Source organism: Vibrio sp. Isolate32, from assembly GCF_022397955.1.
Lineage (GTDB): Bacteria > Pseudomonadota > Gammaproteobacteria > Enterobacterales > Vibrionaceae > Vibrio.
In genome coordinates this window covers 1-57,671 of sequence record NZ_JAKEUQ010000015.1, presented here as the reverse complement: position 1 = coordinate 57,671, position 57,671 = coordinate 1, and the positions used below count along the sequence as shown (strand labels likewise).

The 57,671-nt window shown below is 46.3% G+C and carries 51 protein-coding genes and 1 riboswitch; of the genes, 26 read left to right on the top strand and 25 right to left on the bottom strand.

Translation table 11 applies throughout. From position 1 onward, the window contains the following. Window positions 1-5 precede the first annotated feature (5 nt). The gene (locus L1D11_RS12800; protein WP_060983240.1) at window positions 6-494 is read left to right on the top strand and encodes a DUF2489 domain-containing protein; all 489 of its coding nucleotides are present in this window, start codon (window positions 6-8) and stop codon (window positions 492-494) included. Window positions 495-775: 281 nt separating this feature from the next. Then, complete coding sequence (hemN, locus tag L1D11_RS12795) at window positions 776-2,167, top strand: oxygen-independent coproporphyrinogen III oxidase (RefSeq protein ID WP_239831759.1); 1,392 nt, start codon at window positions 776-778, stop codon at window positions 2,165-2,167. Between the two features lie 83 nt (window positions 2,168-2,250). Here hemN and L1D11_RS12790 read toward each other — a convergent pair whose 3' ends face one another. The 5 genes from L1D11_RS12790 to glnA all read right to left on the bottom strand — a co-directional run bounded on the left by L1D11_RS12790 (window position 2,251) and on the right by glnA (window position 9,887). Further along, window positions 2,251-4,815 (bottom strand): EAL domain-containing protein, encoded by a 2,565-nt coding sequence (locus L1D11_RS12790; RefSeq protein ID WP_239831758.1) that lies wholly within the window; start codon window positions 4,813-4,815, stop codon window positions 2,251-2,253. A gap of 107 nt (window positions 4,816-4,922) precedes the next feature. Further along, the gene (gene glnG, locus L1D11_RS12785) at window positions 4,923-6,326 is read right to left on the bottom strand and encodes a nitrogen regulation protein NR(I) (protein ID WP_239831757.1); all 1,404 of its coding nucleotides are present in this window, start codon (window positions 6,324-6,326) and stop codon (window positions 4,923-4,925) included. Between the two features lie 107 nt (window positions 6,327-6,433). Continuing rightward, entirely contained in the window at window positions 6,434-7,510 is a 1,077-nt protein-coding gene (gene glnL / locus L1D11_RS12780; protein ID WP_239831756.1) for a nitrogen regulation protein NR(II), read from the bottom strand. Window positions 7,511-7,678: 168 nt separating this feature from the next. Beyond that, window positions 7,679-8,236: a DUF4124 domain-containing protein gene (locus tag L1D11_RS12775; protein WP_239831755.1), complete on the bottom strand. Its 558-nt coding sequence runs from the start codon at window positions 8,234-8,236 to the stop codon at window positions 7,679-7,681. 241 nt (window positions 8,237-8,477) lie between these two features. Further along, a complete protein-coding gene (gene glnA / locus L1D11_RS12770) occupies window positions 8,478-9,887 on the bottom strand; it encodes a glutamate--ammonia ligase (RefSeq protein ID WP_239831754.1) in 1,410 nt (469 codons plus the stop codon). Between the two features lie 561 nt (window positions 9,888-10,448). On the opposite strand from glnA, the gene typA reads away from it, so the two are divergent. Next, window positions 10,449-12,284, top strand: a complete 1,836-nt coding sequence (gene typA / locus L1D11_RS12765; RefSeq protein WP_239831753.1) for a translational GTPase TypA — start codon at window positions 10,449-10,451, stop codon at window positions 12,282-12,284. Between the two features lie 257 nt (window positions 12,285-12,541). Here typA and L1D11_RS12760 read toward each other — a convergent pair whose 3' ends face one another. Further along, window positions 12,542-13,072, bottom strand: coding sequence for an AAA family ATPase (locus L1D11_RS12760; protein ID WP_239831752.1), 531 nt, complete (start codon window positions 13,070-13,072; stop codon window positions 12,542-12,544). Between the two features lie 31 nt (window positions 13,073-13,103). Beyond that, window positions 13,104-13,745: a DUF2959 domain-containing protein gene (locus L1D11_RS12755; RefSeq protein ID WP_239831751.1), complete on the bottom strand. Its 642-nt coding sequence runs from the start codon at window positions 13,743-13,745 to the stop codon at window positions 13,104-13,106. 205 nt (window positions 13,746-13,950) lie between these two features. Here L1D11_RS12755 and L1D11_RS12750 point away from each other — a divergent pair, with 205 nt between their 5' ends. The 3 genes from L1D11_RS12750 to L1D11_RS12740 are packed head-to-tail and all read left to right on the top strand — an operon-like array spanning window position 13,951 to window position 16,253. Further along, window positions 13,951-14,895, top strand: coding sequence for a virulence factor BrkB family protein (locus tag L1D11_RS12750; protein ID WP_239831750.1), 945 nt, complete (start codon window positions 13,951-13,953; stop codon window positions 14,893-14,895). Next, window positions 14,867-15,301: a D-aminoacyl-tRNA deacylase gene (gene dtd, locus L1D11_RS12745; protein ID WP_239831749.1), complete on the top strand. Its 435-nt coding sequence runs from the start codon at window positions 14,867-14,869 to the stop codon at window positions 15,299-15,301. The genes L1D11_RS12750 and dtd overlap by 29 nt, the downstream gene beginning before the upstream one ends. A gap of 16 nt (window positions 15,302-15,317) precedes the next feature. Next, entirely contained in the window at window positions 15,318-16,253 is a 936-nt protein-coding gene (locus L1D11_RS12740) for a bifunctional GNAT family N-acetyltransferase/hotdog fold thioesterase (RefSeq protein WP_239831748.1), read from the top strand. A 39-nt stretch (window positions 16,254-16,292) separates the two neighbouring features. On the opposite strand, the gene L1D11_RS12735 is transcribed toward L1D11_RS12740, so the two are convergent. The 4 genes from L1D11_RS12735 to hslR form a co-directional block, all read right to left on the bottom strand. Next, window positions 16,293-18,263, bottom strand: a complete 1,971-nt coding sequence (locus L1D11_RS12735; protein WP_239862559.1) for an AsmA family protein — start codon at window positions 18,261-18,263, stop codon at window positions 16,293-16,295. 153 nt (window positions 18,264-18,416) lie between these two features. Further along, window positions 18,417-20,042, bottom strand: coding sequence for a phosphoenolpyruvate carboxykinase (ATP) (pckA, locus tag L1D11_RS12730; RefSeq protein ID WP_048663054.1), 1,626 nt, complete (start codon window positions 20,040-20,042; stop codon window positions 18,417-18,419). Between the two features lie 337 nt (window positions 20,043-20,379). Continuing rightward, the gene (gene hslO / locus L1D11_RS12725; protein ID WP_239831746.1) at window positions 20,380-21,258 is read right to left on the bottom strand and encodes an Hsp33 family molecular chaperone HslO; all 879 of its coding nucleotides are present in this window, start codon (window positions 21,256-21,258) and stop codon (window positions 20,380-20,382) included. An 18-nt stretch (window positions 21,259-21,276) separates the two neighbouring features. Next, the gene (gene hslR / locus L1D11_RS12720; protein WP_239831745.1) at window positions 21,277-21,663 is read right to left on the bottom strand and encodes a ribosome-associated heat shock protein Hsp15; all 387 of its coding nucleotides are present in this window, start codon (window positions 21,661-21,663) and stop codon (window positions 21,277-21,279) included. A gap of 314 nt (window positions 21,664-21,977) precedes the next feature. Between hslR and gspC the strand changes: the two genes are divergently transcribed. The 12 genes from gspC (at window position 21,978) to L1D11_RS12660 (ending at window position 33,481) form a co-directional block, all read left to right on the top strand. Then, complete coding sequence (gene gspC, locus L1D11_RS12715) at window positions 21,978-22,874, top strand: type II secretion system protein GspC (RefSeq protein WP_239831764.1); 897 nt, start codon at window positions 21,978-21,980, stop codon at window positions 22,872-22,874. A 37-nt stretch (window positions 22,875-22,911) separates the two neighbouring features. Next, window positions 22,912-24,936, top strand: coding sequence for a type II secretion system secretin GspD (gspD, locus tag L1D11_RS12710; protein WP_239831744.1), 2,025 nt, complete (start codon window positions 22,912-22,914; stop codon window positions 24,934-24,936). Beyond that, window positions 24,936-26,438, top strand: coding sequence for a type II secretion system ATPase GspE (gene gspE / locus L1D11_RS12705; protein ID WP_239831743.1), 1,503 nt, complete (start codon window positions 24,936-24,938; stop codon window positions 26,436-26,438). Before gspD ends, gspE begins: the two co-directional genes overlap by 1 nt. Before the next feature lies 1 nt (window position 26,439). After that, window positions 26,440-27,660 carry a type II secretion system inner membrane protein GspF gene (gspF, locus tag L1D11_RS12700; protein ID WP_239831742.1) on the top strand — a complete coding sequence of 407 codons (1,221 nt, stop codon included), beginning with the start codon at window positions 26,440-26,442 and terminating at the stop codon, window positions 27,658-27,660. A gap of 82 nt (window positions 27,661-27,742) precedes the next feature. Next, complete coding sequence (gene gspG, locus L1D11_RS12695) at window positions 27,743-28,186, top strand: type II secretion system major pseudopilin GspG (RefSeq protein ID WP_017062485.1); 444 nt, start codon at window positions 27,743-27,745, stop codon at window positions 28,184-28,186. 65 nt (window positions 28,187-28,251) lie between these two features. After that, a complete protein-coding gene (gene gspH / locus L1D11_RS12690; protein WP_239831741.1) occupies window positions 28,252-28,845 on the top strand; it encodes a type II secretion system minor pseudopilin GspH in 594 nt (197 codons plus the stop codon). Next, the gene (gene gspI / locus L1D11_RS12685) at window positions 28,832-29,206 is read left to right on the top strand and encodes a type II secretion system minor pseudopilin GspI (protein WP_105057736.1); all 375 of its coding nucleotides are present in this window, start codon (window positions 28,832-28,834) and stop codon (window positions 29,204-29,206) included. Before gspH ends, gspI begins: the two co-directional genes overlap by 14 nt. Further along, a complete protein-coding gene (gene gspJ, locus L1D11_RS12680) occupies window positions 29,193-29,960 on the top strand; it encodes a type II secretion system minor pseudopilin GspJ (protein WP_239831740.1) in 768 nt (255 codons plus the stop codon). The genes gspI and gspJ overlap by 14 nt, the downstream gene beginning before the upstream one ends. Next, window positions 29,944-30,993, top strand: coding sequence for a type II secretion system minor pseudopilin GspK (gene gspK, locus L1D11_RS12675; RefSeq protein WP_239862557.1), 1,050 nt, complete (start codon window positions 29,944-29,946; stop codon window positions 30,991-30,993). Before gspJ ends, gspK begins: the two co-directional genes overlap by 17 nt. Continuing rightward, window positions 30,962-32,191, top strand: coding sequence for a type II secretion system protein GspL (gene gspL / locus L1D11_RS12670; protein WP_239862555.1), 1,230 nt, complete (start codon window positions 30,962-30,964; stop codon window positions 32,189-32,191). The genes gspK and gspL overlap by 32 nt, the downstream gene beginning before the upstream one ends. A gap of 20 nt (window positions 32,192-32,211) precedes the next feature. Beyond that, on the top strand, window positions 32,212-32,700 hold the full coding sequence (locus L1D11_RS12665) for a type II secretion system protein M (protein ID WP_239831738.1): 489 nt from the start codon (window positions 32,212-32,214) through the stop codon (window positions 32,698-32,700). Window position 32,701: 1 nt separating this feature from the next. Beyond that, window positions 32,702-33,481, top strand: coding sequence for a type II secretion system protein N (locus L1D11_RS12660; protein ID WP_239831737.1), 780 nt, complete (start codon window positions 32,702-32,704; stop codon window positions 33,479-33,481). A gap of 123 nt (window positions 33,482-33,604) precedes the next feature. On the opposite strand, the gene cysQ is transcribed toward L1D11_RS12660, so the two are convergent. The 4 genes from cysQ to L1D11_RS22750 all read right to left on the bottom strand — a co-directional run bounded on the left by cysQ (window position 33,605) and on the right by L1D11_RS22750 (window position 36,719). Next, window positions 33,605-34,432, bottom strand: a complete 828-nt coding sequence (cysQ, locus tag L1D11_RS12655) for a 3'(2'),5'-bisphosphate nucleotidase CysQ (RefSeq protein ID WP_239831736.1) — start codon at window positions 34,430-34,432, stop codon at window positions 33,605-33,607. A 36-nt stretch (window positions 34,433-34,468) separates the two neighbouring features. Next, a complete protein-coding gene (nudE, locus tag L1D11_RS12650) occupies window positions 34,469-35,020 on the bottom strand; it encodes an ADP compounds hydrolase NudE (protein ID WP_239831735.1) in 552 nt (183 codons plus the stop codon). 291 nt (window positions 35,021-35,311) lie between these two features. Beyond that, window positions 35,312-35,896, bottom strand: coding sequence for a Fe-S biogenesis protein NfuA (gene nfuA, locus L1D11_RS12645; RefSeq protein ID WP_026084098.1), 585 nt, complete (start codon window positions 35,894-35,896; stop codon window positions 35,312-35,314). Window positions 35,897-36,005: 109 nt separating this feature from the next. Next, a complete protein-coding gene (locus L1D11_RS22750) occupies window positions 36,006-36,719 on the bottom strand; it encodes a ComF family protein (protein ID WP_345772735.1) in 714 nt (237 codons plus the stop codon). Window positions 36,720-36,812: 93 nt separating this feature from the next. Between L1D11_RS22750 and bioH the strand changes: the two genes are divergently transcribed. Both bioH and L1D11_RS12630 read left to right on the top strand, forming a co-directional pair. Then, window positions 36,813-37,589, top strand: coding sequence for a pimeloyl-ACP methyl ester esterase BioH (bioH, locus tag L1D11_RS12635; RefSeq protein ID WP_239831733.1), 777 nt, complete (start codon window positions 36,813-36,815; stop codon window positions 37,587-37,589). Between the two features lie 174 nt (window positions 37,590-37,763). Further along, the gene (locus L1D11_RS12630; protein ID WP_239831732.1) at window positions 37,764-38,237 is read left to right on the top strand and encodes an ATP-dependent Lon protease; all 474 of its coding nucleotides are present in this window, start codon (window positions 37,764-37,766) and stop codon (window positions 38,235-38,237) included. Between the two features lie 175 nt (window positions 38,238-38,412). On the opposite strand, the gene L1D11_RS12625 is transcribed toward L1D11_RS12630, so the two are convergent. From L1D11_RS12625 to L1D11_RS12610, 4 genes are all read right to left on the bottom strand, one after another. Beyond that, window positions 38,413-40,743: a Tex family protein gene (locus L1D11_RS12625; protein WP_239831731.1), complete on the bottom strand. Its 2,331-nt coding sequence runs from the start codon at window positions 40,741-40,743 to the stop codon at window positions 38,413-38,415. Between the two features lie 178 nt (window positions 40,744-40,921). Then, window positions 40,922-42,217, bottom strand: a complete 1,296-nt coding sequence (locus tag L1D11_RS12620) for an FAD-dependent oxidoreductase (RefSeq protein ID WP_239831730.1) — start codon at window positions 42,215-42,217, stop codon at window positions 40,922-40,924. A gap of 43 nt (window positions 42,218-42,260) precedes the next feature. Continuing rightward, window positions 42,261-43,742: a Na+/H+ antiporter NhaC gene (gene nhaC / locus L1D11_RS12615; RefSeq protein ID WP_239831729.1), complete on the bottom strand. Its 1,482-nt coding sequence runs from the start codon at window positions 43,740-43,742 to the stop codon at window positions 42,261-42,263. 127 nt (window positions 43,743-43,869) lie between these two features. Beyond that, window positions 43,870-44,829, bottom strand: a complete 960-nt coding sequence (locus L1D11_RS12610) for an ornithine cyclodeaminase family protein (RefSeq protein WP_161672373.1) — start codon at window positions 44,827-44,829, stop codon at window positions 43,870-43,872. Between the two features lie 168 nt (window positions 44,830-44,997). Between L1D11_RS12610 and L1D11_RS22745 the strand changes: the two genes are divergently transcribed. Further along, window positions 44,998-45,780 carry an AraC family transcriptional regulator gene (locus L1D11_RS22745; protein ID WP_239831728.1) on the top strand — a complete coding sequence of 261 codons (783 nt, stop codon included), beginning with the start codon at window positions 44,998-45,000 and terminating at the stop codon, window positions 45,778-45,780. Between the two features lie 33 nt (window positions 45,781-45,813). Here L1D11_RS22745 and greB read toward each other — a convergent pair whose 3' ends face one another. Continuing rightward, the gene (greB, locus tag L1D11_RS12600) at window positions 45,814-46,284 is read right to left on the bottom strand and encodes a transcription elongation factor GreB (protein ID WP_239831727.1); all 471 of its coding nucleotides are present in this window, start codon (window positions 46,282-46,284) and stop codon (window positions 45,814-45,816) included. A gap of 178 nt (window positions 46,285-46,462) precedes the next feature. Between greB and ompR the strand changes: the two genes are divergently transcribed. Both ompR and envZ read left to right on the top strand, forming a co-directional pair. After that, window positions 46,463-47,182, top strand: coding sequence for a two-component system response regulator OmpR (gene ompR, locus L1D11_RS12595; RefSeq protein WP_239831726.1), 720 nt, complete (start codon window positions 46,463-46,465; stop codon window positions 47,180-47,182). Between the two features lie 168 nt (window positions 47,183-47,350). Further along, entirely contained in the window at window positions 47,351-48,652 is a 1,302-nt protein-coding gene (gene envZ, locus L1D11_RS12590; protein ID WP_239831725.1) for a two-component system sensor histidine kinase EnvZ, read from the top strand. A 74-nt stretch (window positions 48,653-48,726) separates the two neighbouring features. Here the strand turns inward: envZ and recG are convergent, their stop codons facing one another. The 4 genes from recG to gmk form a co-directional block, all read right to left on the bottom strand. Then, complete coding sequence (gene recG / locus L1D11_RS12585) at window positions 48,727-50,805, bottom strand: ATP-dependent DNA helicase RecG (protein ID WP_239831724.1); 2,079 nt, start codon at window positions 50,803-50,805, stop codon at window positions 48,727-48,729. 245 nt (window positions 50,806-51,050) lie between these two features. Further along, window positions 51,051-53,177, bottom strand: a complete 2,127-nt coding sequence (gene spoT / locus L1D11_RS12580) for a bifunctional GTP diphosphokinase/guanosine-3',5'-bis pyrophosphate 3'-pyrophosphohydrolase (RefSeq protein WP_239831723.1) — start codon at window positions 53,175-53,177, stop codon at window positions 51,051-51,053. Between the two features lie 39 nt (window positions 53,178-53,216). Then, window positions 53,217-53,489 (bottom strand): DNA-directed RNA polymerase subunit omega, encoded by a 273-nt coding sequence (rpoZ, locus tag L1D11_RS12575; protein WP_009848003.1) that lies wholly within the window; start codon window positions 53,487-53,489, stop codon window positions 53,217-53,219. A gap of 116 nt (window positions 53,490-53,605) precedes the next feature. Continuing rightward, a complete protein-coding gene (gene gmk, locus L1D11_RS12570; RefSeq protein ID WP_239831722.1) occupies window positions 53,606-54,229 on the bottom strand; it encodes a guanylate kinase in 624 nt (207 codons plus the stop codon). A 324-nt stretch (window positions 54,230-54,553) separates the two neighbouring features. Next, window positions 54,554-54,653, top strand: a riboswitch (purine riboswitch). Between the two features lie 58 nt (window positions 54,654-54,711). Here gmk and L1D11_RS12565 point away from each other — a divergent pair. The 3 genes from L1D11_RS12565 to L1D11_RS12555 all read left to right on the top strand — a co-directional run bounded on the left by L1D11_RS12565 (window position 54,712) and on the right by L1D11_RS12555 (window position 57,196). Next, window positions 54,712-56,082 carry an NCS2 family permease gene (locus L1D11_RS12565; RefSeq protein ID WP_239831721.1) on the top strand — a complete coding sequence of 457 codons (1,371 nt, stop codon included), beginning with the start codon at window positions 54,712-54,714 and terminating at the stop codon, window positions 56,080-56,082. A gap of 163 nt (window positions 56,083-56,245) precedes the next feature. Continuing rightward, window positions 56,246-56,671 (top strand): phosphate-starvation-inducible PsiE family protein, encoded by a 426-nt coding sequence (locus L1D11_RS12560; protein WP_239831720.1) that lies wholly within the window; start codon window positions 56,246-56,248, stop codon window positions 56,669-56,671. Between the two features lie 312 nt (window positions 56,672-56,983). Continuing rightward, the gene (locus tag L1D11_RS12555; RefSeq protein ID WP_017071067.1) at window positions 56,984-57,196 is read left to right on the top strand and encodes a cold-shock protein; all 213 of its coding nucleotides are present in this window, start codon (window positions 56,984-56,986) and stop codon (window positions 57,194-57,196) included. 238 nt (window positions 57,197-57,434) lie between these two features. On the opposite strand, the gene L1D11_RS12550 is transcribed toward L1D11_RS12555, so the two are convergent. Continuing rightward, a partial coding sequence (locus tag L1D11_RS12550) for a transposase (RefSeq protein WP_239832794.1) occupies window positions 57,435-57,671 on the bottom strand: 237 nt, incomplete at its 5' end.

Genomic DNA, 57,671 nt, shown 5'->3' with positions numbered 1-57,671 from the left:
AGCCAATGAACGTAACCTTATTAGCAATTGCTGGTGGAATTATCATTCTCGGCTTGGGCTCTTACGCAGGTTACCTTCTACTTCAAGTGAAGAAGCAGACGGAGTTGCAAAAGCAGCATCAAGCATTAGCCATTGAAAAACGTAACGCGACGATTTACGAAAACGTAAATACTTTGTGTTTAGCGGGCATTCAAGGCCAGTGTGACTTACCTGAGATCAGTATCCGAGTGTGTATCATTATGGATAATGTTCAGGGTGATGAGCGTGTCGATTTTGATTCAGAATATCCTGCTCTTTCTGAGCTGTACCATATCGTGAAAGATATGGCCCGCGGAGACGAAAGACAGGAGCTGACTAAGAAAGAACGCATGCAGCAGAATCTCACTCGCCATAAGGCTGAGACTCGCTTGAACGATGCAGTTATCGAAGATTTGAAAAGGTTGCAGGAGAAGGTTAAGCCTCTCAACAACCAAATCAATATTCAGATGATCTAGTCGCTAAGACTTAAAATAGAGGCTTGTTTAATACACGGTGTTCTTAAGGCGCCTTATCTTTATAGATAGTGTTAAATAAGCCTTCTTGCCTTTTGCGTCTCGTTAATTCCGACGCTTTGTTAGTGATCAAGCTAGCAGTTCTGAGTTTTTATCTGAAAAATTGATTTTGTCTTGAAACGACCTTACAGGTCGTGTGGCAAAATAATCCGTCTATATTTTAATGTATGTAAATTGATTTGAGAGAGCCTAGGTTCTCGCGGATCTAAATTGGAAGTACCGCTATGTCGAGCAAGCCAGTAACAACGAATCAGCAAATCGTTTGGGACCAAGAAATCTTAAACAAGTACAACTATTCGGGACCTCGTTACACTTCATACCCAACTGCGTTGGAGTTCCATGAAGCGTTTACCGTCTCTGATTACGACATGGCGTGTACGCAATACCCAGAGCGTCCACTGTCGCTTTACGTACATATCCCGTTCTGCCATAAGCTTTGTTACTACTGTGGTTGTAACAAGGTGATTACTCGTCACGCGCACAAAGCGGACGAGTACCTAGATGTGATTGAACATGAAATCCGCCAACGAGCTTCTTTATTGAATGGCCGTGAAGTGACTCAATTGCATTTCGGTGGTGGTACGCCAACTTTCCTAAGCAAGACACAAATCACGCGTCTAATGATGATTCTACGTGATGAGTTTCACTTCACTGCTGACGCTGAGATCAGTATCGAGGTTGACCCTCGTGAGATTGAACTCGACGTACTGGATCACCTACGTAACGAAGGTTTCAACCGCCTGAGTATCGGTGTTCAAGATTTCAATAAAGAAGTGCAAAAGCTGGTTAACCGTGAGCAAGATGAAGAGTTCATTGTAGCTATGGTTCAGCGTGCTAAAGAGCTTGGCTTCCGTTCAACGAACCTAGATTTGATTTACGGCTTGCCTAAGCAGACTCAAGCGTTGTTCGCTGAAACGCTGAAGCAAGTACTTGAGATGAAACCTGGTCGTCTATCGGTATTTAACTACGCTCACATGCCACAACTGTTTGCGGCGCAGCGTAAGATTAAAGATGAAGACCTGCCAAAAGCTGAAGAGAAGATGGCTATCTTGCAAGATACTATTGAGACTCTAACGGGTGCTGGTTACCAGTTTATCGGTATGGACCACTTCGCACTTCCTGAAGATGAGCTAGCAGTGGCACAGCGTGAAGGTGTGCTGCACCGTAATTTCCAAGGCTACACGACTCAGGGCGAGTGTGACCTAGTAGGCTTTGGCGTGTCGGCTATCTCTATGGTGGGTGACTCTTACGCGCAAAACCAAAAAGAGCTCAAGAAATATTACGCTCAAGTGAATGACCTTCGTCATGCGCTTTGGAAAGGTGTTGCACTAGATAACGATGACTTACTGCGTCGTGAAGTGATTAAGCTGCTTATTTGTAACTTCAAACTCGATAAGACGATGATCGAATCTGAGTTCGCTGTTGATTTTAATCGTTACTTCAAAGAAGACTTAGAGCTTCTGCAAACCTTCATTAACGATGACTTGGTTGAAGTAGACGACAAAGAAATCCGCGTAACGCTTCGTGGTCGTCTGTTGATTCGTAACATCTGTATGTGTTTCGATAAATACTTGCGTGCTAAGGCTCGCCAACAGCAGTTCTCTCGCGTTATCTAATCACTCGCTCGAGAATAAATACATAAAAAATGCCAGCATCATGCTGGCATTTTTGTATTCGGCTCACTCAAACTTTCGCTTGTTTAGGCAGTAATCTCTTTGCGGCCCTGTTTGGCGTTAGCAAGGTCGGTCGGCCATTGCTCAAACGGTACAGGGCGGCTGTATAGGAAGCCTTGTGCCTGCGGACATTGCAGCTGTTTTAGCAAGTCAGCTTGCTGTTGAGTCTCAACCCCTTCGGCGACTAAGCTAACCTTGAAGCCTTTGGTGATATTGACGATAGCGGCAACAATCGAGCTGTCTAGGCTCTCTTTATCAAGCTTGCTGACAAAGCTGCGGTCGATCTTAAGGCAGTCGAATGGCAGTTTTTGTAGGTAGGCCAGCGACGAATACCCGGTACCAAAATCATCAATTGCAATCGAGATACCTAAGGTTTTGAGTGTCAGCATGTTGTCGATAACAGTCGGGTCGTTATCAACGATTCGTGACTCTGTGATCTCCAAGGTGAGGTTCTTTGCTGGTAGCTTAGTGTCACTCAGGGTCTTTTTCACTAAATCAATAAACCCACTCTGACTGAGTTGGTCAACCGAGAGATTAACGTGAATGGAGAAGTCTTCACTCCACTTGCCTGACTCAATCGCGATAGCCGTATCTCGGCAAGACTTATGCAGAATTTGTTTTCCGATATCGTAAATGAGCCCACTCTCCTCGGCGAGAGGAATAAATTCGAGTGGCGAGATCACCCCTTCATCGGTTATCCAGCGCGCTAAAGCTTCCGCCCCTATGGTTAAGCCGGACTCCAGATCAATAATAGGCTGATAAAACGGTTCGAACTGTTGAAGCTTAATTGCTCGGTTCATCCGCGCTAGCATCTTGGTACGATGTCTCGATGCTTTGCCCATCTCCGGGCTGTAAATGCTAACACTGGTTTTGTCTTGTTTCGCGTTGCTCAGAGCAATACTGCTACTGCGGAGCAGTAGTGTAATGTCGTGGAGACTCGAGACACTCACTATTCCCATCGATACCTTAATCACCACGCTTTCCGATTCCATTGAAAATGGGGAAACGAAGGTTTGAAGTAAGCGATTAGTCAGTAGCTGAACATTATCGCTTCGCGTAACGTTTGGCGCGTAGATGGCAAACTCATCACCACCAGTACGAGCCAGTAGGTATTCGGATGGCAGTGTACCTCTTAAACGAGCGGCAACAATGATAAGCAGTTGGTCACCATTGTAATGACCTAGGCTGTCATTGATGTCGCGGAAGCGGTCAATACCCACCAAGAAAAGCGTGCCTTCTTCGTTTTCTGGTTTTTTCTTAGCAGCGTCAATAAAGCCTTCACGACTATACAGTTTGGTGAGTGAATCATAGGTAAGCTGAGATTGTAATGCTTGAAATGAGGCCTTTAAGTTGTTGGCCATTTCATTGAATGACTCCACCAACATACTCGTTTCATAGATATGACCCGTCTTTGGCATACTCGTGTCCCAATCGCCCTTGGCAAGACGTTTTGCTGCACCTGCTGTCGAGGTTATGGGTTGGGTTACGCGATTAAAGGCAATTAATCCTGTAATGACCCCAATGCAACTCAGTGCTAGTCCGAGCAACCAACTATTTCTTTGGTTTTCTGGCAATTTACCGAGCAGGTTACTTTCAGGGATCGACACCCCAATAAACCAAGTGAGGCCGTGTTCATCTTCGTATGGGGTGATTTGGTTGAAGTATCTTTCGTCGTCTAGGCGGAAGCTAAAGCGCTGCTCGCCCAAGTTATCGATGAGGTGGAATTGGTCTACGTAACTGGCGCTTTCACGTATGACGGGGTTAGCACTCTCTGTTGCCAGTAAGCGTTGGCCTTTGTTGGTTTTTCCTGTTCCCCATGAAACGACACTGCCTCCGCCTGAGTGCGCGACCAAGCGTTTCTGTTTATCGATGATGTAAACAGTGGCATCTGTTCTATCTTTGAGTTTTCTGAGAAATGCGTTGAAGGTATTGATCTTGATGTCGCTGACGATGACTGCTTTGAACTGGCCATTGTCATAGATAGGTGCAAGAGCAGATAAGGTGATGTCTTGGCGTTCGTCAGCATTGGCATAAATTGTTGACCATACTGCTGTTTTCTGTGTCGCAACGGGGGCGTACCATGGGCGGACTCTTGGGTCGTAACCTGAAATTACCGATCGAATGTCTTCACTAATCTTGTTGCCCCGGTAAATGACCAACTGATCATTGGTACGCTCGTCCTGCACCATTAAGGTATAGCTATTGTTGGCTTCTTTACGAACACCAACATAGTTACCATCTTCAGAACCAAAGCCGATCACATCCAGTTGAGGTACAGCAGTGAAATGCTCTGAGAATGTATAAAGAATGTAGTCTTGGACCTTGCTAAGGTTTCCCGCTTGATAAAGGTGGCTGTAACCAATGTTATGGCTGAGCGAGAGGTTCGCATCAAATGGCTTTTCTAAAAAATTGGACAGGCTTTGATGAACGTGGTCAGTCAGTGATGCTAACTGGCGTGTACTAACTTCACTCACCATCTTTTTGTAGTTTTGCTTTTGAGTAAAAACCATTACGCCCATAGTGAATAGAAAAATCATCACGAATGGCAGCACCACTGCGGTTCTCAAGGTAATTTGTGTTTTCAAAGACATCTTTAGCTACAACGTTGGTGAATAGCGCACTGTAATTGTACCGACACTATTCAAACCAAGCGACACTTTTTGGGCTAAAAAGTAGTAGCATCGAGAGTCATATTAGGTCAGTACAGCTCTTTAAGCTTGCGAGTTAGGGTATTTCTTCCCCAACCTAAAACCTTGGCTGCATCTTGCTTGTGACCATTAGTATGGTTGAGTGCAGCCTCAAGCAGTATACGTTCAAACTCTGGCAGTGCATAAGTCAGCAGTTCTTTTTCTCCTGAATCAAGCGCACACTTTGCCCAATTGGCGAGCAGTTGTTGCCAGTTATCTCCAGTTCCTGAGGTTGTCACCACTTTTTCTTCCGATAGCTCTGGTGGTAGGTCTGAAGGGAGAATTTCGCTGCCGCTCGCCATCACGGTGAGCCAACGACAAATGTTCTCTAGCTGACGCACATTACCTGGCCAGTTGAGCTGGTTGAGTTTTAAAATGGTCTCTGGATGCAGTGTTTTTACTTCAACGCCGAGCTCTTCGGCGGCGGATGCTAGGAAATGGTGAGTCAGTTTGTCAATGTCTTGTTTGCGTTCGCGCAGCGCTGGAATGTGGATTCGGATAACGTTGAGTCGGTGAAAAAGGTCTTCACGGAAGTCGCCTTCATGCACCAGTCGTTCAAGATCTTGGTGGGTTGCGGCAACGATACGTACGTCGACCTTCACCGCAGAGTGTCCACCCACACGATAAAATTGGCCATCAGAAAGTACACGTAGCAAGCGAGTCTGAATATCGAGTGGCATGTCGCCGATCTCATCAAGAAATAGTGTGCCGCCGTTGGCTTGTTCGAAACGTCCTTGGCGAACGCTGTTGGCTCCGGTAAAGGCACCTTTCTCGTGGCCAAACAGTTCAGACTCGATCAGATCTTTGGGGATAGCTGCCATGTTCAAGGCAATGAAGGGTTTCTTGGCTCTTGGGCTATGACGATGCAGCGCGTGGGCAACCAGCTCTTTACCCGTACCCGATTCACCATTGATCAGCACGGATATCGATGAGCGAGATAAACGGCCAATGGCTCGGAAAACCTCTTGCATCGCAGGTGCTTCACCAATGATTTCCGGTGCATTGGTCTCCTCGGCTACTTCGCTAGCTTGTTCACGTTTTTGCTCTTGGCTATGTGCGATTGCTCGCTCTACTAGAGTCAGTGTCTCATCGATATCAAATGGCTTAGGCAAATATTCAAAGGCGCCTTTTTGATAAGCATTCACCGCCGCATCAAGGTCTGAGTGCGCGGTCATAATGATCACTGGTAGATCAGGAGAGCGTTGGTGAACCTGATGCAATAGCTCAATTCCGTCAATGCCAGGCATACGAATATCAGACACTAATACGTCAGGAGTCTCGCGCTCAAGCGCAAGCAATACGCTCTCAGCATCAGCAAATGTTTCACACTTTATATCCGCAGATGAAAGTGTTTTTTCTACTACCCAGCGGATAGAGCTATCGTCATCGACGACCCAAACGTATCCCTTACTCATAATTTAATTCCTTTGCAGCCAAAACTATTGTGATTATCATTGTTTTTATTGTTCTGTATTTGTTTCTTGCCTGAAGCGAAGTTTCTCATCGAGAGGTGTTGCTCCGTTTAAATGGGTAAGTAAATCGTAAATGTGGTGTTCCCCGGCCAGCTCTCGACATCGATTTTTCCGTTGTGTTGATCGATTAGGTTTTGAGATATTGATAGCCCCAATCCGGTGCCGCCCTCACGTCCACTGACCATGGGGTAGAACAGGGTGTCTTTTAATTTATCGGGGATACCCGGGCCGTTATCGCTTATCTCAATACGTGCTGCTAGTTTGTGTCGCTGGCCATGAATGTTGGCTTGATGCACCGTTCTGGTGCGAATGGTGATCTTACCTGAATCCTGTTCCTTTAAAATCTGTGCTGCATTGCTCACGATATTGAGCATTGCTTGTTCAACCTGCGCTGAGTCCATCACAATTGGTGGAAGGCTTGGATCGTAGTCTCGTTCGATAGCTAATGTTGAGCCAGATTCGAGCTCGACCAGCTGTCTGACTTTTTCGAGTATCTGGTGGAGGTTTTCTTCTGACTTGGTTCCCGGCTTTTGTGGGCCAAGCAGGCGGTCGACCAAGGCTCGTAAGCGGTCGGCTTGCTCAATGATGATCTGGGTGTATTCATTCAGCGATTGTTCTGGAAGCATCTTTCCAAGTAATTGCGCTGCCCCTCTTAAGCCACCCAAAGGGTTCTTTATTTCATGCGCCAAGCCACGCACTAACAGTTTCGCTGCTTGTTGTTGTGCATGCTGGTTTAACTCTTGGCTTAGGCGCCTTTGTTGGTCGATCTTGCGCATCTCTACTAACAGCAGGGTCTCACGCTGCCAGGTGATCGGACTCACCGTCACTTCAAGCATTAGCGGGCGGTTATCGACAACAAAGGTCACGTCACTGTCGGTAATGCTCTGGCCGCTTTGTAGAGGTTGAGTAAGCAGTGCTAAGTCGAGCGAAGCGTGTTGAATAAGTTGACTCAGTGGGTGATCAACAATGCGTCTCGCACTTTGTGAAAAGAGCTGTTCAGCCGCCGGGTTGGCGTATCGCACGTATAAATGTTCATCGAGCATCAATGTCGATGTCACCATATTATCGAGAATGGCGTTGGAAAGGTGGTGTGTATCTATGCTGTCGCTTTTGGCTGATCGATTCACTGTTTCGTCCTTGAACTGGTGGTTTTCTCACTGCACCAAATTGGTGCGTAGCTAAGTTCAAGTATGGCGCATATCAATCAGAAGCTAAAGATAATTCATAAAAGTCGCGAAAAGCTGCTGAGAACAGGTAAACAGTCGATGTTATTCAGTCTCTTTTAACCTATTGGCCTACTTGATCGTCGCTCGATGTAAATACACGGTGACTGGACTAGTAGATGCAATAAGCTTGCCGCTTCTATGTGCTTGAATTGCAATGGTGTGAGTGCCGCGATCGATATCTTTTAACTGCCAAGTAGGTTGGTTTTGTGGTGCGCCATAACGTCGCCCGTCGAGCATCAGTTGCAGCTGCTCACCAATACCCAGTTTACGGTTGAGCTCGATTTGAATTGGGATTAAGCCACGGTTGCTATGAATCGTTTGATCGTGAGTGGGAGTGAGCATAGTAAGAGCTAATGGCGCTGGGACTTCTCGCTCAGTCTGTTGTGTTTTGGGTTGCTCTTGGTTTGGAAGGGCAGAGGCGGCTTTTTCGTCAACGAGTTGAGAGCTCTCAAACTTAGGCGCGGGTGCTGAAGCTTGGACATCTGGAAGCTGAAGTGATTTGGCACCTTCGCCTGTTGGTGTATCACTAAAATGGAGTACGCCATCTTCATCTACCCAGGTATATACGGTTTGAGCAGTGCATGAGAGTGCGACTGTTAACCCAAGAAGGAACAATATATTTTTCATATCTTTAGCCTCTTTTTCACCGCTAGGTGATTTCACGTTTGGCGTTGGTTTTAGTATTGATTTTATTGTATTTAGCGCGACAGCCTCTGAGGGCTTTTATTTACTACGATTGGTATCGAATATGGTACGAGGAGGGGAGCATAGAGAGAATACAAAAAAGGCCCGCCTGCGAGGCGAGCCTAATATTTAATCAGCGATTCTTACAAGGTTGCAGTAAGAAATGGCTTATTTCTACCGAAGATTAAACTGAGTAGTACAGTTCAAACTCAAGTGGGTGTGTAGCCATGTTCACGCGTTGTACGTCGTCAGATTTCAGAGCGATGTAAGAATCGATGAAGTCGTCAGAGAATACGCCGCCAGCTGTTAGGAACTCACGGTCTTCGCTAAGCGCTGCTAGAGCTTCTTGTAGAGATTCTGCAACTGTTGGGATTTCAGCTGCTTCTTCTGCAGGAAGGTCGTATAGATCTTTATCCATAGCTTCGCCTGGGTGAATCTTGTTCTTGATGCCGTCAAGGCCAGCCATAAGCATTGCTGAGTAGCATAGGTATGGGTTAGCTGCTGGGTCACCAAAACGTAGCTCGATACGACGTGCTTTAGGGCTTGGTACTACTGGGATACGGATAGAAGCAGAACGGTTACGTGCTGAGTAAGCAAGCATTACAGGTGCTTCGAAACCAGGTACAAGACGCTTGTACGAGTTAGTAGATGGGTTAGCAAACGCGTTGATTGCGCGAGCGTGCTTGATTACACCACCGATGTAGTAAAGCGCCATTTCAGATAGGCCGCCGTACTTATCACCAGCAAACAGGTTAACGCCGTCTTTTGCTAGAGATTGGTGAACGTGCATACCAGAACCGTTATCACCAACGAGTGGCTTAGGCATGAATGTCGCTGTTTTACCAAACGCGTGAGCAACGTTGTGAACAACGTACTTGTAGATTTGAGTTTCATCAGCTTTCGCTGTTAGCGTGTTGAAGCGAGTTGCGATTTCGTTTTGACCCGCAGTTGCTACTTCGTGGTGGTGAGCTTCAACTACTAGGCCCATCTCTTCCATTACTAGACACATTGCTGAACGAATGTCTTGAGATGAATCTACAGGAGCTACTGGGAAGTAACCGCCTTTAACGCTAGGACGGTGACCTTTGTTACCGCCTTCGAAGTCAGTACCTGTGTTCCAAGCTGCTTCTACGTCGTCGATCTTGAAGAAAGAACCAGACATATCGTTTGAGAACTTAACGTCATCAAATAGGAAGAATTCTGGCTCTGGACCAACTAGAACTGTGTCTGCGATACCTGTAGAACGTAGGTACTCTTCAGAACGTTTAGCGATAGAGCGTGGGTCACGGTCGTAGCCTTGCATTGTTGCAGGCTCAAGAATGTCACAACGGATGTTTAGCGTTGCGTCTTCTGTGAATGGGTCCAGTACAGCAGACGCTGCGTCTGGCATCATTACCATGTCAGATTCGTTAATGCCTTTCCAACCAGCTACTGAAGAGCCGTCAAACATTTTGCCTTCTTCGAAGAAGTCTGCATCAACTTGGTGAGAAGGAATAGAGATATGCTGCTCTTTACCTTTTGTATCAGTAAAACGTAAGTCGATAAATTTAACTTCGTTCTCTTGGATCAGGGATAGTACATTTTCTACTGACATCTTGGATAACCTCCAGTGTTATTAATTCGGTATTAGCTCGATTCGGTTGAAACTAGCATTGATTAATGTCTATAAGTGCATTAATCGATGCTGATTTATCTATAGCCAAAAACGTGCCAAAAAAATTATTCCATTAATTTCAATTATTTAACTGTTTTTAAGTTTTGCTCAATCTGCTTTTTGCACCAAAATGATCTTTAGCTGCACCTTGTTGGTGCAATCGTTTGTCTGTGCACCAATATGAGACATAAGCGAGCACCATTCAGCAATGAATTGCCTAAGTTGTCAATCCACTTTTGTTAATTTGCGGGAGATTTGGCTCGCCACTCGCAGGTGATACTTTTTAGAGTCCTACGAATTTGGCTGCTCAACACTGTACTGAATCAAAGTTAAGCGGATATGAATCGACAATAAAGAAAAAAGCCTTGGTTCAGATCACATATTTCTGGGTTTTTGTCTAGAATCTGGTATATTATTGACCGTTTTTTAAATCAAGCTAGCGGTTATTATCCAAACTTTTGAGATAAGTGACGGCTACTTTTATGAGTGAATCGAGAATCCATGTCTACTCCACAGATTGATAAGTTAAGAAATATCGCGATCATCGCGCACGTTGACCACGGTAAAACGACTTTGGTTGATAAACTGCTACAACAGTCAGGCACTCTTGAGTCTCGTGGTGAAGCTGAAGAGCGTGTCATGGATTCGAATGACATCGAAAAAGAGCGTGGCATTACCATTCTTGCTAAGAACACAGCAATCAACTGGAATGATTACCGCATCAACATCGTAGATACCCCGGGACACGCGGACTTCGGTGGTGAAGTTGAACGTATCATGTCTATGGTTGACTCTGTTCTGCTTATCGTTGACGCAGTTGATGGCCCAATGCCTCAAACTCGTTTCGTAACGCAAAAAGCATTCGCACACGGTCTTAAGCCAATCGTTGTAATCAACAAGATTGACCGTCCAGGCGCTCGTCCTGATTGGGTTATGGATCAAGTATTCGACCTTTTCGACAACCTAGGTGCTACTGATGAGCAACTAGACTTCACAGTTGTTTACGCTTCAGCTCTAAACGGTTGGGCAACAATGACTGAAGGCGAAACTGGCGAGAACATGGAACCATTGTTCCAAGCTGTTGTTGATACAGTAGACGCGCCTGCAGTTGACCTTGACGGTCCACTACAAATGCAAATTTCGCAACTTGATTACAGCTCTTACGTAGGTGTTATCGGTGTTGCTCGTGTTACTCGTGGTTCTGTTAAACCAAACCAACAAGTAACTATCGTAAATGCAGAAGGCAAAAAACGTAACGGTAAAGTAGGCACAGTTCTTGGTTACCTAGGTCTTGACCGTCACGAAGTTGAGCAAGCTAACGCTGGCGACATCATTGCAATCACAGGTCTTGGTGAGCTGAAAATTTCAGACACTATCTGTGACGTAAACAACGTTGATGCAATGACTCCGCTTTCTGTTGACGAACCAACAGTAACAATGACGTTCCAAGTAAACACTTCTCCGTTCGCGGGTAAAGAAGGTAAGTTCGTTACTTCACGTAACATCCTTGAGCGTCTAGAGAAAGAACTAGTACACAACGTTGCACTACGTGTTGAAGAAACTGATAACCCAGATCGTTTCCGTGTTTCAGGTCGTGGTGAACTTCACCTATCGATCCTGATCGAAAACATGCGTCGTGAAGGCTTCGAGCTAGCTGTATCTCGTCCAGAAGTTATCATCAAGAAAGACGAAGATGGCAACCTAACTGAACCGTTTGAAACTGTGACTATCGACGTGCTTGAAGAGCACCAAGGTGGCATCATGGAAAACATCGGCCTACGTAAAGGTGAGCTAACTGATATGTCTCCAGATGGCAAAGGCCGTGTTCGCATGGACTTCATGATGCCTTCTCGTGGTCTTATCGGTTTCCAAACTGAGTTCCTAACTCTAACGTCTGGTTCTGGTCTTCTTTACCACTCATTTGATCACTACGGTCCTCACAAAGGCGGCGTAATTGGTCAACGTAACAACGGTGTTCTAATCTCGAACGCAACTGGTAAAGCTCTGACTTACGCACTATTCAACCTACAAGAACGTGGTCGTCTATTTGCTGAGCACGCGGATGAAGTATACGAAGGTCAAATCATCGGTATTCATAATCGTTCAAACGACCTAACAGTTAACTGTCTGAAAGGTAAGCAGCTAACGAACGTTCGTGCATCTGGTACTGATGAAGCACAGGTTCTTTCGCCACCTATCCGCCACACTCTAGAGCAAGCTCTTGAGTTCATTGACGAAGACGAACTAGTAGAAGTAACGCCAGTAAGCATTCGTATCCGTAAGAAGCTTCTTACTGAAAACGAACGTAAGCGTGCAGCACGTCCAGCTAAAGCTTAATTGCCAGCTGACTAGCTTCTAGCTAACAAGCAAGACGTTTTAGAATAAGTAAGAAAGCCCTGAGTAGCCTAGCTGCTCAGGGCTTTTGTTTTTTGGTTTGTTTAGATTCGAGTAAACGGGATGCGGGATACGAAGAGCGTGTTTAGATTGGAGATAACCAGATACTAAGAGGGTGGGTATCTTCGATACTCGTTGTCTTTTATCCATATCTACTCATCGAGTCGTCATTCCAGAATCGATGAGTAGATATCAGGAATCTAGCTGCTGATACTTAGTTGGTTTTCAACGAATTGAACTCGTTCTTCCACCGACATAAACGGTACCTCAACCACATCATAACCCAGCTCTTGATAGACTCTCACCAGCGCGTGGTGAATCTCTAACGCTTCTTCAAATGGGTAAGGGCGCACTTCATCTTGAACATAGATCGAAACCTCGGGGCGACAGAATAATACTTGAGAGTGGTAACCTTGGCTTGCCTCTCGGTAGGTCGCATTGATCTCTAGGTTAGCCTGAGCCAAATAGCCACAAATGTCCGGAATAGCGCGATCGAGAAAGGCAATCGGATGTTGATTGGCTTGGTCTTTTTGCTCGTCCATCACACCTAGACAAAGCTCAGCAAAACCGGGAAGGTCTACCCAAGGTAAGATACCGCCTTCAATCTGACTTTGCTGTTCTATTAACTGGCGAGAGGACTCGGCGAAGGTGAGGCAACCCGCATCAGCCAACGCATTAATCAGTGTGGTTTTTCCGGCGCCAGGGCCGCCAGTTATAATGATTGGGTTCATACGGGCTTATCTTGTGTTGTCTTTTCAGGCGTTACTTCCGATTTAGCCGAGCAAGGAACTTATCCGACTCGGCAATCGCTGCATTCATCTGTTTGATCGCGTATGCGATGTCTTTTTCTAGACTCATAAACTCACTTTGCAGTGAACCAACTGCACTCGCATTGAGGTTGTGTTTCAAATAAAGGGTGTTGTCGCGAAGGGTATTGAGTACTGGATCCATCTTCTTCTCAGCGCGCTTCATGGCTGACAGCATGGTTTGATAAGACGATTTCGTTTCACGCAGTTTTTGCTCACTCGAACGACGTAGGGAATCACTGGTGTAGAGATCGAGCTCGGCTTGCCACTCTTCAAACAGCGCATCAGACACATCTTCGATCGCAGCGATTCGGTCACTCACATTTTGCGCCGCTTTTTCGCTGTCTTGGTATTTATCGTTTATCTTGTTGTACATGTCTTCTAGGTCGCCGCCACTGAAATTAGTCAGGCTGCTGAGTGCTTCCAGTGCGCTGGTAAACTCTTCCTGAGCATCCTGCTGCGACTCTTTTGCATCTTCTACTCTGTCGACCATGATGTCACGTTTGTGATAGCCCACTTGCTCCATTGCAGAGTAATAAGCGGATTGGCATCCAGTAAGAGTAAAAATAGAGAGGACTATAACTATTAAATAAGGCATCCTTGTTTCCTATAGTTAAATAATATCAATCGTAGTAAATAACCGCTCAACCTAGCTTGTTAAAATCCTCGATAACGGCGTTAGAATTTTTGATTGTAGAATAACTACTTATCAAAAAACTCTGCCTTGTTCTCAAGCCTTTTTCCTACGCTATTTTTGAACATTTATTCACTGTGATTGATATATCGGAATAATAATTAGGACTATGAACGAGTTACCAGGGAGATACAAGTTGAAGATAACAAAGGTCGGCATACTTAGTATCCAGTATTTTCGCTACCTCTTAGCGCGTATGACGCATGATCGAGTCAATGTGAATGCGGGCTATTTGGCGTACATTACCTTACTTTCAATCGTACCCATGTTGACGGTTTTGCTCTCTATCTTGTCATCATTTTCCGTGTTCGCGGATGTGGGTATCGTGATTCAAAACTTCATCATTACTAACTTTGTTCCTGCGTCAGGGGATGCGGTGCATGGTGCCTTGTTAGAGTTTGTCGCCAACACGGGCAAAATGACGGCGGTTGGTAGTGTGTTCTTATTTATCGCTGCGCTGATGCTGATCTCTAATATCGATAAGAACTTAAACTATATCTGGCGTGTGACCGAGAAGCGACGTGCAGTATTGTCTTTCTCGATGTACTGGATGGTGCTCACTCTCGGGCCAATTTTGGTTGGAGCGAGCATTGCAGCTACCTCATATGTGACATCATTAAGCTTGCTACAAAACGAAGTGGTGTCTGGTGCCTTTAATACTCTGATTCGCAAACTGCCTCTGATTCTCTCTTTCTTTGCGTTCTTTGGTTTATACCTATTGGTACCCAATAAGAAAATCCATTTCTCTCATGCGGCAGCTGGCTCTTTGGTTGCGGCGTTGTTGTTTGAACTCAGTAAAAAAGGCTTCGCGGCCTACATCACTCAGTTCCCCTCATATCAACTGATATATGGCGCATTAGCGGCAATTCCCATTTTGTTTGTCTGGGTGTATTTGTGTTGGTTGATCGTGCTGGTGGGCGCTGAGGTGACAGCCGCGCTTGGTGAGCAGGAAGAGTGGAGTGAGACGCAAGAAATAATGGTACACTCCACGGATAACAACAAAATCACAGAGCAAGGAAACAACAGTGATAGCACTGATTCAGAGAGTAAGTGAAGCTGCCGTCCGTGTTGATGGCGAAGTAGTTGGTGAGATTGATCAAGGCTTATTAGTACTATTAGGCGTAGAAAAAGGTGATGACGAAGCCAAAGCGAAACGTTTGATGGAACGAGTGACGACTTATCGTGTCTTTGGAGATGAAGACGATAAAATGAACCTCAACGTGAAGCAGGTGAATGGTAAGGTGTTAGTGGTTTCTCAATTCACACTACCAGCCGATACCAAAAAAGGCACACGAGCTGGCTTTTCTCGTGGCGCTCACCCAGAAGATGCAGAGCGTCTTTACAATTATTTCTCTGACCAATGTCAATCAGTGTTGCCAACGGAACGTGGCCGATTTGCAGCCGACATGAAAGTGTCTCTGGTTAATGATGGCCCAGTAACATTCTGGCTGCAGGTTTAAGCTTAAAGGAATAAGCATGTTTAAACTCATAACCCCAACCACCGAAAATCAACTGAACAAGTATTACCATTTTCGTTGGCAGATGTTGCGTGAACCTTGGCGAATGCCGGTAGGTTCTGAGCGCGATGAATATGACCCAATGAGTCACCATCGCATGATCGTTGATGGTCGTGGTCGACCGATGGCGATTGGTCGTCTTTATGTCACCCCAGATCTCGAAGGTCAGATCCGCTATATGGCGGTGAAGAACTCTCGCCGTAGCAAAGGCATGGGCTCACTGATTTTGGTCGCGCTTGAGTCACTGGCTCGCCAAGAGGGCGCTAAGCGCTTGGTGTGTAATGCACGTGAAGATGCGATCTCATTCTATGAGAAGAATGAATTTGAACGTCGCGGTGAGATTAACGACCAACGTGGCCCAGTGCGTCACCAACAAATGGTTAAGCACCTTGATCCAATGGCAGATGTTCTGCGTAAGCCTGAGTGGTGTAATGAGCTGCAGCAGCGCTGGGAACATCAGATCCCGATCAGTGACAAGATGGGCATCAAGATTAACCAATACACAGGTTACCAGTTTGAGTGCAGTGCTCAGCTGAATCCTAACTTGAACCCGCATAACACCATGTTTGCAGGCTCCGCCTTTACGCTTGCGACCTTAACGGGTTGGGGAATGACATGGTTACTGATGAAAGAGCGTGGCCTGACCGGTGATATCGTGCTGGCAGACAGTAATATTCGTTATCGTCATCCGGTTGAGCAAAACCCTGTTGCCTCTACTTCATTGGATGGGATCAGTGGTGATTTAGACCGCCTCGCGTCAGGCAGAAAGGCACGTATCATCATTCACGTGACCATTCACAGCGGCGATGTGGAAGCGGTTGAGTTTACGGGAACCTATATGCTGATCCCTGACTACAAAAAGAGATTATCAACAGACTCCAACGTGAGCGTATAGCTGCCAATGGCTAGCAGATAAAGATACAGATAGAAGGCGCTACTCTTGTGGGGTGGCGCTTTTTTGTTGGCAGTCGTTAATTTTGGAATACTCAGCTTGGGTGAGCTTGCCTGATATTTGGTGGCACTGGTCGTATAGTGAAATAGAGAGAGTGTGTTGCTCTGCTTTTAGCAAGTCGAGCTCTCCTGACATTTCGCCATTTAAAGTTTGAACTCTCTGTGAACCTCCCTCTGCTGCGGATGCACCAATAATGTGCATCGGTTGAAGCGTGAAGCGACCGCGGTCAAAACTCGCGTTGAATTCAGGGATTTCAAATACGTTATCGGTCGAGGTTTCAGAAAGCGTATCGTTAAAGGTCATCACACCCTGGCGAACGCTACCAGTGAGTTGACCTGTTGTGGAATAGCCGAGCATTAAGGAATCGCCGTATAAACCCGCAACTTGAAGTTCAAACTCGCCATAACCGGTTGCGTCGAGCGGTAGTTCAAGTTGCCGTAACATGGGTGCTATCGGTAATCCATCGGCAGAGATATCTAAGCTCCATGGCTTACTGATTTGGTTGAAGTCGAGTGTTGCGTTGGCTTCAATATAGCCGTGCTTTAGGGGGACAAATAGGCGTGTCAGCGTCCATTTTCCTTGCTCGCTATTCATTTCAACCACAGGTTGAGCGCTAATAATGTTTTGGTAGCTAGCATCATTCGCGCTGGCCATCAATTTGCCTTGCCATAAACCTAGCTTTCTATCTTGCAGCAGTTGAACGTGATGTCCTTCAGCATGCAGCCCTGATACCTGCCAGTAAGGTTTCTCTGCGAGTTGGATGAGTTGGGTGCGTTCTATGTTAAGTCGGCTAATTTCGACGTTCTGGAGCTCTGTAAGCCAAGGTATTAAGCGTGCAGCGGGTAGATGATTGTTTTGGCTTTCGGTAATCCATTTGATGCCTTGAAGATCAAGTTGTGCCAAATCAATGGTAGTAGGGGTAACTTTGCCATTTAATTGAACAGTGCCTTGCAGGAATTGTGTGTAGAAGTCTTCAACCAGAATTTGGTTGGACTCTAGGTTCAGCTTGAGGCTTGGGTCGATGAATTGATCATTATCTAAGGTGACGCCTTCAGCTTGTAGAGAGAAAATGGCTTTCTGTTGCTTCCACAGTTCAAAAGGCAATTGGATGTTTTCTAGTGAAGCATCAAAATTTGCAAGGTGACCATCTTTCCACTCTACGTCGCTACGCAGAATATCGAAGCTATTGATGTGGTTGATCTGAATACCTGCCACATCCCATTCTTTGTTCAATAGGCTTTGAGCTTGTTCTTCATTTAATCGCAAACCATCAATCGTCACATTCACCAACGACCAGTCATGTTGATATTGTTCAGCTTGCCCAGAAATCTTGGCACCGCGCCAATCAAATGAAGCGCCATAAAGGGTGCTGTCACTCTGTTTAAGATGTAGGTCTATCAACAGGTTATCGAAGGCTTCGCCTTGCCAATATAACTGCGAGGCAGAAAGTTGGGTTTTGCCATAAGGCAGCTGTGAGTTTTGGTTACCCCACACGGGGTCGGCGATCTGAAAGTCGATGCCCCGTGCATTAAAGTCTGAAGTCGAGAAATCTAGATTATTGATCGCCAGCTGGCGCAACTTGATGTTTGGTTGGGCAAACACTGATGTGAGTATGTCCAGATCGTCTGCTTCTAACTGCAGGCCGCTGATCAATACGGAGTCCAACACTAGCTTAGCTTCAAGAAGAGAGTCTGGGCTGAACCAAATGTCGATCTTGTCGATGTACAGAGGTGGTTGTTTTTCAGATTGGCTTTGGGTGATGCCCATTAAGGTGATGTGATAAGGCGCCTGATACTGAACATCTTCAATGAGCACAGGTTGTTTAATCGTATGTTTGATAAAAAAGTTAGCAACATCGTCGCGGTATTGAGTTTGCAGGCTTAATAGCAACGCTGCGATGACTGCAACGGCGATAGCCAACACAATGCCGAACACCATGAATACCTTTTTCATTCCCTGAAAGCCTTAAATCTCAATAGTCTTAAAACAGAGTGGAACAAAAAGGGTCAAGCATCAACAAAAAAGCCCCTCAAAAGAGGGGCTTGCTACAAAAATATCGTTTTAAATGGGCGCTCGCTTTTGGCTTAGCCCGAGCAGATGCTTGGATTAGTCGAGTTGTGGACCAGCGGCAACCAGTGACTTACCTTCAGCGTTGTCTGTGTACTTGTCAAAGTTGTTGATGAAGCGCTCTGCTAGATCTTTCGCTTTGCTTTCCCATTGTAGTGGGTCAGTGTACGTGTCGCGTGGGTCAAGAATCGCTGGGTCAACGTCGTGTAGCGCTAGTGGCACTTCTAGGTTGAACATAGGGATAACCTTAGTATCAGCCTTATCGATAGAGCCATCTAGGATTGCGTCGATGATGCCACGAGTATCTTGAATTGAGATACGTTTGCCTGTGCCGTTCCAACCTGTGTTCACTAGGTAAGCTTCAGCGCCAGCTGCTTCCATACGCTTCACAAGCACTTCAGCGTACTGAGTTGGGTGAAGAGTAAGGAACGCCGCACCAAATGCCGCAGAGAACGTTGGCGTTGGTTCAGTAATACCACGCTCTGTACCTGCTAGTTTGGCTGTGAAGCCAGATAGGAAGTGATACTTCGTTTGCTCTGGAGTCAGCTTAGAAACTGGAGGCAGCACACCAAATGCATCAGCAGTCAGGAAGATAACCTTTTGAGCGTGACCTGCTTTTGATACTGGCTTAACGATGTTGTCGATGTGATGAATCGGGTAAGAAACACGTGTGTTTTCTGTTTTGGAACCGTCATCAAAATCGATAGAGCCATCGCCACGAACCGTTACGTTTTCTAGCAGTGCATCACGGCGGATAGCATTGTAGATTTCTGGTTCTGCTTCTTTTGATAGACGAATGGTCTTCGCGTAACAACCACCTTCAAAGTTGAAGATACCGTCGTTGTCCCAACCGTGCTCATCATCACCGATTAGCTCACGCTTAGGATCGGTAGATAGGGTTGTTTTACCTGTACCCGATAGGCCGAAGAAGATTGCTACATCACCTTTCTCGCCTACGTTTGCACTACAGTGCATTGAAGCGATACCTTGCAGAGGAAGTAGGTAGTTCATCATTGCGAACATGCCCTTTTTCATCTCACCGCCGTACCAAGTACCACCGATGATTTGAACGCGCTCTGTTAGGTTGAAAGCAACGAAGTTTTCAGAGTTTAGGCCCTGTTTTTCCCAGTTAGGGTTCGTTGTTTTGGCACCATTCATTACCACGAAATCAGGTTCGAACGTTGCTAGTTCTTCGTCAGTTGGACGAATGAACATATTCTTAACGAAGTGCGCTTGCCACGCTACTTCAGTGATAATACGCACACTTAAGCGCGTATCTGGGTTAGCACCACAATAACCGTCAATGACAAACAGACGCTTGCCAGATAGCTGAGTTGTCACAAGCTCTTTCAGTTCATTCCATACTTCAGTTGTGATCGGTTTGTTGTCATTTTTGCCTTGATCTGACCACCACATGGTATCGCGGGTCGTGTCATCTTTAACAATGTACTTATCTTTTGGTGAGCGGCCAGTAAAGATACCAGTGTCAACCGCAACAGAGCCTAGTTCCGTTACTACGCCTTTTTCGTAGCCTTCCAAACCTGGCAGTGTTTCTTCAACGAATAACTGCTCGTAGCTAGGATTACGAAGAACTTCAGTAACGCCAGTCAGTCCGTGCTTAGTTAGATCAATTTGTGCAGCCTTAGTATGTTCCATAACGGTCATAGGTGCTCCTTATAGGATATTTTGTAGGGATTTTGTATTAATTTTTTATTGTTATCTGCTCACCATGCTAGCAACGAGACTCGGGGGAAACAGGGATGCAGCTCAAAAAATACTCATACCGTATATGAGGTATTAAGCGTCTCGTCACATATTGGCCCAACTAGTCTATCCTGTACGCAAACCTTTGCGCTAGGGGCGAGAATATTATTAATTGATTAAAATTAAGTGGTGATTTTATTACGAGATGCCAAGGACTTTACGCTATTTTGATCACAAAAAAGGTCAGCTGAGTGCTGACCTTTTTGGGGTAAATTACGTGTTTTGGGTACACCGTAAATTAATGAACCGTATTGTTGCCTTTATCTGCTGCTTCAGCGTACAGTGCATCAACATCATTCTTGTCGAATGAGTAGTTTGTACCACAGTAATCGCAGTGTAGACCAACGCTTCCTTCCGTGCTTAGGATGTCATAGATCTCTTCTTGAGCAACGGTAATGATAGCCGCTGCGCTACGATCACGAGAACAACCACAGAAGAACTCAACCGGTTGTGCTGTGAACAGTTGCACTTTCTCTTGGTTGTACAAACGGTAAAGCAGTTCGTTCGCTTCAAGAGAGAATAGCTCTTCGTTTTTCACTGTATCTGTTAGTTGCTCTAGGTGCTCGAAGTCATTTTGAGTACCTGTACCATCAGGCATAACTTGCAGTAACATACCTGCAGCGTGTGCTTTGCCTTCATGTTCGCCAGTACGCAGCCATAGACGAGTCTTAAGCTGCTCAGAGTTTGCGAAGTAACCTTCAAGTACTTGAGCTAGTGTGTCGCCTTCAAGACCAACGATACCTTGGTAGCGTTCACCCTTCTTAGGATCGATAGTGATCACTAGGTGGCCTTTACCCATTAGGTCGTGTAGGCCAGCATCGTCGGCAATATCACCTTCAAAACGAGCAACACCACGGATCTTTTGGTTATGGTCGCCATTGATAACTGCTAGAGATACTGGGCCATCACCTTGCAGCTGCATAGTGATAGAGCCTTCAAATTTTAGGGTCGCAGTCAGTAGCGTGGTTGAAACCAATAGCTCACCTAGCAGCTTTTGTACTGGAGCTGGGTATTCCTTGCTAGAAATAACCTGTTGGTACGCTTCATCCATTTGTACCAATTCACCACGTACTGATAGGTCTTCAAATAGGTAGCGATTTAAAACATTGTTTGCCATTTGGCTATTCCTTCTAGCTTATTGATGCTTGAACTTGATGATGTCACGACGTTGCTTTTTATCAGGGCGACGCTCTGGAGCTGGGTTATGTGCGTGTAGCTTGCGTTGTTTCGCAAACTCTTCTCGTTTCGCCAAGCTCTCGGTAGTTTCTTCATAGAGGGTTTGAGCGATCGGTGCTCCGCCACGATGGGCTGAAATTTTCTCGATCGTTACCGTCTTTTCTTCATTACCTTGGCGCAGTGTAATCACTGCCCCAAGTTCGACAATCTTACTTGGCTTGCAGCGCTGACCATTATAGTGGACTTTGCCACCATCGACCATATTGCGAGCAATAGAGCGAGTTTTGTAAAAGCGCGCTGCCCACAACCATTTATCGAGTCTGACAGCTTCATTAGACGTTTTCATATAGGGCTGTGCCTTTTTTTGAGAAGTGAGTAGCGTTGAACAGTATCAACACTATGCGATTTGTTTTATTTGATGATGCTTATCGCATTTGTTAGAAGCTTATGTTGAGGCAACGTGCTTTTTTTTCAAGGAAGATTACAAAATAGCTTAGGTAATGAAGATTTATAGATTGTCTATGATATAGTTCAAGGTCTTATGCTTTCAAAAAAGCATGGACAAAATTTAAGCATAAAAAGCTGAAAGTTTAGTAAGTTACAGTTTTCTTAGTTATGGATGGGTCAGTTAAAGTGAACTTTTTAGAGCTCAAAAGCCGTATGGGGAATTCCCCGCTGCTGAGCCGCTTATTAGATAATGGATTTGTGCTTCAGCAGAAACTGAGCCTCGCTATTTGTTGTGTGCTTATTGCAGCCTCTGCATGGATTTTAGGGCAGCTTGTCTGGTTTATTGAACCGGCCGAGCAAACAGTTGTGCCTTGGAAAGCAACAGTCTCATCGTCTGCGGCTCCTCAATCAACCTTAGACATCTCTTCTTTGCAAAAGAGCAACATGTTTGGTGCTTACAACCCAAGCAAGCCAGCAGTGGTTAAACAACAAGTGATTCAGGATGCGCCAAAGACTCGCCTTAACTTAGTGTTAGTGGGTGCGGTAGCGAGTTCAAATCCCAAACGGAGCTTAGCTGTGATCGCGAATCGCGGAACACAAGCGACCTACGGAATTAATGAAGAGATCGAAGGCACCCGAGCTAAGCTAAAAGCCGTATTAATCGATCGCGTGATCATTGATAACTCAGGACGAGACGAAACCCTGATGCTTGAAGGTATCGAGTACAAGCGTTTGGCGGTATCAGCGCCTGCAGCACCTCGTAGCCCTTCTTCGGTTCGTGGTAATAATCCGGCTTCTGCAGAAGAGAAGCTTGATGAAATTAAAGCGAAGATAATGAAAGATCCGCAACAAATCTTCCAATATGTTCGACTGTCTCAGGTTAAGCGCGACGATAGCGTTATTGGTTATCGTGTGAGCCCTGGCAAAGATTCAGAACTTTTTAACTCAGTAGGGCTCAAAAACGGGGATATTGCTACTCAGTTAAATGGTCAAGACCTGACAGACCCTGCCGCTATGGGCAACATATTCCGTTCCATCTCAGAGCTGACAGAGCTAAACCTGGTCGTTGAGCGAGATGGGCAACAACATCAAGTGTTTATTGAATTTTAATACTTTGCGTCTAACGACGAAAGTGTAGGAGAAGTACGTGAAGCATTGGTTTAAGAAAAGTGCATGGTTACTGGCAGGAAGCTTAATCTGCACACCCGCAGCCATCGCTAGTGATTTTAGTGCCAGCTTTAAAGGCACTGATATTCAAGAGTTTATTAATATCGTTGGTCGTAACCTTGAGAAAACGATCATCGTTGACCCATCGGTGCGCGGGAAAATCGATGTACGTAGCTACGATGTCCTTAATGAAGAGCAATATTACAGCTTCTTCTTAAACGTTTTAGAGGTGTACGGCTACGCGGTCGTTGAAATGGACTCGGGTGTTCTGAAGATCATCAAAGCCAAAGACTCTAAAACATCGGCAATTCCAGTTGTTGGTGACCGTGACTCAATCAACGGAGACAGCGTCGTGACACGAGTTGTGACAGTGCGTAATGTGTCGGTTCGTGAGCTTTCTCCTTTGCTCCGTCAACTGAACGACAACGCAGGCGCAGGTAACGTTGTGCATTACGACCCTGCCAACATCATCCTTATTACAGGCCGAGCGGCGGTAGTAAATCGCTTAGCGGAAATCATCAAGCGTGTTGACCAAGCCGGTGACAAAGAAATTGAAGTTGTTGAGCTAAAGAATGCTTCAGCTGCTGAGATGGTGCGCATTGTTGATGCTCTGAATAAAACCACAGACGCAAAGAATACGCCTGCTTTCCTTCAACCTAAATTGGTTGCTGATGAGCGTACTAACGCAATCCTTATCTCTGGTGACCCTAAGGTTCGTAGCCGTTTAAGAAAACTGATTGAGCAACTTGATGTCGAGATGGCAACCAAGGGCAACAACCAAGTTATCTATCTTAAGTACGCGAAAGCTGAAGATTTAGTTGATGTATTGAAAGGTGTGTCGGACAACCTACAGTCAGAAAAACAATCTTCAACCAAAGGCAGCTCATCGCAACGCAACCAAGTGATGATCTCTGCACACAGTGATACCAACTCGTTAGTTATTACAGCACAGCCTGACATCATGAATGCGCTGCAAGATGTGATCGCGCAACTGGATATTCGTCGTGCTCAAGTATTGATTGAAGCCTTAATAGTCGAAATGGCTGAAGGTGACGGCATTAACCTTGGTGTGCAATGGGGTAACCTTGATACAGGTGCTGTGATTCAGTACGGCAATACTGGTGCATCAATCGGTGGTGTAATGGTTGGTCTGGAAGAGGCTAAAGACACTGAAACGACTACTGCAGTCTACGACTCTGATGGTAATTTCCAACGTAATGAAACGACTACTGAAAAGGGCGACTATTCAACACTAGCGTCAGCTCTTTCTGGTGTAAATGGCGCGGCTATGAGTGTGGTGATGGGTGACTGGACTGCACTGATCAGCGCGGTAGCGACCGATTCAAACTCAAACATCCTATCTTCTCCAAGCATTACCGTGATGGACAACGGTGAAGCGTCATTTATCGTTGGTGAAGAAGTACCGGTTCTTACTGGCTCGACGGCGGGCTCAAGCAACGACAACCCATTCCAAACGGTTGAACGTAAAGAAGTGGGTATTAAGCTTAAAGTGGTTCCTCAAATCAACGAAGGCGATTCTGTTCAGTTGAATATTGAACAAGAGGTGTCGAATGTATTGGGCGCGAACGGCGCGGTCGATGTTCGTTTTGCGAAGCGTCAACTAAATACGTCAGTGATTGTTCAAGACGGCCAAATGCTGGTTCTTGGTGGTCTGATTGATGAACGTGCATTAGAAAGTGAATCTAAGGTGCCACTATTGGGTGATATCCCAGTGCTTGGTCATCTATTCAAATCAACCAGTACTCAGGTTGAGAAAAAGAATCTAATGGTATTCATCAAGCCAACTATCATTCGTGATGGTATGACAGCCGATGGTATCACTCAGCGTAAATACAACTTCATCCGTGCTGAACAGCTGTATAAGTCAGAGCAGGGCCTGAAATTGATGGATAACGATAACATCCCAGTGTTGTCTAAATTCGGTTCTGAGATGAATCATCCGGCTGAGATCCAAGCCTTCATTGATCAGATGGAAACAGAATAATGGCTGAATTGGTAGGGGCGGCAAGTACTTATCAGCGCTTGCCGTTTAGCTTTGCGAACCGTTACAAGATGGTGCTCGAGTATCAGCACCCAGAACGTGCTCCGATACTTTATTACGTTGAGCCTCTGAAATCTGCGGCGATCATCGAAGTGAGCCGTGTGGTGAAAAATGGTTTTACACCACAAGCGATCACTGCAGATGAATTTGATAAAAAGCTGACCGATGCTTATCAGCGTGACTCGTCGGAAGCTCGCCAGTTAATGGAAGATATTGGTGCCGACAACGACGACTTCTTCTCGTTAGCGGAAGAGTTGCCACAAGACGAAGATCTGCTTGAATCGGAAGATGACGCACCCATCATCAAGCTCATCAATGCGATGTTGGGAGAGGCGATCAAAGAAGGTGCTTCGGATATTCATATCGAAACCTTTGAGAAGTCATTGTCGATCCGCTTCCGTATCGATGGCATATTACGTGATGTTTTAGCGCCGAGCCGTAAACTGGCGCCGTTATTGGTTTCGCGTGTCAAGGTTATGGCTAAACTGGATATCGCGGAAAAACGCGTGCCACAAGATGGTCGTATTTCTTTGCGTATCGGTGGCCGAGCGGTTGATGTTCGTGTTTCTACCATGCCTTCTTCGCACGGCGAGCGTGTGGTAATGCGTCTGTTGGACAAGAATGCTACTCGTCTAGACTTACACAGTTTAGGCATGACGGTAGAGAATCACGAAAACTTCCGCAAGCTTATTCAGCGCCCACACGGCATTATTTTGGTGACGGGTCCTACGGGGTCTGGTAAATCAACGACCTTGTACGCAGGCTTGCAAGAGCTCAATAGCAACGAACGTAACATCCTTACCGTTGAAGACCCAATCGAATTCGATATCGATGGCATTGGCCAAACGCAGGTGAACCCTAAGGTTGAGATGACCTTTGCGCGTGGTTTACGTGCGATTCTTCGTCAAGATCCTGATGTGGTCATGATTGGTGAGATACGTGACTTAGAGACCGCTGAGATTGCTGTTCAAGCTTCTTTGACGGGGCACTTAGTAATGTCGACCCTCCATACCAATACAGCAATCGGTGCGGTCACGCGTCTGCGCGATATGGGAATCGAACCCTTCCTTATCTCGTCTTCACTGCTGGGTGTTCTGGCACAGCGTTTGGTTCGTACCTTGTGTAATGACTGTAAAGAGCCTTACGAAGCAGACAAAGAGCAAAAAAAGCTGTTTGGTTTGAAGAAGAAAGAGAGTTTGACGCTTTACTATGCCAAAGGCTGTGAGCATTGTAGTTACAAAGGCTACCGAGGCCGTACTGGTATTCATGAGCTATTGATGATTGATGATTCGGTACAAGAGCTGATTCACAGTGAAGCCGGCGAACAAGCGATTGAAAAAGCAATTCGTGGCACAACCCCAAGTATTCGAGAAGATGGCTTGAGCAAAGTTCTGAAAGGGGTAACGTCTCTAGAAGAAGTGATGCGCGTGACCAAGGAAGTCTAGTATGGCGGTATTTGAATACAAAGCACTGGATGCCAAAGGTAAAAGTAAAAAGGGTTCGATTGAAGCGGATAACGCTCGTCAGGCTCGCCAGCGCTTAAAAGAGCAAGGCTTAATGCCGGTTGAGATGACCGAAGCTAAAGCTAAGTCGTCAAAAGGTTCACAGCCATCGACCAGTTTTAAGCGTGGCATCAGCACGCCAGACCTTGCTTTGATTACTCGCCAAATTTCCACTCTAGTACAATCAGGCATGCCGTTAGAAGAGTGTTTGAAAGCCGTAGCTGAGCAATCGGAGAAGCCTCGTATTCGTACTATGTTACTGGCGGTTCGCTCTAAGGTAACAGAAGGCTACTCGCTAGCGGATAGCTTGGCTGATTACCCACATATATTTGATGAACTATTTAGAGCCATGGTCGCGGCTGGTGAGAAATCCGGACACTTGGATGCGGTACTCGAGCGATTAGCTGATTACGCTGAAAACCGCCAGAAGATGCGCTCTAAGCTGCTGCAAGCGATGATCTACCCTGTGGTGCTGGTGGTGTTTGCGGTGACTATCGTTTCGTTCCTATTAGCAACGGTAGTACCCAAGATTGTTGAACCTATTATTCAGATGGGACAAGAGCTTCCTCAGTCAACTCAATTTTTATTGGCATCGAGTGAATTTATCCAGAATTGGGGCATCCAATTACTGTTGTTGATCATTGGTGTGATTGTGTTGATTAAGACTGCACTCAAAAGACCGGGCGTGCGTCTAAGTTGGGATAGAAAGTTGTTGAGTATCCCGCTGATCGGCAAGATAGCGAAAGGCATTAATACCTCTCGCTTTGCCCGCACACTTTCAATTTGTACTTCAAGTGCGATTCCAATCCTTGAGGGGATGAAGGTTGCGGTTGACGTAATGTCGAATCACCATGTTAAACAACAAGTATTGCAAGCGTCAGATAGCGTGAGAGAAGGGACAAGCCTGCGTAAAGCACTTGATCATACTAAGCTCTTCCCTCCAATGATGCTGCACATGATTGCCAGTGGTGAGCAGAGTGGTCAATTAGAGCAGATGCTGACTCGTGCAGCCGATAATCAAGACCAAAGCTTTGAGTCGACGGTAAATATTGCGTTAGGCATTTTTACCCCGGCACTTATCGCTCTGATGGCGGGTTTGGTGCTGTTTATTGTGATGGCGACACTGATGCCAATGCTTGAAATGAACAACTTAATGAGCGGCTAATACTGTTCATAGAACGTTTTTGGATTATCGAGAAGAAGGACACCATTCCCCTCAACTCGCTGTCTGTAATTTGGAGAAAATAATGAAAAACAGAATGAAGAAACAATCAGGCTTTACCCTATTAGAAGTGATGGTTGTTGTGGTTATCCTTGGCGTGTTGGCGAGCTTTGTTGTACCTAACCTATTGGGTAACAAAGAGAAGGCTGACCAACAAAAAGCCATCACTGATATCGTGGCGCTAGAGAACGCGCTCGATATGTACAAACTGGATAACAGCGTGTACCCAACAACGGATCAAGGTCTTGATGCACTGGTTTCTAAGCCAAGCAGCCCAGAGCCTCGTAACTACCGTGACGGTGGCTACATCAAGCGTCTGCCTAACGACCCATGGGGTAATGAGTACCAATACCTAAGCCCTGGTGATAACGGCACTATCGATATCTTTACACTTGGCGCTGATGGCCAAGAAGGTGGAGAAGGTATTGCTGCGGATATCGGTAACTGGAACATGCAAGATTTTCAGTAAGCCTAGGCTTATTGTCACTTGATGCCGTTATTTGATGTTAGGACGTAAACAGATGGAGTCTAAAGGTGAAAACTAAGCAAACACAGCCAGGTTTCACCTTAATTGAGATTCTTTTGGTGTTGGTATTACTGTCAGTAACGGCGGTCGCGGTGATCGCGACCATTCCTACCAATAGTAAAGATGCCGCCAAAAAATACGCTCAAAGCTTTTATCAGCGAGTTCAATTGCTCAATGAAGAGGCGATTTTGAGTGGTTTGGATTTTGGCATTCGCATCGATGAAAAGAAATCGACCTATGTTCTGATGACGCTTAAGTCTGAAGGCTGGCAGGAAGTCGAATTCGAAAAAATACCCTCTTCAACAGAATTACCGGAAGAGCTCGCACTATCACTCAGCTTAGGCGGTGGCGCGTGGGCAGACGATGATCGGTTATTCAACCCAGGAAGCCTATTTGATGAAGATATGTTTGCTGATCTTGAAGAAGAAAAGAAACCTAAGCCACCACAGATCTACATCTTGTCGAGTGCTGAAGTGACACCATTTACACTCTCTTTCTATCCCAATACTGGCGATACCATACAAGATGGCTGGCGCATTAAAGCGTCGGATAATGGTGTGATTCGATTGCTAGAACCAGGAGAAGAAGATGAAGAGGAATAACCGTTCTCCTTATCGCTCTCGTGGTATGACGCTGCTTGAAGTGTTGGTGGCGCTTGCGATCTTTGCTACTGCGGCGATCAGTGTGATTCGCGCCGTAACCCAGCACATCAATACATTGAGCTATTTAGAGGAAAAAACCTTCGCGGCTATGGTCGTTGATAATCAAATGGCTTTGGTGATGTTACACCCGGAGAAGCTAAAAAAGACGCAAGGCACGCAAGAGCTAGCGGGTCGAGAGTGGTTTTGGAAAGTTACCCCAATCGATACGGCCGATAATTTGCTAAAAGCTTTTGATGTTAGCGTGGCAACTAGCAAACAGGCTTCTCCAGTCGTTACGGTGCGAAGTTATGTGGTTAACTAAAAGCGTGTGGTCAACTAAGAGAATGCGGTTATTTAAAAGCATGACGGTAAATAACAGTATGCCTCGCAAACAGGGTCTATCTTCAAAAGGGAGAGGCTTTACCTTAATTGAGGTGCTTGTCTCGATTGCTATTTTTGCCACGCTGAGTATGGCGGCCTATCAAGTAGTGAATCAGGTGCAGCGAAGCAACGAACTTTCAGCTGAGCGTAGTGCTCGTTTGAATCAACTACAGCGCAGTCTAGTTATCTTAGATAATGATTTTCGCCAGATGGCAGTACGACAATTTCGTACTGATGGTGAAGAAGCATCATCTAAGCTGGTTATAGTGAAAGAGTATTTATTGGATTCCGATAGTATTGGTATCGTGTTTACTCGTCTTGGTTGGCACAACCCACAGCAGCAGTTTCCTCGTGGTGAAGTGACGAAAGTGGGCTATCGCCTCAAAGAAGAGACGCTCGAACGCGTGTGGTGGCGTTACCCGGATACACCTGCAGGGCAGGAAGCGGTTATTACCCCTTTGCTCGATGATGTTGAAGCCTTGGAGTTCGAGTTCTACGACGGAAAGCGTTGGGGCAAAGAGTGGCAAGCCGATAAGTCGCTACCGAAGGCGGTGAGACTTAAGCTGACATTAAAAGATTATGGTGAGGTAGAGCGAATTTATCTCACACCAAGTGGCACTCTAGATCAGGTTGGTGGTGACTCAAATAGTGACTCTTCAGGTAGTAGCGAGGGGAACGATGATGCGTCGAACTAATCAGCTTGCATTATCAAGACGAGCGCTAGGGCGTAAGCAACGTGGTGTCGCGCTGATCATTATCCTGATGTTACTGGCGATAATGGCAACCATTGCTGGCAGCATGTCGGAACGCTTGTTTACTCAATTCAAACGCGTTGGTAACCAGTTGAATTACCAACAAGCTTATTGGTATAGCATAGGTGTAGAAGCGCTAGTACAAGATGGTATTAGGCAAAGCTATAAAGACAGCGATACGGTCAACCTCAGTCAGCCGTGGGCATTGGAAGAACAGGTATACCCATTAGATTATGGACAAGTTAAAGGGCGTATTATTGACGCGCAATCTTGTTTTAATCTCAATGCATTAGCGGGAGTGACAACCACTTCCAGCAACCAGACACCGTATTTAGTGACAGTTTGGCAAACCTTATTGGAAAACCAAGACATTGAGCCTTATCAAGCTGAGGTTATCGCGCATTCAACTTGGGAATTTGTCGATAGCGATACTCGATCAACCTCTTCGACTGGTGTTGAGGACAGCACTTATGAGGCGATGAAGCCGCCTTATGTTACGCCAAATGGTTTAATGGCAGATGAGTCTGAATTGAGAGCGGTGTACCAGGTGACTGGTGAGGTCATGAATAAGGTTCGCCCTTTTGTGTGTGCCTTACCGACCGATGACTTCCGACTAAACGTGAATACATTGACGGAGCAACAAGCGCCGTTATTGGAAGCAATGTTCGCACCTGGCTTGAGTGAGTCGGATGCGAAACAGCTGATTGATAAGCGCCCATTTGATGGGTGGAACACCGTAGATGATTTTATGGCAGAAAGCGCCATTACAGCGGTGAGTGCAGAAATCAGCAAAAAAGCAAAAGCATATTTGACTGTAGATAGCGCCTACTTTGAGCTAGATGCAGAGGTTTTAGTTGAGCAATCTCGTGTACGTATACGAACGCTTTTCTATAGTAGTAATCGAGAAACAGTGACGGTGGTACGCCGTCGTTTTGGAGGAATCAGTGAGCGAGTTTCTGACCGTTCGACTGAGTAGCGAACCACAGAGCCCAGTGCAGTGGTTAGTTTGGTCGACAAGCCAACAAGAAGTGATAGCAAGTGGTGAATTGTCTAGCTGGGAGCAGCTGGATGAGTTAGCCCCTTACGCTGAAAAACGCAGTTGTATCGCTTTATTGCCGGGAAATGAGTGCTTAATTAAGCGTGTTGAGATCCCGAAAGGTGCTGCTCGCCAGTTCGATTCTATGCTGCCGTTTTTATTAGAAGACGAAGTTGCGCAAGATATCGAAGACTTACATCTGACTATTTTAGATAAAGACGCAACCCATGCCACCGTGTGTGGTGTTGAGCGTGAGTGGCTTAAGCAGGCGCTGGATACCTTCCGCGAAGCCAATATTATCTTTCGTAAAGTACTGCCAGACACTTTAGCCTTGCCTTTAGAAGAGCAGGGCATCAGTGCGCTGCAGATCAAGCAGCATTGGTTATTGCGTCAAAGCAACTATCAAGCTGTGTCGATCAATGAGGCATGGCTAGCGATGTTCTTACAAAGCGATTGGGTTGCCTTGGATGATGAAGAGCAGTCACCAACGATTTTTAGCTACACTGCACTGCCAAGTGATGACGTTCAACAGCAAAGTGGCATTGAGTGGCAAGCCAAGCCTGCTGAACTGGTGATGTCTTTACTGAGCCAACAAGCCATCACAAGTGGCGTAAACTTACTGACTGGCACCTTTAAAACCAAATCTTCATTCAGTAAGTACTGGCGCGTATGGCAAAAAGTAGCGATTGCAGCTTGTTTGCTGGTGGCGATAATTGTCACTCAACAAATCTTGAAGGTTCAGCAATACGAGGCACAAGCCGCAGCGTATCGAACGGAGAGTGAACGTATTTTTAGAAGCGTACTTCCGGGTAAGCAACGGATTCCGACGGTTAGCTATCTCAAGCACCAGATGAATGACGAAGCTAAGAAATATGGTGGCTCGGGTGATGGTGATTCCTTACTTGGATGGCTAGCGTTACTGCCAGACACTTTAGGACAAGTGAAAGCCATCGAAGTGAATAGTATTCGCTACGACGGCAACCGTTCAGAGGTGAAATTGGAAGCGAAAAGTTCTGACTTCCAACATTTCGAGACCGCGCGAGTGAAACTTGAAGAGAAGTTTACCGTTGAGCAAGGGCCATTGAATCGTAATGGTGATGCCGTATTTGGTAGTTTTACCCTTAAACCCCGTCAATAAAAAGCGTAAGGAGATCAGTGATGAGAAATATGATTGAGCCACTCCAAGCGTGGTGGACTTCAATAAGTCAAAGAGAGCAACGATTAGTGATCGGTTGTTCCATTCTATTGGTGGTAGGCATCGTGTACTGGGGGCTATTGCAGCCGCTTAGTCAGCGAGCTGAGATGGCACAAAGCCGTATTCAAAGTGAGAAGCAACTGCTGACTTGGGTAACTAATAAAGCCAACGAAGTGGTGGAGCTGCGAGGCAGTGGTGGGATTGTTGCTAGCCAGCCTTTAAACCAATCTGTGCCAGCTTCTATGCGTCGTTTCAAGATTGAATTAATTCGAGTTCAACCGCGTGGCGAGATGCTGCAAGTGTGGGTGAAACCTGTGCCTTTTAATCAGTTCGTAGATTGGCTAACACACCTGAAAGAGAAACAGGGTGTTGAGGTTGAGTTTATGGACATTGATCGCGCCGATAACCCAGGGGTGATTGAGGTCAACCGATTACAGTTTAAACGAGGTTAATGTGAAACGCGGTTTATCTTTGAAGTTAGGTTTACTCTTTGGTGGCATCTTTATTGTCTTTTTCTCGGTTAGTCTGTTGCTGCACTTACCTGCCTCATTTGTGCTCAAACATGCACCTGTTGTGCGCGGTTTGAATATTGAAGGTGTTGAAGGAACGGTTTGGCAAGGCAGCGCTAATAATATTTCTTGGCAGCATGTTAATTACGGTTCAGTACAGTGGGACTTCCAGTTCTCTAAACTCTTCCAAGCTAAAGCTGAATTAGCGGTTCGTTTTGGTCGCAATAGCGACATGAACTTGTCAGGAAAAGGGCGTGTTGGGTACAGCATGAGTGGCGCGTATGCGGAAAACTTAGTGGCATCAATGCCCGCTGCGAATGTGATGAAGTATGCGCCAGCGATTCCAGTCCCAGTTTCAATTGGTGGACAAGTTGAACTGACGATCAAGCATGCGGTGCATGCTCAACCTTGGTGTCAGTCTGGAGAAGGCACAGTGGCTTGGTCTGGTGCTGCAGTAGGCTCGCCAGTGGGTTCGTTGGATCTTGGCCCAGTGATTGCTGACATCACTTGTGAAGATAATACACTGGCAGCCAAGGGCTTTCAGAAGAGTGTTCAAGTGGATAGCGAGTTCTCTGCGAATGTTACACCCAATCACAGCTACACCTCGGCAGCATGGTTTAAACCGGGGGCAGAATTCCCGCCAGCTATGCAGAGTCAGCTGAAATGGCTCGGTAACCCGGATAGCCAAGGTAAATACCAGTTTAGCTATCAAGGGCGCTTCTAGTTAGGCTGCGACTCCAGAACTAGTATCCACGGGTTATGTAATATCGAGATATAAAAATGAGCACCTCATTGAGGTGCCCATTTTTATTTGAAGACTGTACCAGCTAGCTTAGGTCAACAGCCCCTAATCTTTGCTTTGTAAGATCTCGGCCCATGGTAAGTCTGCATCACCCAGTACAATGAAGTTCGGGTTCTCTAGCGTCTCTCTTTCATTGTATGAGAGTGGCTCTAGTTGTGTACTCAAGATACGACCTCCAGCTTCCTCAACAATGCACTGGGTTGCTGCGGTATCCCACTCTCCGGTTGGTCCTAGGCGCAGATAACAATCCACAGCACCTTCTGCTACTAAACACGCCTTAAGCGCTGCTGAGCCAAGAGGAACCAAATCATAATTCCATGCTGAGCTCATACGGCTAGTGATGCGGTTGATGTCTTGGCGACGGCTGATCGCCATTGCGATTGACTGGTTTGGCAACTCGTGACGATGTATTTTGATTTTCACGCTGTCATTAAGGTCTGGGATCTTCCAAGCGCCTTTGCCACTGTAAGCGTAATAGCTCACACCTGAAACGGGTGCATATACCACACCCATGACTGGCTTGTTATGTTCGATTAGGGCAATAATTGTCGCGAAGTCACCACTTCGTGCGATGAACTCCTGAGTACCATCCAGTGGGTCAACTAACCAGTAGCGATTCCACTGAGAACGTTGCTCTAGGCTGATGTCAGCGGCTTCTTCAGACAAAACTGGAATGTCAGGCGTGAGCTCGCTGAGTTTTTTCGAGATCAGCTTGTGTGCTGCTAAATCGGCACTGGTGACAGGCGTATCATCACTCTTGGTGAACTCTTCGTAATCTTTTTTCTCGTAGATCTCTAAGATGAGTTGGCCAGCAGAGCGAGCAATCTCAATGACAGAGGGTAGGAGGTGAGACAAATCTTTTGTTATTGGCATAAATGTTCTTTTACTCTTAGAGCGAGCCTGAATGTTCTAATTATTGTTTAATACACGAAGGCTTAATAGCAGGGCTGTAATACTACGAGCCTCACAGAAATCGAGATGTGTTAACAGTTCTTCGGCTTGAGCAAGTGGCCAGCGCACAATGTCCAGTGGTTCAGGTTCATCACCTTCTAGCTTCTCTGGGTAGAGGTCTTCTGCGATAAACAGCGTCATTTTGCTAGAAAAGTAAGAGGGAGCGAGAATCACTTCCTTGAGTGGAGTGAGTTTATTAGCACCAAAGCCAATCTCTTCTTTGAGTTCACGAACTGCGGCGTCACTTGGTTGTTCACCTGGATCAATCAGCCCTTTTGGAAAGCCGAGCTCGTAGCGTTCTGTGCCCGCTGCGTACTCCCGTACCAACAGAATATCGCCTTGCTCAGTAATCGGAACCATCATTACTGCGTTGCGGCCGCTAGGCTTCATGCGTTCGTAAGTGCGCTGTTCGCCGTTTGAAAAGCGTAAATCGAGAGACTCGATAGAGAACAGTTTTGATTGAGCGACAGTTTGTTGAGCCAAAATTTCTGGCTTGGTCCTTTTTGTCATTGCGCTCGCTCCTTAGCTCATTGGAATTCTTTCTTATAAAGTCATTCTAATATAGGGGAAATGGAGTTGAGTTCCTAGATCCTAGTTTTCATATCCTAAAATTATTGGAGCAGGAACCGATTGCGATCACTTGAATACCTTACTCAAGATGGTAACGAACCGAGAGTTCTGGTTATGTCGTTCAGGAATACAAGAGCATAGGGGGAGGGAGCGTATCTGCTTAGCCCTAAAATAAAAAAGTTGATGCTTGCGCATCAACCTTTTAAATAACGACTAACACTAAATGAGTGACTAGTAGTAAGAGTGCTCACCACGATCGTGCTCAGTTGCATCACGAACAGCAGTCAGTTCACCTTCGAATTGCTGAAGAAGTTCTTTTTCGATGCCTTCTTTTAGCGTCACATCAACCATAGAACAACCGTTACAGCCGCCACCGAATGCAACGATAGCAGCGCCATCTTCAGTGATTTCTACCAAGCTAACGTGACCACCGTGACCCGCAAGTTGTGGGTTCACTTGAGTTTGGATTGCGTATTCAACACGTTCTAGTAGTGGCGCATCGTCTGATACCTTGCGCATCTTAGCGTTTGGTGCTTTGAGCGTTAGTTGAGATCCCATTTTGTCAGTAACGAAGTCAATTTCAGCTTCATCTAAGAACGGTAGGCTTAGCTCATCTACGTATGCAGAGAATGCTTCGAATTTAAGCTCTGTGTCAGACGCTTCAATAGCATCTGTTGGGCAGTAAGAAACACCACACTCAGCGTTTTGTGTACCTGGGTTTACCACGAACACACGAATGTTTGTACCTTCAGGCTGCTGTGACAGCAGATTGGCAAAATGAGTTTGAGCTGTTTCTGTAATAGTAATATTTGACACGACGAATACCTGAGTAAATTTGTAGGCTATTAGCGCCATTCTACTCCTGTCAGATTTGTAATTCAGCCCTTTTTTGTTGGATTGCTGTACAAGTAGCGATCCACAGCTTTTATCCATAGGGCTCAGGAGTTCGGCAGATGCAGTAAATATCGATCCTTTTCACCCCTACTTCAAGTAATAATAGGCATAATTGATACACAGTACTGCCTGTGGTTACAACATCATCAATAATCGCGACGTGAGAGGGGACCGCTCCTTGAAAGTTATGTTTTCTCAACGCAAAAGCGTTCTTTAGATTGTGTAATCTTGCGGATTTATTAAGCCCTTGTTGAGATGCAGTTGAGTGAACTCGACGAAACAGCACCTCATTTTTTACGCCAAGCTCTTGAGCCGCGTAATTGGCTAGTAGTTGACTTTGATTAAAACCTCGATGGGCGTATCGGCGCCAATGCAGCGGTACGCTGGTGATCAGCGGAGCTGGATGTTTGATACGAGATGCCAATAGCTTTGACAGATCGCGTGCAAACCAAAACTTATCAGCGTACTTCATTTGTTGAATATAACCTGCCGTAGGGAAGGTGTAGTCGCCGACACAGTAGAGGTGGTGCCAAGGTGGTGGTTTTGATAAGCACTCACCACATTGATCGACAGTGGTCAGTGTTTTTAAGCCACATCTTTGACAGCGTGGTAAAGGCTCAAAGAGCTTGAGACAAGAATTGCACCATCGAGGGTGTGCGTCTTCGGAGAGTTTATCGAGTTTGCACAGGTGGCATTGAGGTGTGACCAGACGTGGTGTGTGTTTTTGTAGCCAATCGGATAACATAGCTCGCGATGCTTTTGGGTTATGGTGTTCCTTTTGCTCACCATACTGAAAAGCACGGATTATCGCTGATGGAAAAAGTAGGGAATATTGAGAATGAGTGAGGCGTTATATTGGCATGTTTCTGGGCAAGGGCCTGATTTAGTACTGGTTCACGGCTGGGGAATGAACGGTGCGGTGTGGCAACAAACCGTTAATGCTTTAGAGGCTGATTTCCGAGTGCATGTTGTCGATTTACCAGGATATGGACATAGCGCGCACTGCCACGCTCAAGATCTTGAAGCGATTGCTCAGCAACTGCTGACCGAAGCACCTAAGCAAGCGATTTGGGTGGGGTGGTCACTTGGAGGCTTAGTCGCCACACACATGGCGCTCCATCACCCAGATTACGTGAGCAAACTGGTGACTGTCGCCAGTTCTCCTAAATTTGCTGCTGCCAAAGAGCCAGTGTTATGGCGAGGTATTCAGCCAAACGTATTAAGCGCATTTACCGAGCAACTGGTTGAAGATTTCCAAACCACCATCGAACGGTTTATGGCACTACAAGCCATGGGCAGCCCGTCTGCAAGGCAAGACGTAAAGCAGCTTAAGCAAGCGGTGTTGTCTCGCCCATTACCGAACCCGGTCTCATTATTGGCAGGGTTAAAGATGCTGTCGGATGTCGACCTGCGCGAACAATTACCGCAGATCTCTGTGCCTATGCTGCGTTTATACGGTCGATTAGATGGGCTTGTGCCAATCAAGGTTGCAAAAGACTTGGGCAATGCACTGCCTCATACCGAGCAGTACATCTTTACTCAATCCTCGCATGCACCGTTTATGACGGAAGCGGATGCCTTCTGCAGTGAGCTAGTCAGTTTCGCACAAAAATAATTGCTAAATTTATCACCATCTTGGTCGATATATAATCTAACCAATGCACTGCATGATACTCAGACATCTCTCTCACCTGAGCAGAGTGCAGTAATTTGGGCCATACCTGTTGTGCTAACTCAGTACAAGAGTGTTATGGCAGCAGCAATGGGCGATTCTTGAGGAGAGTTCGCGATGATTGTGTCACCTGCAACTGCAGTAAGTGTGCCACTTATCGCCCCGTCCGTTAATGTGCAAACAGAGCAAGTTGCGCGTGATAATAGAGTTCGAGAGCCTGTTGCTCCCGCAGTAGCGTTGGCGAAAACCAATGCAGAGCGAAAGGTAAAGTCGGACGATAAGCGAAGGCAGCAATCGGCTTGGGATCCTTCAGACCATCCAGGTTATGAAATGGAGAACGAGTCAGAAGCCAATTCGATTAGCCAAGAAGAGCCACAAGATCCTTTTGATAGGCTGTTCAGCTTGTTGGCACTGAAAACTTACAGTGCTGACCAAGGAAAGGGCTATACCATGCGTTTTCGCCTGCCAAAGCATGTTTTAGATGCGGCGATTCAGGAGGGACAGATGGAGAAACGACGTAAGGTCATAAAATATCATTATGGTCATGCTGTTGCGCCTCATGCTCCATCAGAAATGCTAATTGTTTTGTAAAACGATCGTGTTGTGATTAGAACACGCAAAATACAGTTAAGCTTCGATGTCTTTTTTGAACACATAATAAAAAACCTGCATACCCTTAGGGGTGCAGGTTTTCTGTTTTAGCTCGTCAGTTTTGTTGAAGATGAAAACTGACTCGTTAGTCGCCGATTATTCGCTTTAGCGCACCTTATTTCTTCGCTTTCGCAAAGGCAGCAGCGAAAGCACCGCCCATCGCAGCGTTTTGTTGCGGTTCCTCGCGACGGCGTTGTCCACCTTGTGAATTGTGATTCGGGCGATTTTGCGTGCGAGGCGCACTTGAGCGTTGCGCGCGGTTATCTTGTCCAGGTTCATCTTTCATACGCATGCTGAGTGCAATGCGCTTACGCTGAACATCCACTTCCATCACTTTCACTTTCACGATGTCACCCGCTTTAACCACTTCACGTGGATCAGAGACAAAGCGATCGGTCAGCGCTGAAATGTGTACTAAACCATCTTGGTGAACGCCAATATCGACGAAAGCACCGAAGTTAGCCACGTTTGACACCACACCTTCTAGAATCATGCCTGGCTCAAGGTCTGAAACGCTGTTTACGCCATCAGCGAAGGTTGCTGTCTTAAACTCAGGGCGAGGGTCTCGACCGGGCTTATCCAGCTCTTTGATGATGTCAGTCACCGTCGGCACACCAAAGTTTTCATTGGTGTAATCAATCGCATGCAAGCCACGTAGGAAGTCTGTGTTACCTACCAGAGACTTGATGTCTTTGTGGTTTTTCTCAGCGATGTTCTTCACCACTGGGTAAGCTTCTGGATGCACCGATGATGCATCTAGCGGATTCTTGCCGTCCATGATACGCAGGAAGCCAGCACACTGTTCAAAGGCTTTTGGCCCCAAGCGAGCGACTTTCTTAAGCGTAGTACGTGCTTCGAAGCGACCATTTTCATCACGGTAGTCGACGATGTTCTGAGCGATAGCACTAGAAAGGCCAGCGACACGAGTCAGTAATGCAGCAGAAGCCGTGTTCACATCAACACCCACGGCGTTAACACAGTCTTCGACAATCGCATCCAGGCGCTTAGCAAGCATGGTTTGGCTCACATCGTGTTGGTATTGGCCCACACCGATCGATTTAGGGTCAATCTTCACAAGCTCCGCCAGAGGATCTTGCAGACGACGCGCGATAGACACCGCACCGCGCAGCGATACGTCCATATTCGGGAACTCTTTCGCTGCCAATTCAGACGCGGAGTACACCGATGCACCGGCTTCGCTCACAATGATCTTTTGTGCTTTTAGGTTGCCACGTTTAATCACATCAGCCACAAAGCTGTCGGTTTCGCGTGAAGCGGTGCCGTTACCAATCGCAATTAGGTCAACGTTAAACTGACGAACCATCTGCTCAACAACGTGAGCTGATTTGTCGTATTGCTTTTGTGGTGGGTGAGGATAAATAGTTTCTGTCGCGAGGACCTTACCTGTTGAATCGACAACCGCGATTTTCGAACCGGTACGTAAGCCCGGATCTAGACCTAACGTCGCGCGAGGGCCAGCAGGCGCAGCCATTAACAGGTCTTTAAGGTTGGTCGCGAATACTTCAATCGCTTCGACCTCTGCACGCTCTTTCATCGCGCCCATCAATTCGGTTTCCATGTGCATAGACACCTTGATGCGCCATGCCCAGCTGATCACTTGCTTACGCCAAGCATCCGCAGGTGCACTGCTTAGGGTAATGCCGTAGTGATCAGAGATAATGTTTTCGCAGTATGAACCACGAACACCTTCTTCTTGCTCTGGGTCTGCATTCATTGCCAGCGTTAGGAAGCCTTCATTGCGGCCACGTAACATGGCAAGCGCACGGTGAGATGGCACTTTGCTGAGCTTTTCGTTGTGTTCGAAGTAGTCTTTGAACTTCTCGCCTTCTTGCTCTTTGCCTGCCACAACGCGCGCCACTAGCTCCGAGTTGCGTGTGAGGTGTTGGCGAATTTTCTCAAGCAGGTTAGCGTCTTCAGCAATGCGCTCCATGATGATCGCACGTGCGCCATCGAGTGCCGCTTTGGTATCGGCAATACCTTTATCGCTGCTGATGAAGTTAGCCGCTTCGGTTTCCGGATCGTGCTGTGGTTCATTCCATAACGTATCGGCGAGTGGCTCTAAGCCTGCTTCAATCGCGATCTGACCTTTAGTGCGACGCTTTGGTTTGTACGGTAGATACAGATCTTCTAGGCGCGTCTTGCTGTCGGCTTGAGTGATATCACGCTCTAACTCTGGCGTGAGTTTACCTTGGTCTTGAATCGACTTAAGAATCGTTTGGCGACGATCATCAAGTTCACGAAGGTAAGAAAGGCGACTATCAAGGTTACGTAGTTGGGTATCGTCTAAGCCTCCCGTCACTTCTTTACGGTAACGGGCAATAAAGGGAACGGTGTTACCGTCGTCAATTAGGTTTACTGCGGCGGTGACTTGCTCAGAACGAACATTCAGTTCTTCAGCGATCAGTCGACAGATAGCTTGGCTCATCCGATGAATCTCTAGTTTGATGTTGATGGCCCTATTCTACGGAGTAAAGTAGCGCAAGCAAGCGGTGATATGTCAATGATGTGTAAGCATGAAGCGATATGTGAAGCGGAAAAAATCCGCCTCTCTCGGCCTGTTAAAGATTGGGTTTCAATGGGTGGCTAGCGGCAATCGGTAAGGCTTAAAACCTATCCACCCTATAAGGAGCAACATCAAACTCAGGCTCTGTTTTACGCAACAAGCTGATCACCAACTCCGCGCTAATAGCGGCTTGAGTCAATCCTAAGTGCTGATGGCCAAAAGCAAACAATAATTGTGGATGATGTGGGTGTCGATCTATCACCGGCAGTGAATCGGCAATCGTGGGCCTGTGTCCCATCCATTCACTCACTGGCAACGCCGAATTGTTCAATAACGGCAGCAGTTGCCTGCTGTGATGACGTAGCACATGAAACCTGTGAGTAAACGCTGGTAAACGCAAGCCTCCTATTTCTGTTATCCCCACGACCCTTAAACCAGACGCCAATGGGCTCATAACAAATTTACGCTCTGCTGAGCCAATCGGATGTTTGAGTGGCTTAGATTTCAAATCCGTTGTATCCAAGTCCGTTGTATCTATCGTCAAGTGATACCCACGCTCAGCTTCGAGTGGAACGGAAATGCCCACTTGTTGAAGTAATGGTTTCCCCCACGCTCCCGTACAAAGTATCGCATGCTCAAACACATGCAAATCTGTGGTGACCACTCTCACGGAATTACCTTGTGGGTGAATTTTGTCTACTTCAGCTTGTTCAAAGTATCCCCCGCGGGCCTGAAAAACCGCAAATAAATGTTTTGATAGGAGGTAAGGGTCTTTAACTCGGCAAGCATTGGGAAAAAACAGAGCATGACTGACCGTCTCAGCCAGCCCCGGTTCTTTTTCCCTCAGTTGTGCTCCTTGCAATAAGACACTTTCTACTTCCCACTGTGCAAGGTAAGCAGCATGCGCTTTTGCCTCTTCTAATTTGCTTGCTGATTCCCATACCAATAAATAGCCTGACGGTACGAGATGTTCTTGGGCTCCAATATCGGCTAAGCAGCGTTGCCAAGCGGGAACGGCTGCTTGATTGAGTTGATAGAGCGCTTTTCGGCTTGCCTCAACTTTTGAAGAAGAGGCTGACCGAACAAAGCGTGCTAACCAAGGGATCGCCTTGGGTAGATACTGCCACGGTAGTGCCAGCGGACCTTTTGGGTCTATCCACATTTTTGGCGCAGAAGACAATGTCTTTTTCGTTGCCAAAGGATCCATCAATTCTGTGGCTAAGTAACCCGCATTGCCAAACGAAGCCCCTTTACCCGGCAGTCCCTTATCAAACAGTGTAACGTGATAGCCATGGCGCTGCGCTTCTAGGGCTGTACAAAGGCCAACGACTCCAGCACCAATTACTGCAACAGTGGACTGAACTTCATTCGGTGTGTGTATAGCGGATTGTGTCATGTTTTACCTACTGGCTTAGCGAAAGAATCGTGTGTTATATGGATCAGTGGGGGCTGCCACTGGTGGCTGAAACCACCTCATTATTGGTAGCTTCGTTTTTCTCGGTGCGCTTTGAGAACCACCCTGTTTGAGCGTAAATAATGCCGATAGTGGGTGACAACCAACAAGCAAATGCCAATGGTGCGTATAGCAAGGCACTGTAATCACCGGGAGTGACAACCAGCCCTAATGTTCCCATCACAAATGCGCCACCCGCATTCCAAGGGATCAAGGGCGAGACTAATGTGCCTCCTTCTTCAATCGCTCTGGATAGATTTAGTCTGCTATAACCGAGTTTGTCGTATTGCGGTCCAAACATACGGCCAGGTAACGCGATAGAGAGGTACACATCACCCGATACGGCGTTGGTCGCTACCGAAGTGAGGATGGCATTGGTTTGTAACCCTCTGAAACCTCGAGTGGACTTCATTATTGCATTGACGACAGACTCCAAACATCCGGTACGCTCCAGCGCGCCACCAAATGCCAACGCAAACATCATTAAGGTAATCACCCAGGTCATGGATGTGACGCCACCACGATTCAGCAAATTATCCAGCGCTGCAGATCCTGTCTCTATTTTGTATCCACTGTGGGCAAATGTCAGAATGTCATTCAGGTTGTAATCATAATTATGCACCGCCACACCGGCACCGAAAACAAAGCCTGTAAACAGGGCTGGGATCGGCGCTATTTTGTAAAAAGCGAGCACCATCACCACCAAAAGTGGCAGCAAAGGAAGAAAACCAAGAGAGAAATGACTCTCCAAACCCGATTGAATAGCGGTGATTTCTTGTAGCTGCTGAGCGCCTGATGTCGTATCGCTCATCACCACACCACCAAGAATGGAGTACAGCGTTAAAGCGATTAGCATGGCTGGAATGGTGGTCGGCATCATGTTGCGAATATGAGCGAACACATTAGTTTCAGTCACAGCGGCGGCAAGGTTGGTCGTATCAGATAATGGTGAGATTTTATCGCCAAAAAAAGCACCAGATACAACGGCTCCCGCCGTCCAGTAGGCTGGGATACCAAAAGCAAAACCAATACCGACTAAGGCAAGGCCCACCGTACCGACAGTGGTCCAACTCGAACCAATAGAAAGGGAAACGACAGAGCACAATAACATTGTGGCAGCCAGAAACCATTCGGGTTCGATTAACACTAAACCGTAATAGATCAGCGTCGGTACCGTACCACTGGCAATCCAAGTGCTGACTAGCATACCCACAACAATAAGGGTTGCTATTGAAGGCATCGCCACGTGTAAAACACGAAATGCACCGGACTCTATGTCCTGCCACCGAAGCCCTTGATACCAACCAACCAGCGCGGTAATAGCGAAGCCAATGGCCAGCGCAATATGGGGGGTGAAGTCGTCATAATAAAAAATTTGTGTCGCTAACAGCGCAATGGTGAGAATAATCGGTACGATCGCCAAGCCTAATGGTGGTGGCGTCGTATAATCTGAATTCTTTTTAGTCATAGGTATTTTTCCAAATAAAGTCACGAGAACCACACCAAGCAAGGTGCGCCGCGTATGGAAATCCTGCTAGTGGATAAACAGGCGACAGCAAAATAAAAGGCCAAGTACACGTCGGCCTTATTACCATTTAAATGCTCTGTACTGACTGGTAAGCCAGAATCGCGCCAGCCAGATCTTCACGAGAATCACCGACCGATTTGAAAAGAGTGATTGCGGCTTCAGGATCGTCAAGGCCTGCACGCCCCGCATGTTGACCACTGCACAAGGTTGAGAAATCGGCTAAGATACTCTCTTCGGTAATCGCGCCATCACGGATAGGCATGATCAACTCGCCCGTCTCAACCAGTGCAGCTGCTTTCACATCCACAAAAACATTGGCTCGTTTTAGCGCTTCATTGTTGGTTTCACGCATCGTAGGGGTAAAGCTTCCTACTAAGTCTAAATGCGCACCGGGTTTAAGCCACTCACCTTTAATGATTGGGGCCGTTGAAAGCGTTGCACAACTAATCAGATCAGCGTCTCTTGCTATCGCTTCCAGTTGATCATTTGGGCAGGCAACAGCGTCCACTCCTTCATCGCGTAATTCTGTTGCTAATTGCTCAGCAGCGGACTGATTAATATCCCACACATGAACGGTCTTAATTGGGCGTACACTCATATGGGCTGGGACTAAACGTCGTGCCACTCTTCCAGCTCCAACCATCAGCATTTTGCTCGCCGTTTCACGTGATAGATAATGAGAAGCTAATGCTGAAGCGGCCGCGGTTCTGCGTGCCGTTAGTTCGTTCCCATCAATCTGAGCTAACATTTTTCCAGTTTTACCACAGCTAAGTAGATAATGGCTGCTGAGCCCTGGTTGATTACGAGCAGAGTTGCCCGGAAATACATTGACCTGTTTCACTCCCAAATACTCACCTTCAATCCATGCCGGCATTAATAGCAAAGTCGCGCTAGGATCTTGTGGTACATTCATGGTGTGGTGATGACGAATCGGTGCCGTTACATCGCGAGTGAAAATATCCTTTAGCGCGTCGACTAAAGGTAGCCACGGTAGTGCGTTGTGAACCTGTTGTTGGTTAAGTTGCATGTCATTCTTCCTTCCCTGTTAATATATTGTTATGTTATCTGTTAAAAGAGATGAACATTTGCCTGAGACTCTGTGGTATTTAACTCAGACTCCGAAAGTGAAAGATTTTGGGGGAGGAAGCACTACAGTGGGAAAGCTAAGCACGCAGATAAACGTAGGAAAGACACGGTGAATCAAACTCAGATCAGACGAAATGTTATTGCTAGACGCCAGGGTCAGCACCTACACAGCTATGCTCAAGTACTGCTAGGTTGGCGAGGTACCATGGCGTGTGAGTTTGAACGTGAAAGTGGGCAAGTAGGTCACGGTACGGTGGCGGTCATCCCCAATAATGCACCGCATTTTTATAATGGCCTAAGTGAAGACAGTGAGTTATTGGTCATTGACTTAGCACCTGCCGACCCTTACATCCAAGCTCTAGAGCAAGCGTGTAATTTGTCATTACAGGAATCGATATTTCAACAGCCTTACTTTTTAGATTTAGGGGCCGAAAGCCAGATATTATTGGACTTTGCCGCTCAGAAAGTTCGGCAAGATACGATGTCACCACAGATAAACTGCCAGTTAGTGTCGTTGTTTTTAACGCAATTAGGCCAAATGTCGGCATCATCTACCACGCCTTCACCTCACCGCCGTTTAGAAACGAGTTACTTAAATGCTTACATCGACCAACACATCGCGACTGGGTTAACGAATGCTCAGCTTGCTCATGCAATGCATTTGAGTGAGAGCCACTTTTACTGTTTATGCCAAAAACAGTTTGGGGTGACCCCGCAAAAATATGTCATGCAGCGACGCATGCAAAAAGCACAGCTTTTACTTCGCAACAGCAACATGCCAATGACTGAACTCGCGGCCGAGGTTGGCTTTTCTCAGCTATCGAGTTTTTCTCGTGCCTACAAACGCAGCTTTCAACATTCGCCTAGCGACACACGCCGAAAGCCACGCTAATAACAAATCGATAGGTCACGCTTATTCGGTTTATTAATAGTGAATCGAGTTAATGAACCACTCTTTGTCGCCTTCCGGTGTTTTTACCGTAAATTCATCATCCACTTCTTTCTTAAGTAGAGCTCTAGCCATTGGCGAGTCGATTGAGATATAACCTTTTGCATCGCCGTAGATCTCTTCTGGACCGACAATTCGAAACTTCTTAATTTCTCCGTCATCATTCTCAATTTCGACCCAAGCCCCGAAAAATACCTTACCTTCTTGTTGTGGCGAGTAATCAACGATCGTGACATCAGGTAGGAACTTTCTTAAGAAACGTACTCGGCGATCGATCTGACGAAGTAGACGCTTATTGAAGGTGTAATCTGCGTTTTCTGAGCGATCTCCAAGGCTTGCAGCCCAAGTGACTATCTTAGTAATTTCAGGGCGTTTCTCGTGCCACAAGTGGTCATGTTCGGCTTTGAGTTTGTCATAACCTTCTCGGGTGATAAGTTTGGTTTTCATGAATCTTACTTAATGAAATGATGATCTAAGATAGAATATATAGAAAGGCAACATACGTTAACAATTATTTAGGCGACTTTTTCTCCAATAATGTTACCTTTTTAATGTCTTATACCAATATACAATTTACCAAGAATGCTTAACTTTAGGTTTAAGCTTTAATAGGTGGAACCATTACATGCAAGAAAACTACAAAATTTTAGTGGTCGATGACGATGCTCGTTTACGTGCTTTGTTAGAGCGCTATCTGTCAGAGCAAGGCTTTCAAGTGCGTAGCGTGGCAAACAGTGAGCAGATGGACCGCCTGTTAACCCGTGAAAACTTTCACTTAATGGTATTGGATCTAATGTTGCCGGGCGAAGATGGTCTATCGATCTGTCGTCGTCTAAGAAATGCAAACAGCTCGCTGCCTATTCTAATGCTGACCGCAAAGGGTGATGAGGTCGACCGTATTGTTGGTTTGGAAGTCGGTGCTGATGACTACCTACCAAAACCATTCAATCCACGTGAACTGCTTGCTCGTATCAAAGCAGTATTACGTCGCCAAGTAATTGAAGCGCCAGGCGCACCAAGTACAGAGGAATCTGTGGTTGAGTTTGGTGAGTTTCGCTTGAACCTAGGTACACGTGAAATGTTCCGTGGCGAAGAGCCAATGCCTTTGACCTCGGGTGAGTTCGCTGTATTGAAGTCACTGGTAACTAACGCGCGTGAGCCTATGTCTCGCGATAAGCTGATGAACATGGCTCGTGGCCGTGAGTACTCAGCAATGGAACGTTCTATCGATGTTCAGATTTCACGTCTGCGTCGTCTAGTGGAAGAAGATCCAAGCAAACCTCGCTACATCCAAACGGTGTGGGGCTTAGGTTATGTCTTCGTTCCTGATGGTAAGGCTGTGTAAGTCAGTTTAATAAGCTCTACAGCAGCTTTATTGATTCTGTGATTCAGAATTCTCTATTTACGGGCCATCTCATTGATATATGATGGCCCGTTTTGTATTCAGCACAAGGGATTAGAGTTATAGTTTCTATTATGTCTCTGTTTCCCTAACCTCCATTTTAGGTCTTCTATGCGCATACGTAGCTCCTTTACTCAGTCGATAGTGCTGTTTTTAACCCTGTTGGTTGCTAGCCAAATCTTTTCTTATTACGCCGTGTTCAACTACGCATTAATGCCGAGTTTACAGCAGTTTAATAAGATCTTGGCTCATGAGTTAAACCTTGTGTTGGACCAAGGTACTGACATGGATATCGAAATTGATGCGCCACTGCGTCAGCGTGTACTTGATCAGTTAGGGGTAACCGTTCATGCGAAAAATAGCGAAGCAGCGGCTGAGTATTACCATGCGGTTGCGATTGACCTGATGAGTGAGGAGATGACCAAAGAGCTGGGCTCTGAAACCGAAGTACGGTTGATTCTAGGTAAAGAGAGCTATGTGTTGTGGATGGACATTGCGCAGCTGCCTAATTCCTTGATTCGTATTCCTCTGTCTGAACTGCAAGAAGAAGACTTTGCGCCTCTATTTCGTAATAGCTTGATCATGGCGTTGTTGATTGTCGCAGGTGGTTGGTTGTTTATCCGATTGCAAAACCGTCCGTTGATAGCACTTGAGAAAGCCGCGCAAGGTGTTGGACGAGGTGATATTCCACCGCCATTGCCAGTACAAGGTGCGCAAGAGATTCGCTCAGTAACACGAGCCTTCAACCAGATGTCGAAAGGAATCCAAGAGCTCGAAGAAGACCGTGCTTTGTTGATGGCGGGTATCAGTCATGATTTGCGTACACCGCTAACGCGTATTCGCTTAGCAACCGAGATGATGTCGCCAGAAGACAGCTACTTAGCGGAAGGCATCATCAGTGATACCGAAGAGTGTAACGAGATCATCAGTCAGTTCATGGATTACCTAAAGCCTGTTGACCGAGACTCATTCCAAGCGGTGTTTGTCGATGATATTGCGCGAGAAGTCTCTAGTTCTGAAGGTGGCTATGAGGTCCAGATTGAAACCGATATTCCAGAAACCATGAAACCTGCGTTGGGCAATCCGATCGCGATGAAACGTGCGGTGAGTAACTTGGTGGTCAATGCCCTACGTTATGGCAACGGTTGGGTGAAAGTATCGACAGGCATGACCGCCGATAACAAGCTTGCATGGGTAACTGTTGAAGATAATGGTCCGGGTATTCCGCAAGACCAGATCGGTAAGCTATTTGAACCCTTCACGCGCGGAGATACGGCTCGTGGTAGTGAAGGTACGGGCTTGGGCTTGGCAATTGTGAAACGTATTGTTAGCCAGCATCAAGGTGCTGTAGTGGTCAATAACCGCAGTGAAGGTGGCTTAAAAGCGCAGATCAGTTTCCCTGTGAAGCCTTAGGCTTGGGTTATACGCACTAAAAAGGCTTCCTTGTGGAGGCCTTTCTACGTTTTAGGCTGGAATATAATGGCTAACTAAGCCTTAGAGTAAACATCTCGCTCCCCCAGCCAGCGGTTGATGATCGCCTTAGCGTTATCTGGGTAGCTATCATGAATATGGCGTGCGATACGCTGCACTTCAGGAATTAAACGTTGGTCTCGCACTAAGTCGGCAATCTTGAAGTCAGCCAAACCTGTCTGCTTAGTGCCAAGCAGTTCACCTGGGCCGCGGATCTCTAAGTCTCGCTGAGCAATCACAAAGCCATCGTTACTTTCACGTAGAACTCCTAAGCGCTTCTGAGCAGTTTTAGAAAGTGGCGAGTGATACAGCAAAACACAGTGACTTGCGACTGAACCACGGCCGACACGGCCTCTTAGTTGGTGCAGTTGTGCTAGGCCAAGACGCTCAGGGTTTTCGATGATCATTAAGCTTGAATTCGGTACATCCACACCCACTTCAATCACGGTTGTTGCAACCAATAAATGCAGCCTGTTTTCTTTGAACTCCTGCATTACCGCTTGTTTCTCTGCTGGCTTCATTCGGCCGTGCACCAAACCAATTTTCACGTCTGGCAGTTTTCGTTGCAGTTCTTCTGCAGTATCAGCAGCAGCTTGAGCTTCCAATACTTCTGATTCATCAATTAGCGTACACACCCAATAGGCTTGCTTACCCTCGTTAAGACACGCATTACGCACTCGCTCAACAATGTCATCACGCTTGCTATCTGGAATCGCCACGGTTTGAATGGGCGTTCGCCCCGGTGGCAGTTCGTCGATAATCGAGGTTTCGAGATCGGCATAGGCCGTCATTGCGAGAGTTCGTGGAATTGGGGTTGCGGTCATCACCAACTGGTGAGGGTAATAGCCTTGTTTAGCGCCTTTCTCACGCAGCTCTAATCGCTGATGGACACCGAATCGGTGTTGCTCATCAATGATCACTAAGCCAAGGTTTTTGAACTCGACGTGTTCTTGGAATAGGGCATGAGTACCGACCACCATCTGCGCTTCACCACTGGCAATGCGTGCCAGTTCGGTTTCACGAGCTTTGCCTTTGAGTTTACCTGCCAGCCAACCGACTTGAATGCCCATTGCTTCAAACCAGTTGGCAAAGTTGATTGCGTGCTGCTCGGCTAACAGTTCAGTAGGTGCCATCAGGGCTACTTGCTGACCATGTTCCAGCGCGCGAACTGCTGCCAAAGCTGCGACTAAGGTTTTACCTGAGCCAACATCCCCTTGCACTAAACGCATCATAGGGTGCGGCTTTTCCAAGTCGGCTTCGATCTCTTTGGTCACTCGGGCTTGAGCATTAGTTGGCGAGAATGGAAGCTGAGCCAGTAGTTTGTCTTTGAGGGTATTCACTGGAGGAAGCGGCATCGCTTTATCTTGCTGTCCTTTACTACGGACCGACAGCATCGACAGGTTTTGAGCCAGTAATTCTTCCATAATTAGGCGTAGTTGAGCGGGGTGTTTCCCTTCATCAAACACTTCTAGGTCGATACCTGGAGGTGGTCTGTGAATAGTATGCAGTGCTTGTGTTAGAGTAATTTGGTGGTCGTATAGGCCAGACGGTAGCAGCTCATTGACGGCTGCTTTGTCGATAAGATCGAGCGCTTGGTCAGTGAGGTTGCGCAGTGTGACTTGTCTTAGCCCTTCAGTGGTTGGGTACACCGGGGTCAGGTTAGCTTCAACATCTGGCTGCTGCCTTGGGGCAAAGAACTTGTAGTCAGGGTGGACGATCTCCAGCCCCATATTACCGCGTTTGATTTCACCGTAGGCGTGTACTTGTTTGCCCTCGGCAAAGTGATTCTTCATTCCGGCGGTGAAGTTGAAAAAGCGTAGGGTAATGGTGCCGTTACCATCGCTTATCTTTACTGCGAGCATCTTACGTTTACCGAAAATGGTATCGACGTGCATCACCTTGCCTTGCACCGCAGCCCAAAGCCCGGCGTGCAGCTTTACGATCGGATAGATGCGAGTTCTATCTTCATAGCGTAGAGGGAGGTGAAATAGCAGGTCTTGTACGTTGGTAAGCCCAACCTTTTCCAGTTTCTCTGTGACTTTAGCGCCGACTCCAGATAAAGAGTTGAGAGGGATAGCAGACAAAAGCTGTGACATAACAAGGCTCATAAACGTAAGAGAGATAATCTATTCAAGCATTTTACTGGATTTTTGTACAGGATAAAGCTTCGAAGCAGATACGGGATGCGGGTAAACGAGATGCGAAGAGATTAAGAGCAGGTGAGAGATGCGAGTGAGCGGGATACGAAAAGATTAAAAACAGATGTGGAGCCAAGATGGTGAGTCACGAAGTCTTTTGCTCTTCGCATCTCGCCGTCTCGAATCCCTCATCTTTACTTTGATTAGTTCTTACGGCGTCTTACTTTGAGTGCGTGCGGCATCACACGTAGCTTCTTCATAATGCTTGCAAGGTGAACACGATCTTTGGTAGTCAGCAAGATTGTCACTGTGTACAAGCGTCCATCACGTTCCTCTGTTGAAATACCGTGAATGTTCGAACCTGTTTTCGAGATAACGTTAGTTAACTCAGCCAGTGCACCTTGGTGGTTCTGCAGATCAACCTGTAGTTCAGCTGTGAACTCTTGGTCGTAATCGTCAGACCATTCCACTGCCATGTATTTATCTGGTTCTTTTTGGTAGCCACGAACGTTTGGACACGTTTCACGGTGAACCACAAGACCACGACCTGGAGATACATGGGCAATGATGTGATCGTCTGGAATCGGGTGGCAACAGTTGGCGAACGTCAGTAGTAGACCTTCAGCACCACGGATTGGAAGTTTCTTTCTAGGCGCATCGCTGTTGTTTTTCACTTCCGTCAGTTCGTCAGCATCACCCTGTAGGCGACGAGCAATAACGATGCTCATCAGCTCACCAAGGCCAATGGATGCTAGCAAGTCTTCAATGCTGTCGAGACGAAGATCAGACAATACATGTTCAACGTTCTCTTGGCCGATATCAACGATAGAGTGTTCGCCAAGCGCATGGTTCAGTAGACGACGACCTAAGGTAATCGACTCTTCACGGCGCATGGTTTTCAGAACCTGACGGATCTTAGTACGCGCACGTGATGTCACCACGTAGTTGAGCCATGCTGCATTCGGACGTGCGCCCGGAGCACTGATGATCTCAATAGTTTGACCGTTCTTCAGCGATTTGCTGAGTGGGTAAGGGTTCATGTCTACACGAGCCCCGACACACATGTTGCCGACATCGGTATGCACCGCGTAAGCAAAATCGACCGCTGTTGCGCCAGCAGGAAGTTCGACAATGCGACCCTTCGGCGTGAACACGAAGATCTCATCTGGGAACAGATCAGACTTAACGTTTTCAATGAATTCGAATGAGTTACCCGCGCTTTGTTGTAGCTCAAGTAAGCTCTGCATCCAACGTTGTGCTTTAACCTGTGCGGTTGTGCCATTACTGCTGCGTGAGCCATTGCCTTTGTAAGACCAGTGCGCTGCGACACCTTTGTCTGCCATTTGATCCATATCTTCAGTACGGATCTGAACTTCAACTGGCACCCCGTGAGGGCCTATCATTGATGTATGCAGAGATTGGTAGCCGTTGGCCTTTGGTACCGCGATGTAATCTTTCATGCGGCCAGGACGAGGCTTATACAGGCTGTGTGCCTGACCAAGTACGCGATAACAAGTATCTGGGGTATCAACCACCACGCGAAAAGCGTAGATGTCCATAATGGTGTGGAAGCGCTGCTCTTTAGTTTTCATCTTGTTATAGATGGAGAACAGGTTCTTTTCACGACCAAGTACGCGAGCAGGTAAGCCAACTTCTTCAAGGCGGCCTTCAATTTCGCTATGGATACGTTGAATCATCTCCTTACGGTTACCACGCGCAGCTTTCACTACGTTTTTCAGTACGCGATAACGGTTAGGGTAGAGGGCTTCGAAGCCTAGCTCTTCTAGTTCGGTCTTGATGTTATGAATACCAAGACGGTGAGCCAGTGGAGAATAGATTTCTAGGGTTTCACGAGCAATACGGCGCTTTTTGTCAGGACGAAGTGCCCCAAGTGTACGCATGTTGTGAGTACGGTCAGCTAATTTGATTAAGATAACGCGGATGTCTTGCACCATGGCGAGAACCATCTTACGGAAGTTCTCTGCTTGCGCTTCTTTTCGATCACGAAATTTAAGCTTATCCAGCTTAGATACACCATCTACTAATTCAGCAACGGTATTGCCAAATTTTTCCTCTAGAGCTTCTTTAGTGACATCACAGTCTTCAATCACATCATGAAGTAGAGCAGCTTGTAGGGTTTCGATATCCAGACGCATTTCTGCTAGGATTCTTGAAACAGCAACAGGGTGGATTATGTATGGTTCACCCGTTGAACGGGTTTGCCCTTCATGGGCGTCTCTCGCTACCACATAAGATTGACGCAGAGCCTCAATTTGAGACTCTGTTAGGTATTCTTGGGCAACGTCTTTGAGGCTATCGAATAGATACAAATTAAAGGCCCGGAAGGTTAATTAGTTCGAATAACGTTCTTAACGAGTGTGAGCGATGCTGCTTACTGCTGCAAGTTCAGCCGCTTCTTGCTCTTGTTGCTCTTGACGCTCGCGAGCATCTAGTACGTCTTTAGTGATAAGACCTTCTTCGATTTCGCGAAGAGCGATAACCGTTGGTTTATCGTTCTCTTCAGGCACTAGTGAATCTTTACCGCCAGTTTGCATTTGACGTGCGCGGCGAGCCGCAATAAGAACTAGGTCGAAACGGTTGCCAACTTTTTCAACAGCGTCTTGAACAGTTACGCGTGCCATGAGGACTCCAAATAGTAATTAACTAATAAATTTTTGATGACGAGAAAGTATACAAGTTTAACTAGAGACTTTCTAGATCACCGTATACTTATCTCAATGGAAAATCCAGTTATAGATTATTCCGCTAGTAAAGCAGTAAGCATGCCGCTGTATTTTGCTGCTTGCTTATCTTCTTTTAAACGCTCCGCACGAATGATCGCTCTGAAGTCCATTAGGGCTGCATCAAAGTCATCATTCACGATCACATAATCGTATTCTGCATAGTGAGAAATCTCTGATTTTGCTTCGCTCATGCGTTTCGCAATAACTTCGTCGCTATCTTGACCGCGAACATTCAAACGACGCTCTAGCTCACCATTTGATGGTGGAAGAATGAAAACACTCTTCGCTTGAGGCATTTTTTCACGGATCTGACGAGCACCTTGCCAGTCGATATCTAGGAATACATCGATACCGCGGTTTAGGTTTTCTTCAATCCAAACGCGTGAAGTACCGTAGTAGTTGCCGAATACTTCTGCGTACTCTAGGAACTCACCTTTACCAATAAGGTCTTCGAAGTGGTGTTTTTCTACAAAGTGGTAGTGAACACCATTCTCTTCACCAGGGCGCATACCGCGAGTGGTGTGTGAAACAGATACCTTCATTGCGTAGGTTGGATTGGTTTCTAGCATTGCTGAGATCAAGCTCGACTTACCTGCGCCACTAGGTGCAGATACGATGTAAAGAGTACCTTTGCCCATCTGTATATTTCCACTGTTGGTTGGATTGAGTGAAGGCGATAAACCGACACTATAAAAGATAGCACTGACTCTAATTGTTGTTCCGCTGGTTACGTCTATAAAGAGATAGCGAGTAAAACTGATAGTAGTAACTGGTGAAAATTAGGTCAGAAAAATGGAGGCGAAGAGTAGCATATTTAGATGATTGAGAACAACTGGCTTGATCGTTATTTATTAGCGAATGATCCTCTCAAAGATCGTCCTAGAAATGTAATCACTCATCAACTGCACTTTTTTATGTGATCTCGACAAAATTTGTTGAAGTTTTAATCTCAACCCTTACAATCCGCGCAAACGATTAAATGCTGTATATGTTTGATGAAATGGATCAAATGTTTCTACTACCGAGCCTACCTTGGTGACTACAGTTTTTAGTGTAGAGACCTCTCTATTCTCACAGCATTTGAATCACCAAATTCTTAATTTATTGCAAAGGTTTTGTTGTGAGTACCGATTCCACCCTGAAGGCCCAGAACACCTCTGGTTCGCTTGATTCAATGTTTAAAATCACGGAAAGAAAGACCACGATCGGCACTGAGCTGTATGCAGGTTTCATTACTTTCTTAGCAATGAGCTACATTCTGGCGGTTAACCCAGCTATTTTGGGTGATATTCCGGGCATGGACAAAGGTGCCGTGTTTACTGCAACGGCTCTGTCTGCGGCTATTGCAACCCTAATCATGGGCATTTGGGGCAACTACCCTGTGATGCTTGCACCGGGCATGAGCATGAATGGCTTTTTCAAAGGCCTGCTATTGAGTGGTTCAGTCGCGGTACTTTGGAATGAAGCGCTATTCGGCATCTTCTTGTCAGGTATCCTGTATCTTGCGTTCTCGCTAACCAATATTCGTAAATCGATGATTGAGTCGATTCCTGAAGATTTGAAGTTGGCGATTACCGTATCGCTCGGGTTGTTCATCGCTTTCTTAGGTCTTAAAAATGCTGGCATCATCGTTTCTAACCCATTTGTACTGGTTGGCTTAGGTGACATTTCCGATCCAAAAGTGATCATCGCTTATGTGAGCATCTTTATTGCATTAGGTTGTATGGTTCGTGATATCAAGCTAGCGACGTTTATTTCGTTCGTTTCAGCTATCGTGTTGACCATTCTTGCTGACGTCTTCATGGGTACATCAAATGCGCCAATCCCAGAGCAACTAGTGGCGATGCCGCCGAGTATGGCTGGTAGCTTCGGTGCGATCTTCGACTTCTCTGCGTTCACTCCTGAGAAAATGTTCGACCTATTGTTCATCGTGCTTATCTTCTTGATTGTCGACTTCTTCGATGGCTTGAGCACGATTGTGGGTGTTGGCCGCGATGCAGGTATCATCGACAAAGACGGTAAAGTGCCGAACGCAAAATCGGCGCTAGTGGCTGATGCGGGCGGTACTGTGATTGGTTCGATTCTTGGTACCACATCGATTACTGCTTTCTCTGAGTCGGGTATTGCCTCTTCTCAAGGGGCAAAAACAGGTTTAGCTGCGGTCATGGTGGCTGGCTTATTCCTCATCTCACTTTTCCTATACCCAATCTTCTCTATCTTCTCAGCGGCAATGGTTGCACCGGCTATGGTCGTGGTTGGCATCTACATGGTCGGTCGTCTTGGTCAGATTAACTGGGACAAGAAAGAGTCACGCATCGCAGCCTTCTTCACCATTATGTTCACGGTACTAAGCTTCTCACCTGCAAATGGCATGGCGATGGGCTTTATCAGCTACGCATTCACTATGGTTGTCGCGGGTAAGGGTAAAGAAGTTCACCCGTTAATCTATGGCCTGTGTGTGGTGTTCCTGACTTACTTGATTCTGCTTTAAGGCTAATTAGCCACTACACTAAAAGTCGCTAAGTAAAAGGCAAACTGATGGCTCCGCATTGAATGTGGGGCCATTTTTGTATCTGTCGTCTCTCTAGAGTACGCGACTTATATTGAAGCATGCTATTGTAGAGGCTGGATTAATTATTTTTTGAAGAGTGACTATGCCTTCTCACTTACCTAAATCTTTTAGTAAGCCTTTCTTAAAGGTTTTCCATATTCTTGAAGCGGTGCTGCTGGTGGCGATCACGCTCGCGACACTGTTTGCGATGCTTGAGGAGTTCATGCATGTCTTCACTGAGCGTCGAGTACAATTGACAGATATTCTGCTGATGTTTATCTATCTCGAAGTGTTGGCTATGGTTCAGCAGTTTGTGATGAACGGTAAGATCCCGGTGCGATACCCAATCTATATCGCGATGATGGCGATTGCTCGTTACATCACTTTGGGCATGAAAGAACTCGATGCGGTATTGATCGTTTGGTTATCTTTAGCGGCACTTATCTTAGCTGCTGCGACACTGTTGATCCGTGTTGGACATCATTATTGGCCGTATGTAGACCTTAGAACCAAGCAGCCAGAGGAGTAACACTTTGAAGGTTAAAGTTTTATAAATGAAGCCCAACGATATCGTTGGGCTTTTAATCTAAGCCGGTTGAACAAAAAAACATCAAATTATCCAAATAACGCTTTACAAGCAGGCTCAGATCACCAAGAATGGCGTCGCTCTGTTTTCAGGGTTATTAAATGAAACATCCAGTTGTAAAGTAAAACCCTTAGTATTGCTTCATTGTTATTCTCAGTGTTTCCCTTAGCTTCATAGATACATTAAATAATTCAAGCTTTCAGCGCATCGCACTTTTTGGCGATTAATTTTTTATTTTTATATAAGGGACACATCATGTCTAACAAAGTAAACGGCGTAGTAAAATGGTTTAACGAAGAGAAAGGCTTCGGTTTCCTAACTCAAGACAACGGCGGCGCTGACGTATTCGTACACTTCCGTGCAATCGCTTCTGAAGGTTTCAAGACTCTTAAAGAAGGCCAACAAGTGTCTTTCGAAGTAGAGCAAGGCCAAAAAGGTCTTCAAGCTGCAAACGTTGTAGCTCTATAAGATTTTAAGTCGGCGCAGGTTGCATTAGCAACTTGCGTCACTTTCTCTCTCAAATCTGTTCCCCCCCTCAGTTTTACCGTAATACTCTTCTCCACTTGCAATACCTCCTCAAATATTCTTAAATTCTTTTGTACATCTGTTCCGTTCTATCTATAGCTGTATTCTAAGTATATCTTCTGCGTAACTAGCAGCTTACTGACTAGCCCTGATTGTCATTACTGTATCCATAAAAAAAGGTTCATCGCGGCTTTCCGGGGAAAGCCGCTTTTATCTTCAAGAAGAAGTAGTCTGTATCTCGATACCCATATCCCATTCGCTTGATTAGTTTTATCTTGTTGTTTATCCCTTCCAATGTGCATGTGTTAAGCGGATAACTTGCCGATGCGATAATGCCGTGAAGATAAGGACTCAGTTTTCGTGCGAACTCTTGCAATGGCTTAATTCCACTCTCCTGTACTTGTGCCCACCACACCTC

What these genes read in the sequence shown, in the direction of transcription:
- L1D11_RS12800 (WP_060983240.1), top strand. Translation starts at nt 6, where the DNA reads ATGAACGTAACCTTATTAGCAATTGCTGGTGGAATTATCATTCTCGGC.
- hemN (WP_239831759.1), top strand. Translation starts at nt 776, where the DNA reads ATGTCGAGCAAGCCAGTAACAACGAATCAGCAAATCGTTTGGGACCAA.
- L1D11_RS12790 (WP_239831758.1), bottom strand. Translation starts at nt 4,815, where the DNA reads ATGTCTTTGAAAACACAAATTACCTTGAGAACCGCAGTGGTGCTGCCA.
- glnG (WP_239831757.1), bottom strand. Translation starts at nt 6,326, where the DNA reads ATGAGTAAGGGATACGTTTGGGTCGTCGATGACGATAGCTCTATCCGC.
- L1D11_RS12775 (WP_239831755.1), bottom strand. Translation starts at nt 8,236, where the DNA reads ATGAAAAATATATTGTTCCTTCTTGGGTTAACAGTCGCACTCTCATGC.
- glnA (WP_239831754.1), bottom strand. Translation starts at nt 9,887, where the DNA reads ATGTCAGTAGAAAATGTACTATCCCTGATCCAAGAGAACGAAGTTAAA.
- typA (WP_239831753.1), top strand. Translation starts at nt 10,449, where the DNA reads ATGTCTACTCCACAGATTGATAAGTTAAGAAATATCGCGATCATCGCG.
- L1D11_RS12760 (WP_239831752.1), bottom strand. Translation starts at nt 13,072, where the DNA reads ATGAACCCAATCATTATAACTGGCGGCCCTGGCGCCGGAAAAACCACA.
- L1D11_RS12755 (WP_239831751.1), bottom strand. Translation starts at nt 13,745, where the DNA reads ATGCCTTATTTAATAGTTATAGTCCTCTCTATTTTTACTCTTACTGGA.
- L1D11_RS12750 (WP_239831750.1), top strand. Translation starts at nt 13,951, where the DNA reads ATGAACGAGTTACCAGGGAGATACAAGTTGAAGATAACAAAGGTCGGC.
- L1D11_RS12740 (WP_239831748.1), top strand. Translation starts at nt 15,318, where the DNA reads ATGTTTAAACTCATAACCCCAACCACCGAAAATCAACTGAACAAGTAT.
- L1D11_RS12735 (WP_239862559.1), bottom strand. Translation starts at nt 18,263, where the DNA reads ATGAAAAAGGTATTCATGGTGTTCGGCATTGTGTTGGCTATCGCCGTT.
- pckA (WP_048663054.1), bottom strand. Translation starts at nt 20,042, where the DNA reads ATGACCGTTATGGAACATACTAAGGCTGCACAAATTGATCTAACTAAG.
- hslO (WP_239831746.1), bottom strand. Translation starts at nt 21,258, where the DNA reads ATGGCAAACAATGTTTTAAATCGCTACCTATTTGAAGACCTATCAGTA.
- hslR (WP_239831745.1), bottom strand. Translation starts at nt 21,663, where the DNA reads ATGAAAACGTCTAATGAAGCTGTCAGACTCGATAAATGGTTGTGGGCA.
- gspC (WP_239831764.1), top strand. Translation starts at nt 21,978, where the DNA reads ATGGGGAATTCCCCGCTGCTGAGCCGCTTATTAGATAATGGATTTGTG.
- gspE (WP_239831743.1), top strand. Translation starts at nt 24,936, where the DNA reads ATGGCTGAATTGGTAGGGGCGGCAAGTACTTATCAGCGCTTGCCGTTT.
- gspF (WP_239831742.1), top strand. Translation starts at nt 26,440, where the DNA reads ATGGCGGTATTTGAATACAAAGCACTGGATGCCAAAGGTAAAAGTAAA.
- gspG (WP_017062485.1), top strand. Translation starts at nt 27,743, where the DNA reads ATGAAAAACAGAATGAAGAAACAATCAGGCTTTACCCTATTAGAAGTG.
- gspI (WP_105057736.1), top strand. Translation starts at nt 28,832, where the DNA reads ATGAAGAGGAATAACCGTTCTCCTTATCGCTCTCGTGGTATGACGCTG.
- gspJ (WP_239831740.1), top strand. Translation starts at nt 29,193, where the DNA reads ATGTGGTTAACTAAAAGCGTGTGGTCAACTAAGAGAATGCGGTTATTT.
- gspK (WP_239862557.1), top strand. Translation starts at nt 29,944, where the DNA reads ATGATGCGTCGAACTAATCAGCTTGCATTATCAAGACGAGCGCTAGGG.
- L1D11_RS12665 (WP_239831738.1), top strand. Translation starts at nt 32,212, where the DNA reads ATGAGAAATATGATTGAGCCACTCCAAGCGTGGTGGACTTCAATAAGT.
- cysQ (WP_239831736.1), bottom strand. Translation starts at nt 34,432, where the DNA reads ATGCCAATAACAAAAGATTTGTCTCACCTCCTACCCTCTGTCATTGAG.
- nudE (WP_239831735.1), bottom strand. Translation starts at nt 35,020, where the DNA reads ATGACAAAAAGGACCAAGCCAGAAATTTTGGCTCAACAAACTGTCGCT.
- L1D11_RS22750 (WP_345772735.1), bottom strand. Translation starts at nt 36,719, where the DNA reads ATGTTATCCGATTGGCTACAAAAACACACACCACGTCTGGTCACACCT.
- bioH (WP_239831733.1), top strand. Translation starts at nt 36,813, where the DNA reads ATGAGTGAGGCGTTATATTGGCATGTTTCTGGGCAAGGGCCTGATTTA.
- L1D11_RS12630 (WP_239831732.1), top strand. Translation starts at nt 37,764, where the DNA reads ATGATTGTGTCACCTGCAACTGCAGTAAGTGTGCCACTTATCGCCCCG.
- L1D11_RS12625 (WP_239831731.1), bottom strand. Translation starts at nt 40,743, where the DNA reads ATGAGCCAAGCTATCTGTCGACTGATCGCTGAAGAACTGAATGTTCGT.
- L1D11_RS12620 (WP_239831730.1), bottom strand. Translation starts at nt 42,217, where the DNA reads ATGACACAATCCGCTATACACACACCGAATGAAGTTCAGTCCACTGTT.
- nhaC (WP_239831729.1), bottom strand. Translation starts at nt 43,742, where the DNA reads ATGACTAAAAAGAATTCAGATTATACGACGCCACCACCATTAGGCTTG.
- L1D11_RS12610 (WP_161672373.1), bottom strand. Translation starts at nt 44,829, where the DNA reads ATGCAACTTAACCAACAACAGGTTCACAACGCACTACCGTGGCTACCT.
- greB (WP_239831727.1), bottom strand. Translation starts at nt 46,284, where the DNA reads ATGAAAACCAAACTTATCACCCGAGAAGGTTATGACAAACTCAAAGCC.
- ompR (WP_239831726.1), top strand. Translation starts at nt 46,463, where the DNA reads ATGCAAGAAAACTACAAAATTTTAGTGGTCGATGACGATGCTCGTTTA.
- envZ (WP_239831725.1), top strand. Translation starts at nt 47,351, where the DNA reads ATGCGCATACGTAGCTCCTTTACTCAGTCGATAGTGCTGTTTTTAACC.
- recG (WP_239831724.1), bottom strand. Translation starts at nt 50,805, where the DNA reads ATGTCACAGCTTTTGTCTGCTATCCCTCTCAACTCTTTATCTGGAGTC.
- rpoZ (WP_009848003.1), bottom strand. Translation starts at nt 53,489, where the DNA reads ATGGCACGCGTAACTGTTCAAGACGCTGTTGAAAAAGTTGGCAACCGT.
- gmk (WP_239831722.1), bottom strand. Translation starts at nt 54,229, where the DNA reads ATGGGCAAAGGTACTCTTTACATCGTATCTGCACCTAGTGGCGCAGGT.
- L1D11_RS12560 (WP_239831720.1), top strand. Translation starts at nt 56,246, where the DNA reads ATGCCTTCTCACTTACCTAAATCTTTTAGTAAGCCTTTCTTAAAGGTT.
- L1D11_RS12555 (WP_017071067.1), top strand. Translation starts at nt 56,984, where the DNA reads ATGTCTAACAAAGTAAACGGCGTAGTAAAATGGTTTAACGAAGAGAAA.